This is a genomic window from Streptomyces europaeiscabiei (genome assembly GCF_036346855.1).
Taxonomy (GTDB): domain Bacteria; phylum Actinomycetota; class Actinomycetes; order Streptomycetales; family Streptomycetaceae; genus Streptomyces; species Streptomyces europaeiscabiei.
Map to the genome: position 1 here is coordinate 628,713 of NZ_CP107841.1, position 57,671 is coordinate 686,383.

Consider the following 57,671-nt stretch of genomic DNA (forward strand, 5'->3'; position numbering starts at 1 on the left):
CGAGCTTCGCGGTGCGGGAGGAGACGGAGGGGCTGCCGGAGACGGACAGGACGGTGGCCATGGGCCCTCTTTCTGGGAACCCGGGGTGACCGTGCGGACGGGCACCCCGGAAGGGAGCGGTCAGGAGTACCGGGTGGGATGGAACCGTTCGCCTTTTCACGGGCGTGGCGGCATGCGGAACTTCCGTCGCGGAATGTTTCGGGCACGTCTGATTCTTCGGGCACGCCTGATTCTTCGGGCACGCCTGATTCAGGGTCAGGGGGTGTGCGGTCGCTTCAGCAGGAGGAGTGCATACATGTCATGGGATGCACGGGCACGGTGAATTCAGGCGCGGAAAGCAGAATTGCGCGGCGGATCGCGGCGAGTGATCAGGCCGCGGCGCGACAGGAGGCGCTGGAGACGCGCGCGAGGTCGACATGGCGTCGCCGCGTGAGGTCCAGTCGCATCTTCATGCCGTCGATCGTGACAGCCGTCGTCGACGGGCGTCAAGGAGAACCCGACCGGTCTCGTATCCCGGACCATTGAATTTCACGAACGTGTGACAGGGAAACCCTTGAACGGGCTGGAAATCAGCGCGCATTCTGCTGCCGTGCGGACAGAACAACTGGAATACATCACTGCGGTGATCAGGCTCGGTTCGTTGCGCCGGGCCGCCGAGGAACTGCGTCTCTCCCAGCCCGCGTTGAGCGAGACGGGCGGAATCTGGAACGCGAACTCGGGGTCGATCTGCTGGAGCGCAAGCGTTCCGGCGCGACGATGAGCGCCTCGGGCCGGGAACTGCTGCCGCACGTCATCGGGGTGCTGGACGCGGTGGACCGACTGCGGGCCGCGGCGGGCGAACAGCACCGCATCAGCCGGACGGTCCGGCTGGGCACGGTCAACGCGGCGACCGTGCCGCTGCTCATCCCGGTGATCCGCGACTTCCGCGCCACGCATCCCCTCACCCAGGTCGAGGTGGTCGGCGCCCAGCAGACCGACATCCACCGGGGCCTGCTGGAGGGCTCCTTCGACCTCGGGCTCGTCAACCACCTCGACGGCGACGACGTGCCCGCCGAGTTCGAGGCCACCGAACTGCTGCGGGGCCGCCCGGTGGTGGTGGTCCGTGCGGACAGTCCGCCGGCGTCCGCGGCGGCGGTGTCCGTGGACGACCTGGTCGGCGTACCGCTGATCGGGATGCGCTCGGGGTACGTCATGCACCGCTACGTGCACCGGCTCCTCGACGGCCGCGACCCCGCCTTCGCGTACTCCACCGACGGTGCCGAGATGGGCAAGCTGCTGGTGGCGGAGGGGCTCGGGGCGACGGTCCTGCCGGACTTCAGCGTGATCGACGAGCCCCTGGAGCGGCGGGGCGCTCTCGTCCACCGCCCGATCGCCGGTGACCGCACACGGGTCCTGCTGATGCTCCGGCGCCGCAGGGCGGACTCCGTACCGCGGGCCGCGGGGGACCTGCACGAGACGTTCGTCCGCCGGGCACGGGCACTGGGCGCCCGGGCGTCCTGCTGACCCGGGCGCCGGTTGGTCACCGTTCGCCGTGGGCCCGCGCCTCGCCGGAGCCCAGGCTCCCCGGCCACCAGGCACGCTCACCGAGGTCCCGTACCAGCGCCGGCACCAGCAGCGAGCGCACCACGAGGGTGTCGAGGAGGACTCCGAAGGCCACGATGAAGGCGATCTGGGCGAGGAAGGCGAGCGGGATCACGCCCAGCGCGGCGAACGTCGCGGCGAGCACCACACCAGCGGAGGTGATGACCCCGCCCGTGGTGACCAGCCCGCGCAGCACGCCCTGGCGTACGCCGTGCCGCAGTGACTCCTCGCGTACCCGGGACATGAGGAAGATGTTGTAGTCGACGCCCAGCGCGACGAGGAACACGAACCCGTAGAGGGGTACCGACGGGTCGGTGCCGGTGAACCCGAACACGTGCTGGAAGACGAGCGCGGAGACGCCCAGCGTTGCGAGGAAGTTCAGGGCGACGGTGGCGACCAGCAGGACAGGCAGCAGCAGGGAGCGCAGCAGGCCCGTCAGGATGAGCAGGATGAGGGCGAGGACGACCGGGACGATCAGCGTGCGGTCGCGTTCGGCGGTGCGCAGGGTGTCGTACTGCTGTGCGGTGTAGCCGCCGACGAGGGCGTCCGCACCGGGCACCCCGTGCAGGGCGGCCCGCAGTCGGGCCACCGTCCGCCTGGCGGCGTCGCTGTCCGCGGCGGCGTCCAGGGTGACGTCGACCCGGGCACGTCCGTCGACGACCAGTGGTTCGCCGCCGGGGCGCCCGGATCCGGCGACGGCGGCCGCCGTCGCGACGCCGTCGGCGGCACGGGCCGCGGCGAGCACCCGGTCCAGCCGGTCCGCGTCCGCGACGACCACGGCGGGGTTGCCCGAGCCGCCGGGGAAGTGGTCGCCGAGCGTCTTCTGGGCGGCGACGGAGGGCGCGTCGTTGACGAACGTCTCGTCCAGGGGGACGCCCTTGGAGGTGAGCGTGGGCGCGAAGGCGGCCCCGGCCAGCAGGACGACCAGGGTCACCGCCCACACGCGGCGCGGCGCCCTGTCGACGAGGCCCGCGACGCGCTGCCACAGGCCCTCGCCGGTGCGTGGATCGGCTGGTCGGCCACCCGGCTCGGCGGGCCAGAAGGCGGCGGGGCCGAGCGCGACAAGGACGGCGGGCAGGAACGTGAGCGTGGCGAGGACGGCGCAGCCGATGCCGATGGCGCCGACCGGCCCGAGCGCCCGGTTGTTGGTGAGGTCGCTGAGCAGCAGGGCGAGCAGGCCCAGCGCGACGGTTGCGGCGCTGGCCACGATCGCGCCCCAGGACTGCCGCAGCGCGGCCCGCACGGCCGCGAATCGGTCGGTGCGCGTGGCCAGTTCCTCCCGGAAGCGGGCGGTGAGGAGCAGGGCGTAGTCGGTGGCGGCACCGATGACGAGGATGGACAGGATGCCCTGGACCTGTCCGTCCACCCGGACGACCCCGTGGTCGGCGAGCGCGTACACGACCGCGCAGGCGAGGCCGAGGGCGAACACCGCGCCGAGGATGATCAACAGAGGGAGCAGAACGCTGCGGTAGACGAGCAGCAGGATCACCAGCACGGTGAGGAGCGCTACGGCGAGCAGCAGGCCGTCGATACCGGCGAAGGCGTCGGACAGGTCCGCCTGACTCGCGGCGGGTCCCGCCAACTGGACGGTGGTGCCGGGAACGCCTTCGGCGGCGGCGCGGATCCGGTCCAGGGTGCCGGGCAGTTCGTCGCCCAGGCCGGGCCGCAGGGGGACCACTCCTCGCAGTGCTTCGCGGTCCTCGGAGAGCAGTGCGGGCGGGACCGGTCCGATCACACCGGGGGTGCCGTCGAGGGAGGCGAGGACCCGGTCGGCCGCGGCGCGCCGTGCGGCAAGGCTCTCGCCCGTCCAGACGACGATCGCCGGGAGCGACTCGTCCTGCCGGAAGGCCCGCTGGGCGGCTATGACCTCGGTGGATTCGGCGCTGCGCGGCAGGAACGCGGCCTGGTCGTTGGTGGCGACCTCACCGAGGCGTCCGGCGTAGGGGCCGAGGACTCCTCCGACGGCGAGCCAGACGGCGATCAGCAGGAGGGGAACGAGCCGGCGGGCGCGGCGGGGGGTGGTGGACATGGTGCTCCAGGCTCCGGGGCGGACAGGTCTCCATGACTGTCCGCACAACTGTCTCAACGAAAAACAATCTCAATCATTGAACTTGTTGGCGGGCGTGATCATAGACGTCGCCCGTTCTTCCGCCCTCACCCGGCTCTCGGATGCGCCTGACCCACCACGTCAGCGAGAACGGTCGGCGCCCGCACCCAGTTCGTCGTTCATCGCCGTGAGGAACCGCAGCACCACGCCCAGTTCGTCCCCGGTGAACCGGGAGCGTGCGGCGTCGGTCGCCTCCGCGAGGGGCCGGAAGTAGGTACGGGCGGCCGTGCGCGCGTCGGCCGCGTAGTACAGGTGGACCACACGGCGGTCGGCGCTCTCCCGGACGCGGCGGACGTGTCCGGCGCGCTCCAGCCGGTCCACGCAGGCGGTGACGGCTCCGGAGGTCAGTCCGAGGTGTTCGCGCAGCCGTTTGGGTGTCATGGGCGCGTCGGCGTCGAGGATCGCCGCGAGGGCCTGGACGTCCGTCGCGTGCAGTCCGTGGTCACTCGCGAACGCGTGCACCAGCCGGTTGATCTCGCCGTTCATCCGGCGCAGCGCGACGGCGAAGGCGTGCAGGTCGGTCGGTGCCGTGGGGCGGCCGGACCCGTCTTCCCCCGCCCGCCGCTCGGGGTCGTTCACTGTGGCCACGCCGTCAGCGTAGCCGCCGTACCGATCACCCGATCGCGCGGTGGTGCCCCTCCGGCGCATCCGTGACCGCTCTCGCGGTGGAAGTGATGGCAGGGAACGCCGACGTGAGCAACCGAGGAACCGAGGAACCCATGACGGGAGACGAACGCGGCAGCGGACCGCTCTGCCTGGTGACCGGTGCGACCGGGTACATCGGCGGGCGGCTCGTCCCGGAGCTGCTGGAGGCGGGCCTGCGGGTGCGCTGTCTGGCCCGCTCCCCGGACCGGCTGCGCGATCATCCGTGGGCCGGTGCCGTCGAGGTGGTCCGCGGGGACGTCACCGACGCGGAGTCCGTCGCGCAAGCGATGCGGGGCGTCGACGTCGGCTATTACCTGGTGCACGCGCTGGGCACCGGCAAGGACTTCGAGGAGACGGACCGACGGGCCGCGCGGATCTTCGGGGAGCGGGCCCACGCCGCCGGGGTGCGCCGGCTCGTGTACCTGGGCGGTCTCACGCCGTACGGCGTGCCGGAGCGGGAGCTGTCGCCCCACCTGCGCTCGCGTGCCGAGGTCGGCCGGATCCTGCTGGACTGCGGTGTGCCCACGGCCGTCCTGCGGGCGGCCGTCGTCATCGGCTCGGGGTCGGCCTCCTTCGAGATGCTGCGCTACCTCACGGAGCGGCTGCCGGTGATGGTCACCCCGAGCTGGGTGCACACCCGGATCCAGCCCGTGGCCGTGCGGGACGTGCTGCGCGCGCTCGTCGGTTGTGCCCGGCTGCCGGACGACGTCAGCCGGACCTTCGACATCGGCGGCCCGGACGTCCTGACGTACCGCGAGATGATGCGGCGTTACGCCGCCGTCGCCGGGCTGCCGCACCGGCTCATCCTGTCCGTGCCGGTGCTCTCCCCGGGCCTGTCCAGCCACTGGGTCGGGCTGGTGACGCCCGTGCCGGCCTCGATCGCCCGGCCGCTCACCGAGTCACTGCGGCACGAGGTGGTCTGCCGCGAGCACGACATCGCGCGGTACGTGGCGGATCCGCCCGGTCATCCGGTCGGCTTCGACGAGGCGGTACGGCTCGCCCTGCGGCGGGTGCGCGAGGCCAGGGTCACCACCCGCTGGTCGTCGGCCTCCCTGCCCGGCGCGCCCAGCGACCCCTTGCCCACCGATCCCGACTGGGCGGGCGGCAGCCTCTACACCGACCGCTGCGAGCTGCGCGTGGACGCCCCCCGCGCGTCCCTGTGGCGGGTCATCGAGGGCATCGGTGGTGACAACGGCTGGTACTCCTTCCCGCTCGCCTGGGCCGTACGCGGGTGGCTGGACCGGCTGGCGGGCGGGGTGGGCCTGCGCCGGGGCCGCCGGGACCCCGCACGGCTGCGGGTGGGCGACTCGCTGGACTTCTGGCGGGTCGAGGAGATCGAGCCGGGGCGGCTGCTGCGGCTGCGGGCGGAGATGCGGCTGCCGGGCCTGGCGTGGCTGGAGATGTACGCGGACACGGACGACACGGGACACACCCTGTTGCGTCAGCGTGCCCTGTTCCATCCGCGTGGGCTGCTCGGTCACGCGTACTGGTGGAGCGTGGCCCCCTTCCACTCCGTCGTGTTCGGCGGCATGGCCCGCAACATCGCACGGGCGGCCGTGGCGGACGCGACCGCCCGGGCGCGGGAGGGGGCGCCCGTGCCGTGATGCGTGCCGTGCCTGCCCTGAGGTGTGGCGTGGCGGCCCGCAGCCCCGCCCGTCCGCCCCCGCCTCGGCCTCGGCCTCGGGCCCGTGCATCCGCCGGATGTCTCCGGCCGGAAGCAGGGCATGACCGTCCGATCCCCTTCCCCGGAGTTCCGTCATGAACGTCTCGGTCGTCCTGTTCACCTGCGATCTGCGGCTGCACGACCACCCGCCGCTGCGCGCCGCCCTCGACGGCTCGCGGCAGGCGGTCCCCTTGTTCGTGCGCGACCGGGCCGTGGCCGGGTTCGCCGCGCCCAACCGGCTGGCGTTCCTCGCCGACTGTCTGCGCGACCTCGACGCGGGACTGCGGGAGCGGGGCGGTCGGCTCGTGGTGCGCTCCGGGGACGTGGTGGCGGAGGTGTGCAAAGTGGCCGCAGAGGCTGACGCCGACGAGGTGCACCTGGCGGCCGACGTCAGCGCGTACGCCCAGCACCGGGAGGAACGGCTGCGGCGCGCGCTGGAGGCCGAGGGCGTGCGACTGCACGTCCACGACACGGTGACGTCCGCCGTGGAACCCGGCGCGGTGCTGCCGGCCTCCTCGGACCACTTCGCGGTGTTCACGCCGTACTTCGGTCACTGGTCCCGGCAGCGGCTGCGCGAGGCGCTGGCCGCGCCGCGGACCGTGCGCGTACCGGACGGCATCGGCTCCGAGGAACTCCCTTCGCCAGAACGGCTGTCCGGTCTTTCCCCGGGTCTGGCGGCGGGCGGCGAGGCGGAGGGCCGCGCACGGCTCTCCGCCTGGCTGAGGTCGGGGATCGGGGCGTACGAGGACCGGCACGACGACCTGGCGGGCGACGCGACCTCCCGGCTCTCACCCCATCTGCACTTCGGCACCCTCTCCCCCGTCGAGCTGGTCCACCGGGCCCGCCGGGCGGGCGGTCCGGGCGCCGCGGCGTTCGTACGCCAGCTCGCGTGGCGGGACTTCAACCGCCAACTGCTGGCCGTACGACCGCAGGCCGCGTCCGTGGACTACCGCGCAAGGGACGATCGCTGGCGGGACGCTCCGGACGAGGTCGAGGCATGGCGGGAGGGCCGCACCGGCTACCCGGTGATCGACGCGGCCATGCGCCAGCTCCGCCACGAAGGCTGGATGCACAACCGCGGCCGCCTCCTGACCGCGAGCTTCCTCACCAAGACGCTGTACGTCGACTGGCGCGTCGGCGCCCGCCACTTCCTGGATCTCCTGGTCGACGGCGACGTGGCCAACAACCAGCTCAACTGGCAGTGGACGGCCGGGACCGGCACCGACACCCGCCCCAACCGGGTCCTCAACCCGAACACCCAGGCGAAGCGGTACGACCCGGACGGGGAGTACGTACGACGCTGGGTACCGGAGTTGGCGGACGTCGCGGGACCGGCGGTGCACGAGCCGTGGAAGCTGCGGGGGCCGGACCGTGCCGCGCTGGACTATCCGGAGCCGATCGTCGAACTGGCGGAGGGACGCGAGCGGTTCCTGCGGGGGCGCAAGTCCTCGACCGCTCGGACCGCCCGCCCGTAGAGACCGGACAGCGCCTCCACCGCCTCGTCCAGCGAGGACGGCCGGACCATTCCCGAGGCGGGGTGCCCGTGCCAGCCGGGACCGCCGAGCACGACGAGCGGCTGCCGACGGGCGCCCTTCACACCCCAGCGCATGGCGGCGACATGGCGGGCGAGGGACAGGCTCGCGGTGGAACGGGCCTGGGCCCACAGGACCACGGCCGCCGGGCCGAGCCGGTCGACCGCCGCGGTGAGGGCCTCGGCGGGGACGGCCGCGCCGAACATCCTGGTGGGCAGGCCGAGTTCGCCGAGGGCCGCGGTGAGCGCCTCCAGCGGCAGGCTGTGCTGTTCGCCGGGCACGCAGGCCAGGACGACCGGGCCCGGGGCGGTGGTGTCGTGGCGGGGTGCGGGCGCCCCGGGGTGGCGGCGCAGGGTGGTGGAGACATGCCAGGACAGCAGGTGCTCGACCTCGATGTAACGGTCGCCGGACGACGCCCACTTGCGGCCCACCGCGTGCAGCGTCGGCACCATCACCTCCTGCCAGGCGACCGTGAGTCCGTGCCGCTCGACGGCCCCGGCCAACAGGTCCTCCACCGCCGGGGCGTCGAGGCGTACGGCGGCGCGGGCGAGGCCCCGGCACTCCTGGCGGAGGTCTGCCAAAGACGCCGGGCCGGGCGCGGGCGACCGCTGCGGCCGATCCCCGTCCGGCACCCGCGCTCCCCCGGCGCCCTCCTGCGCTTCCCTCGCTCGCGGGGTCGCGCCACCTTCCCGCGCCACGCGCGCCGCCTCCGCGGGGGCCAGCCCGGCGGACGTCAGCCGGCACATCGTCTCGACCACCGCCACGTCCTGCGGGGTCCAGCGCCGGTGCCGGCCGTCGGTGCGGACCGCGGGCCCGATGCCGTAGCGGCGGTCCCAGGAACGCAGGGTCGTGGGCGACACACCCAGCCGACGGGCCAGGGCACCGCTGGTGAGCCCGGGATCGGCGGAGTTCTCCTCCACGTACGCACCCATGAGGGCGACTATACGATGCACAAGCGATGCGAGTTGAAGCCCGGACTCGCGGGCTCGCACGATGGCGGCATCCGCATCGCCCCACGTGAGGAGCCGCCCTCATGAGTCCCGTGTGTCCGCGCGTCGCACCCACCGACGAGGAACTGGCGCGGGGTCTGGTGGCCGGCGACGACGACAGTCTGGCCGCCGCCCACCACCGCTGGTCGGCACTGGTGCACGCGCTCGCCCGGCGCAGTCTCGGCGACACGGGCGAGGCCGAGGACGTCACCCAGCAGGTGTTCCTGGGCGTGTGGCGCGGCCGGCACGGCTACCGGTCCGAGCGCGGCGCGATGGGTGCCTGGATCGTCGGGATCACCCGGCGCCGGATCGCCGACGCCCTGTCCGCGCGGACCCGCCGTGCGGACCTGGTGACCTCGGCGGGCACCGCGCTCACCCTCGTCGACCGGCCCGACCGTGCGTACCCCGAGGCCGCCCTCGACCGCGTACTGATCCGCGCCGAACTCGCCCGGCTTCCCGCACCCCAGCGCCAGGTACTTCACCTGGCCTTCTACGAGGACCTCAGCCAGACCCAGATCGCGGAACGCACCGGCATGCCCCTCGGCACGGTCAAGAGCCACACCCGGCGGGCGCTGCGACGGTTGCGCAGCCGCCTGGACCACGAGTTCCACCCCCACCCTCCCCGCACCCCCGACCACTACACATAAAGGGAAAATAAGCGCAGAATGAACGTACGCGGCGCTTACCGCATACCCCACCAGACGCGGTCAGGCCTGCAGAGTTCAAAGGAGTCGAGTCATGGCCAACGTCTCACACCGGAGTGACATCACCAGTCACCCCGATGCACCCGAAATGCAGGCCCGGTTCGCCCGCATGCTCGGTGATCGCGATGTGGCGCTCGTGGACGGACCGGTGTTCCTGCTCGGTCTGTACTGCGCCGTGTCCCCGTGGATACTCCACTACACGACGAGCCAGCCCGCGCTGGCGTCCCACAACCTCATCGTGGGCATCGCCATCGGTCTACTGGCCCTCGGTTTCACCGCCGCACCGGAGAGGATGTACGGCCTGAGCTGGGCCATGTGCGCGCTGGGCGTCTGGATGATCATCTCGGCCTGGATCGTCGGCGACAGCCCGGACGCCGGTGTCGTGGTCAACAACATCATCATCGGCTGCCTGGCACTGCTGCTGGGGCTGATGTGCGCCGGCGCCTCGGCCAAGGGCAACACGCGTGCGGGCCGCACGCCGCAGGTGTAAAAAGGACGCCCGCGAGGGGTAACGGCGGCCGATCCGCTCCGGCGGGTCGGCCGTCGCCGTTCGCCCCGACCCGCCGGACCGGGCCGCGCCCACCGGAGCGGGCCTCTCACGGTCGTATCACCGCGGGCGCGGCACCTCCCAGGGCTGCCGCGGCAGCACCCTGCCGGTCTCCAGCAGCGACTTGAGGTTGGACAGCACCGCGGGCCAGCCGAAGGACACCTCGTCGAGCGCGCCCTCGTCCGCCAGGTCCTCATGGGTCACGGTGAGCCGCACGATGTCGCCGTGCGGCTCGATGGCGAAGGTGACGCGCGAGTACGTGTCCGCCTCGCCCTCGTTCTCGGGTGAGGTCCAGGTGGTGACCAGGCGGGTCGGGGGCTCACTCACCGCGACCGTGCCGACGACGTCCTCGACGCCGGAGCCGTCGGTGCGGACATGCGCCCAGCGCGAACCCTGACGCCAGTCCGACTCGTTCCGGTGCCCCCAGTAGTCGGCGGTCAGATCGGCGCTGGTGAGCGCCTCCCAGACCTTCTCGGGCGTGCTCGCGACATAGGTGACGTACACGAAGGTGGGCTTGTCGGTCATGGCTTCCTCGGCTCGTCGCTTCACGGCACCCAGCGCCCTCAGGCGCGGGCGCTCGAACTTGCCGGTCCACCGCTCCTGCATCTCGTGGAGCGGGACCGGATTGAGGTAGTGCAGCTTTTCCCGCCCACGCCGCACCGTGCCGACCAGGTTGGCGGCCTCCAGGACGGCCAGGTGCTGCGTCACGGACTGCCGGGCCATGTCGATCCGTTCGCACAGCTCGCCCAGCGTCTGCCCGTTCTGCTCGTGCAGCCGGTCCAGCAGCGTCCTGCGCGTCTCGTCGGCCAGCGCCTTGAAGACCTTGTCCATTCCCGGGTCGCTCTCAGATCGCACACTCGACGTTATGCAGGCAATCACCTGCATGTCAAGCACCGGCATCGCGCACCGGCAACGGCAGGCCCCGGTGGACCGCAGGCGACAGCCCGGCGACCACGGGCGATATTCGTTGGCCGCCCTCCCGTCACGGCCTTCAGACTGTCGCCGTGAGTCGAACCTTCAGCGCATGGGTGACATCGGGTGCGGACTTCCTCGGGGTCGCCGGTCCGTTCCCCGTCGACGTTCCGTGGTGGGCCGAGGTCGAGCCCGTCGTGGCGCGGTTGGAGCACGCACTCGGGGTGCCCGTGTTCGTACTGCGTCTGCTGGAGACGGACGGGGGCGAGAGCGGGCGCGACGGGCATGTGACGTACCACGTGGAGGCGCTGGAGCGGCCCCGGGGCGGGGCCCTGGACCGACACCCCGTGGACCGAGGGCTGTTGCACGCGGACGACGCTCTGCGATCACCGTGGGCGCGCGCCGACGGGCTGCGGGAACTGCTGGACTGGGCCTCACGGACACTGACCGCACTGGGGCGGCCGGTGACGGGACCGGTCGAGCAGCGGCGGACATGGAACCTGGCGGGACTCTTCCGGCTGCCCACCGGGCAGGGGCCGGTCTGGCTCAAGGCGACACCGCGCTTCGCCTCCGACGAGGCCGCGGTCATCGCCGCGTTCGGCCGGTGGGACACGGACCTCGTACCGACGGTTCTCGCCGCCGGCGAGCGCCGCGTGCTGCTGGAACACATCCCCGGCCGGGACTGCTGGGAGGCCGACGCCGCCACGGTCGAGTCCGGGGTACGCCGGTTCGTCTCCGCGCAGGCCGCGCTGACCGACCGACGGCCGCCGGGGCTCCGGGACCGGCGGGACCGGGTCCTCGGCGCACTCGTGCGCGAACTGCTCGACGGGCGAGTCGAGTTGGACATCACCGACGAAGAGCGGGACAGAGCACGGGAGTTGACGTTCCGCTGGGAGCGGCTCGTCGAGTGCGGGCTCCCCGACACGCTCGTCCACGCCGACTTCCATCCGGGCAACTGGCGCAGCGACGGCCGGCCACCGGTCGTCGTGGACTTCGCCGACGCCCACTGGGGCAACCCCGTACTCGACTGTCTGCGCCTGTACGACTTCCTCCCCGAGGCGGTACGCCCCACGGCCGTCCGCGTCTGGGCCGACGCATGGAAGGAGCACGCCCCGGCGAGCGATCCCGCCCGCGCGCTCGCCCTGGCCGAGCCGCTGGCGCACCTCACGTACGCCGTGCGCTACCAGGAGTTCCTCGACGGCATCGAGGCGTCCGAGCGGCCGTATCACGAGGGGGACCCGGCGGCGGTGATCCGCAGGGCGCTGCGGTGCGCGGCGCACCCGAGTCTCACCTCCGTGGAGGTGGCGGGCTAGATGGATCGTGCCGAGGTGCTCCTCATCGGCGGGCGGGCCGGGGTCGGCAAGTCGACGGTGGGCTGGGAGGTCTCCGACCGACTGCGGGTCGCCGAGGTCGCGCACGCGATCATCGAGGGGGACTTCATGGGGCAGGTGCACCCGGCGCCTCCAGGTGATCCGCACCGCGCGGCCATCACCGAGCGCAACCTCACCGCCGTGTGGGGCAACTACGCCGCCCTCGGCCACCGGCTGCTCGTCTACACCAACACCCTTAGCGTGCTGACCGAGACGGCGGGCACCTTCCAGCGGGCCATGGGCGCGGACGTACGGATCGTACGGGTGCTCCTCACCGCCACCGACGAGACGGCCGAACAGCGGCTCAGAGGTCGGGAGATCGGCTCCGAGTTGGAACGGGAGCTGGCCGGCAGTGCGCGCAAGGCGCGTCTGCTGGACGAGCGAGCACCGACGGACACCGTCCGGATCGCGACCGACGGGCGCACCGTCGTCGACATCTCGACGGAGGTGCTGGCCGCCACGGGATGGGTGACGGACTCGTGAAGAACGTGGAATCCGGGCGGACTGCACTCGCGTTCGACGGGCACTCGCACGGTGGCGGGGAACCCGACGAACAGGGGCGGAGATCAGATGGAGATCGACGGCATCATCAGTGCCATCGTCATCGGCGTCGTCATCGGTGTGATCGGTCGGCTCGTCGTGCCGGGGCGTCAGCGGATCGGCATCCTGCTGACGATCCTCGTCGGCGTCGTCGCCGCGCTGATCGGCACCGCGATCGCCGCAGGGGTTGGCGTGGCCGACACCGACGGCGTCGACTGGGCCGAGTGGCTCATCCAGATCGCACTGGCGGCACTGGGCATCGCGGCGCTGGACCGCACGCGGGCACGACGCTGAGGGGCGCGGGGCGACGGCGGGCGGTCGCGTAGGTTCCGGACGGCGATCGGCGGTCGCGTACGTGCCGGACAGCGGTCGCCGGTCTCGTGCACCCGGCATGACGGTCGGCGCCCGTGCGCGCCAGGTATTTCCGTTGCGGGTCGCCGCGCCTGGCGGTTAGCGTCGCCGGGCCTCGCGATCCGCCCGCCGACCAGCCCGGAGCCCCCTTGCCCCCGCGCGTCACCCAGCTCATCGACCCCGCCGCCACTTCGTCGAGCCACCGTCTGGCCTGGCTCGCGTCCCGGGCGGACGGCGTCCCCCTCGGTTCCGCATTCCTGCGGCTGTTCACCAAGGAGGGGCAGACGCATCTGGCAGAGCTGGACGTCGCCGTGCACCCGGCCGAGCGACGGCAGGGCGTCGGGACCGCGCTGCTCGACGCGGCGGTCGGCTCGGCACGCGCCGAGCGGCGCCGCGCGCTCCTCGCACAGGCCGAACAGGGCTCCCCCGGCGACGCGTTCCTCGCGGCACGCGGCTTCCGCCAAGTGCTGACGTTGACGTACGCCCGGCTCGAACTCGCCGGGATCGACCCCGACCACTTCACGCGGATCCTCGAACAGCCCCGTCCGGGTTACCACTTGACGAGCTGGACGGGCGTCGTGCCGGCCGACCTCGCGCGGAGCTACGCCGCGTCGCGCCGCGCGATGGACGACATGCCGATGGGCGACACCGACTACGGGACCGTGGTCTGGGACGTCGAGCGGGTCGTCGCGGCCGCCGAGGCCATCGCGAGGCGCGGCGACCGGCTGTACACGGTGGCCGCGGTGCACACGTCGAGCGGTGCCGTCGTCGGCTTCTCGGAGCTCGTCCTGCCGGGTGACGAAAAGAGCGACGGCAAGGGCGACGGGCAGCACTACGGTACGGCCGTACTGCCCGAGCACCGGGGGCACGGGCTGGGCCTGTGGATGAAGGCGAAAGCCGTCCTCCACGCCCACGGCCTGGCTCCGGCGCTGGCCCTGCTCACCGACACCGCCGAGCACAACATCCCGATGCGCCAGGTCAACGACGCGCTCGGTTACCGGCCCACGCACACGTCCCTCGAATACCAGCTGGACCTGTGACACCCCGGCGCGGCCCACCGCCGGGCCGGTCAGGCGGTCGCCGCGCTCGCCACCGCGTACTCGTACGGCGTGGTCGTCGTGAGCGGCTCGAAGCCCAGGCGGGCCAGAACCGGGCGGCTGCCGGCCAGCGCGTCGACCTGGACATAGCGGTAGCCGCGTTCGGCGGCGACGCGTGCGCGGTGGGCGACGAGGGCCCGGTAGACACCGCGGCCGCGCCAGCCCTCGACGGTGCCGCCGCCCCACAGACCGGCGAAGCGCGTACCGGGAAGCAACTCCATGCGTGCGGCACTCACCGGTTCGTCGCCGGCTAGGGCCACCACGGCCATCACCGTGTCGGGGTCCGCCGAGACATGGGCCAGGAGCTGGTGGCGCATACGGGTACTGTCCCTGCCGAAGGCCTTCTCATGGACCTCCGCCACGAGCTCCACTCCCTCACGGTCGGTGACCGGCAGGATCCGTACGCCCTCGGGCGGCTCGACGTCGAGGGACAGATCGGCGACCTCCGCGATCATCAGCGTCTCCTCCGGAGCGGCTGTGAACCCGGCGTCGCGCAGGCGTTGCCCCAGGTCGACAGGGAGATCGTGGCCGTACAGCTTCCACTCGAAGTCGCGGCCCAGGCCGGAGTAGTACCGGATCTGCTCGGTGATCGCCGCGTCGGCGCCCGCCTCGTCCAGGTCGGACCAGACGACGCCGCTCCAGCCGTTCTCGAAACCGACCTGACGCACCACCTTGCCCACGCGCTCGATCCGGGCTCCGGGACCGTCGGGGCGGGCGCCCTCCCTCATGTCCCGGTCGAACAGTGCCAGCACAGCAGCGTGATCCATACCGCTCACTCCATCATCAGTCGTTCGCCCTGGCAACGGAATTCACCCGCTTCTTCGCATCGGGAGCGATACGGACCCGTACCCGCACCGCTCACCGGGCCGCCCGGCGGGTCCGTACGGGTGTCGCTCGCGCAGGGGCCCGGGATTCGGACACACGACGTAAGGTGCACGTCGCGGAACGTGTCCGGACGGTTTTCGAGGAGGGTGCGACGACCATGGTGAACGACTCCGAACTGGTGTACCTGCGACGCTGTGTGGAGCTCGCGACCGAGGCGCTGGAGACCGGCGACGAGCCGTTCGCTTCGGTCCTGGTCGGTGGTGACGGCACGGTGCTGGCCGAGGACCACAACCGGGTGGCCGGCGGCGACCGCACCCGTCACCCGGAGTTCGAGCTGGCCCGCTGGTCGGCCTCCCGGCTCACTGCGCGGGAGCGCGCGGCGGCGACCGTGTACACCTCGGGCGAGCACTGTCCGATGTGCGCGGCCGCCCACGCCTGGGTGGGCCTCGGCCGTATCGTGTACGTCGCTTCGTCCGAGCAACTCGCCTCCTGGCTCAGTGAGTTGGGAGTAGCCGCGCCGCCTGTGCGGACACTGCCGGTGCGCGACATCGCGCCCGGGGTGACCGTCGAGGGGCCGGTGCCGGAGCTGGTCGGGGAGGTACGGGCCCTGCATCGTCGATTCCACGCCAAGACCGTCGGCGCCGTCGCCGACGATGACTGAGACGGGTGTGACGGGGCAGGCGGTCCGGGTTCCGTCGTCGTCGACCGGAGACCTTTCACCGATGTCCGAAGACGTGGTGCAGCACACCCGCCCCGGCCCCGCGGCCCCGCCCGACCAGGAGAGAGCGCGGGCGAAGCGGGTCTCGCGGGACCCCTACTTCGACAACGCGAAGTACCTCACCATCGTCCTGGTGGCCTGCGGCCACGCGTGGGAGCCGCTGACGTACGGCAGCCGGACCGCGACGGCCGCGTATCTGACCGTCTACGCGTTCCACATGCCGGCCTTCGCCCTGATCTCCGGATACTTCTCGCGGAGCTTCGACATGGCGCCCGGCCGGCTGAGGCGGCTGATGACGGGGGTGGTCCTGCCGTACGTCGTGTTCGAGACGGCGTACACGCTGTTCTACCGGTGGGCGCAGGACGACCCGGGATATCCGCTGAGCCTGCTGGACCCCTGGTACGTGATGTGGTTCCTGGTCGCGCTCTTCATCTGGCGGCTGACCACGCCCCTGTGGCTGATGCTGCGACACCCGCTGCCCGTCGCGCTGGGTCTGGCGATGCTGGCGGCGGTCTCACCGGATCTCGGGGGCGACGTCTCCATCCAGCGCGTGCTGGGCTTCCTGCCGTTCTTCGTGCTGGGTCTCACCCTGCGGGCCGAGCACTTCGAGCGGCTGCGGACCCGCCGGGTACGCCTGATCCTGCTCCCGGTCGGTCTGGGGGCGTTCGTGGCGGCGTACCGGGTGGCGCCCTGGTTCGACGCGGGCTGGTTCTACCACCGGGGCAGCGTCACCGGCCAGGGCGTGTCCCGTTGGACGGGTCTGCTGACCACGCCCGCCCTCTTCTGTCTGGCGGTGCTGCTGACGGCCTGCTTCCTGGCCTGGGTGCCGCGTCGGCAGCTGTGGTTCACGGCGCTGGGCGCGGGCACGATGTACGGCTATCTGCTGCACGGCTTCGTGATCAAGTGGGCGCGCTTCCGGGACTGGTACGCCGTGGAGTGGCTGCACACCCCGCTCGGGCAGCTCACGGTGACGGCCGTGGCGGTCGGCGGTATCACTCTCCTGTGCACCGCGCCCGTGCGGGCCGCGCTCCGCTGTGTCGTCGAACCACGCATGGAGTGGGCGTTCAAGAAGGGCGACGCCGCCCCGCCGGCCAGGACCAAGGACACCACTCCCCCGGCGAGCACGGCGGAGAGGTCTCCCCCGGCCGGGGGAGAGGAGACCTCTCCCCCGGCAGGGACGGGCAACGCCACCCCGTCGCCTAGCCGAGCTCCAGAGTCGTGACGCCGAAGACGCGCTCCGCCGCGTGCGGCCGGATCGGGCCGGTGTACATGCGGGCCGTCTCGAAGGACGGTGTGAGCCCGTACTCCTCGACCAGCGCGACGGCGGCCCTGTTCGGCTCCGGCACGTCGATGGCCAGCTCGCGGCCCGCGGCCTCGGCGGCCAGTCCGGCGAAGAGCGCGCGGGCGTCCGCGGCGGTGTCGGCGAACAGGGGGCCGATCCGCAGGGCGTCCCGGCCGGGGCGGATGACGCCGTAGCCGGTGAGCCGCCCGTCGACGACCCGCGCGAGGGCCCGATGTCCGTCGGCGGTCAGCCAGTGCTCCAGGAAGCGGGGGCGGTCGGCCGGGTGGCAGGCGTTGTCGTACGCCGTGAGGGACGCGGGGTCCTCGACGGGCCGGACACCGTCGGGCACGGCCGCACCGGACACGACGCCCGAGTACCGGAAGGTGCGATGGGCGGGCCCGAAACCGGACTGCCGGTAGTTGTCCTGCTGGGCGACCACACCGTCGAGGCCGACGGTGCGGTCGCCGGCGTGAGCGAGTGCGGTCTTCCAGGTGGTGAGGCCGTGGCCATGGCCGCGCACATCCGGGCGGACCAGGTAGAAGCCGAGGAAGGCGTAGTCGTCGCCGTAGGTGACGACGGAGACGGACGAGACCGGTTCCCCGTCGATCCGGCCGATGAAGAAGCCCTCGGGGTCCTGCGCGAAGAAGCACTCCCGGTCCGAGAGCCCCGGGTTCCAGCCCTCGTCCCCCGCCCATCGGGCGACCACCGCCCAGTCGTCGAGCGTGGCCCGGGTGACGACGAGGTCCTGATGCCCCGGAGAGGTCATCTCTGCGCTCCTTCGCTGACGTCGCGAGTGCGCGGCCGCCGGGCGGCCGCGGGGGTGCGGTGGTCGGCCGCACCCCCGCTGCATCCTCGCCGAAGCCCGATCACGTCCGCGACGCCGGAAACGGCCGACCTCTGCGGGCGTCCGGCCGGTCCGACGGTCCGGTTCACGCGTACGAGCGACCCGCCCACAGCCGTCGTAGGGCATGGGCGCGGCGCAGGGTACGGCACGTTCGTCCGGTCCGCCCGCTGGGAGGCGTGGCCGCGAGGGGCCGCCTATGGTGATCCGGGGGTTGTCCCCGGTCGCCCCGGCCGGGTGTCCCTGGAGGCACGCATGCGGTCCACGCACAGACGGCGCCCGCTCGCCGGAGCCACGGTCGCGGTGCTGGCCCTGCTGGGGGCCGGGCTGCCGACCACGGTGGCGGGCGCCGACAAGAAGCAGGACGACACGCAGGCCGATCTGACCCGCTTCTACCGCCAGAAGATCAAGTGGTCGAAGTGCGAGGGCACGGAGATGCCCAAGGATCTGCGGTGCGGCAAGGTCACCGTGCCGCTCGACTACACCCGGCCCAAGGCCGGCACCCTCGACCTGGCCATGGCCCGCTACCGGGGCACCGGCGACCCGCGCGGCTCGCTGCTGCTGAACTTCGGCGGCCCCGGCGGCCCGGGGGTCCCCGAGCTCGCCTACGGCGGCGCGGACTTCATGGACCTCACCAACGCCTACGACCTGGTCTCCTTCGATCCGCGCGGCGTGGGCCGCTCCTCCCCCGTGAGCTGCGGCGACGGCACCGACGAGGCACTGGAGGCGACCGACGACGGGGACGACGCGAACAACCCGCAGACCGCGCTCAAGCAGCTGCGGCGGGCCGCCGCCGCGTGCAGGAAGAACTCCGGCCCCGTGCTCCCGTACATAGGCACCCTCAACGCCTCACGCGACCTGGACGTGATGCGCGCCGCCCTGGGGGACAAGAAACTCAACTACCTCGGCTTCTCCTACGGGACCCGGCTCGGCGCGGTGTACGCGGCGCAGTTCCCCGAGAAGGTGGGCCGGATGGTCCTCGACGGGGTGGACACCCTCACCGAACCGCTGAGCGAGCAGGGTCTGGTGGGTGCCGCGGGCCAGCAGACCGCGCTGGAGGACTACCTCGACGCATGCACCGAGGAGCTGACGTGCCCGTTCGGACAGGACTCCCGCTCGGCCCGTGAGCAGGTCGTCGCGCTGGTCCACTCGCTGGACGAGTACCCCGTGCCGTCGGACTTCGGGCAGGACTTCACGGGCCAGGACCTGGTGGGCGCCATCAGTCACGCCCTCTACAGCGAACAGATGTGGCCCCTGCTCACGCAGGCGCTCAACATGCTCGTCCACGACGGCGACACCCGGGGCGTCATCGCGCTCACGGGCGGCGGCTTCGCCCCGCCGAGCGTCCCGTACCGCTCCCCCTCGGCCCCCTCCCGCCCGCACGAGCCTTCCGAGCCCAGTACGTCCGGCACACCGACTCCGCACGCCGGCCTCGTCGACGTCGAGAAGGTCCCGCTGGACAACCTTCCCGCCGCGCTCATGGCGATCAACTGCGCCGACGACCCCGACCGGCCCACCGCCAAGAAGATCACCGACAACCTGGAGGACCTGCGCGCGGCCTACGAGGAGGCCTCCCCCGTGTTCGGTCCGTACCGGCTCGCCCAGGTGCTGATGTGCTACGGCCGTCCGGCGGGCACCGACTTCATCCGCGACGAGGTGCGGGACGTCGACACTCCGAAGATGCTGCTCGTGGGCACCCGGGGCGACCCGGCCACCCCCTACCGCTGGACCGTGGAGACGGCGAAGCGGCTCGGCTCCTCGGCCGTCGTCCTCGACAACAAGGGCAAGGGGCACACCGGGTACGGATCGTCGAAGTGCGTGAACGAGAAGGTCGACGACTTTCTGCTGTTCGGAACGCTGCCGGACCACGGAAGTTCCTGCGGAGCCGACGATTGAGCATCGGGCGTGTAACACGCACGGGTTCGGTACAACCACGCGCGCACCCCGCGCGTCAAACTGGGCAGACGTCACCTTTGTGCGTGCCGTACCCGTACGTGACCAAAACTGGGGGATTCCACCGATGCGTATTCGTTCCTTCCTCACCGGCTCGACCGTGGCCGCCGCCGGCGCCGCGCTGCTCCTCGCCGCCGCCCCGCAGGGTCTGGCCGCCCAGCCCGCCGCACCCGCCGCGAAGACCCCGGTCTGCAAGGCGAAGGTCCTCAAGCTGGGGGCCAAGCAGTCGAAGGACGCGCGGGTCGTGCACATCAGCGTCAAGAACACCGGCACCCGCACCTGCACGATCGACCGCCTTCCCGTCGTCACCTTCGGCGACCTCGACGGGGCGGCCCTGCCGGTGCCCTCGGGCGAGAGCGGTCCGTACAAGGTCGGCGCGGGCAAGACGGTCTACGCGGCGGTCCGTACGATCGCCGACCTCAAGGACCCCGAGGCGCGTCGCGTCGGCACGATCACCGTGTCGGCCAATCCCAACCTCAACGGCCGGACGTTCACCGCGAAGCAGCTGGGTTCGAGCAAGAAGATCAAGGTCTGGGAGCCGGTGACGACCTGGTGGAAGCCGTCCAAGGCCGCCGCCGACAAGGCGCTGGAGAACGAAGTCGGCTGACCTCCGCAGCGGCCGCGCGGCACCGATGAGCCCGTCGGCGCGCACCTTCACCGGTGCGCACCGGCGGGCTCGCTCCCTGTCCTGCGCGGACCGCCGCAGCCGCGCGCACCGGGGCCGGATTACCCCAAATGCCCGACACGCGAATCGGTCCTATCGTGAAGTCATGGAGCATGCCCTCAGTTCCGCGACCCTCACCGAACTGCGCCGCCCGCGGCCCTACCCCGCGGTGTCGGTGCTGACACCGACCCACCGCAGGGAACCCGAGAACGCCCAGGATCCGGTCCGGCTGCGCAATGTGGTGGCCGAGGCGAAGAAGCGACTGGAGCGTGACCCCGCGGTCACCCGGGAACGGCGCAACGACGTCGTCCGACAGCTGGACCAGGCGCTGGCCGAGGTGGACCTGACACACGCCGAGGACGGACTGGTGATCTTCGCGGCCCCCGGTGAGCACCGGGTCTGGTCGCTGGCCCGTCCGGTACCGGAGCGTGTGGTGCTCTCGGACACCTTCCTCACCCGGAACCTGGTGGCCGCGCAGGCCGCCGAGCGGCCGTTCTGGGTGCTCTCGGTCTCCTCCGACCGGGTCACCCTGTGGAACGGCGCCGGCGACCGCGTCACCGAGGCGCACACGGGCGGATTCCCGCTGACCAGGGAGCGCGACAACTTCGACGCCGAACGCCAGGAGCGGACCGGCGACCTGCCGTCCACCTTCCGCGACGAGGACACCCGCCACTTCCTGCGCGACGCCGACACCGCGCTGGCCCGGGTGCTGCGCGCGCAGCAAGGGCCCCTCTATGTCACCGGGGAGACGGCGGCACTGTCCCTGCTCGACGAGATCGGCACGGTGACCAAGGACGCCATCCACATCCCGCACGGCGGTCTGGCGCACGGCACCCCGGACGCCGTGTGGCAGGCGGTCCGGCCCCTGGTCGCCGCCGAGGACCGCCGGAACGTCGACACCGTGGCCCGGCAGCTCGAAACGGCGCGCGGCCACAAGGCGTTCGCGGGCAGCGTCGACGAGATCTGGCAGAACGCGCAGCAGGGCCGCATCCAGCTCCTGGCCGTCGAGGAGAACTACCGGACGGTGGTCCGGGCCGACGGTGACAGCGGGGGCGGAGGGGGCGGCCACCTCGTGCCGGCCGAGAGCGGCGACCTCCACGTCCGCGAGGACATCGTGGACGAGATCGTCGAACGGTGTCTGGACACCGGCGCCGAGGTCCGCTTCGTCCCCGACGGCACACTCGGCGACGCCCGGGGCATCGCGGGCGTCCTGCGCTACTGAGCCGGGCCCGCGCGCACCGAGGTACCGGCCGGCCGGGGGTCAGACACCGCCGAGAAGCGACGTCAGGCCCCGGTCGAGCGCCGGGCCCAGCTCCTCTCTTCCAGCGGCGACGACGGCGTAGCTGCGCAGCAGGAAGCGCTGGAGGGCCGCCTTCTCGAACCGGAGCAGGGCCGTGCCGTACGGGGAGTGCAGTTCGACAACCGTGCGGAAGCGGCCGCAGGGCCAGATCTGCACGTCGCCGGCGCCGGCGGGCGCCTGCACCCCCTTCTCCAGCAGGTCACGGGAGAAGGTCCAGGTCACCATCGAACCGTTGAGGGAGATGTCGGCCGGGAAGTCGAGGTGCACGGCCAGCGGATCGTCGGAGGAATAGCGCAGGCTCGCGGGCACCGGGACCTCCCGGTCCTCGGCGGTGACGAGGAGCGCGCGGGCGGGCTGTTCCAGCGTGACGGTCATGAACGGTCTCCGTTTCGGGTGAAGCTCTTCCTGCGATGCGGGCCGGCCGATGCGCCGACGTGCCTTCTCGACCTCGCGGAGGGCTTTCGCATGACGCGGCTTCCTGGATTCACTCCTGTGACCCATATCACTCCCACCCAGGCTCCGGATGCGCCCGGAGGTGCCGGTGCGGCCGGACGCGCACAGGCCCGCTCCATGGAATCGAGCGGGCTCGTACATATGCCCCTCGAACACGGGAATGAAAGACAGGTGAAGGCGGTCGACGGTCCGTCAAGTCGCGTACGATTCCTACGACTTGGACCCCCGGGACGCGTACCGCCCCGCAGTGGACAACCCCAACTGCAAGGACGGTGGCATATGCCAGAAGCACCACCGCATCGTGTCTTGCCAAATCCCTTACAGCGCGTCGCGGCCTGTGCAACAGTCGTAATCGGCCCTTACGTCAGCGTTGGTCGTACCGTCCCCCATCGGAGTACGTGATGCCGTCCCATCTCTCTGCGGATCGCCCCGCCGCCCAGCCGCCCCAGCGGGGCACGGTCGACGCGCTCATCTCGCAGACGCGGCGGCTGCGTGGCGACGTGGACGCCGTCCGGCGCGACGCGCCCGCCGACGAAGAGGACCCCGAGGTCCGCTGGCAGCGGGCACTCTGCGATCTGGCGCTGCACCAACTCAGCGACCTCGACGACCACTTGGCCCAGCTGCGGGACGGCCCGGCCCTGCCGCCGGCCCCCGCGCCCACGGCGGGCCCCCCGGTCGCGCAACCCCCCAAGCCCCGGCCGGCCTCACTGCTCAGCCGGGTCGGCAGCGCCGAGTGGAACCTGCTGACGGACGAGGCCAGCTGGTCCGGGGAGCTGTATCAGATCCTCGGCCGCGACCCGGCCGCGCCGCCACTCACCCTCGACGAACTGCCGTCGCTGGTGCTCGACGAGGACCGGCCGAAGCTGACCGCGATGGTCACGGACTGTCTGATCGACGCCAAGCGCATCGACGGGGAGTTCCGCATCGTGCTCCCCGACGGCGGGACGCGCACCGTGCACATGATGGGCGAGCCCGTGCTCGACGACGACGGCGGCACGGCCTCGATGTGGGCCGTCCTGCGCGACGTCAGCGAACTGCGGCGCAGCCAGCGGGCGGAGAGCGAGACCCGTGACTCGCTGCACCGCCAGCGGCACATCGCGCAGACCGAGCACCGGATCGCGGTCGAGCTGCAGGAGGCCGTGCTGCCGCCTTGGCGCGGCTCCCTGCGGCTCCCGCAACAGGGCCCCGAGAAACTGGACCTGGCGGCCCACTATCTGCCCTGTTCGACCAGCGCGCTGATCGGTGGCGACTGGTACGACGCCCTCGAACTGCCGGACGGTGAAAGCCTGTTGAGCGTCGGTGACCTCACCGGGCACGGCGTCACCGTCACCTCGGGCATGGCCATGCTGATCGGCGCGCTGCGCGGTATGGCGATGGCGGGCACCGAGCCGGGCCGGCTGATGGCCTGCCTCAACCAGTTACTGGACACCACCGTGCAACCGGCCCTCGGCAGCGCCGTCTGCTGCCGCTACCGGCCGGCGACCCGCACCCTCGTGTGGGCGCAGGCAGGGCACCCCGCCCCGCTGCTGTTCCGCGACGGGACGGGGCGCGTGCTGACATCGCCGGACGGCGTCCTGCTGGGAGCGACCTCGGGTGCCGTGTACGGGCAGGCCGAAGTGACGCTCGAACAGGGCGACCTGCTGCTCCTGCACACCGATGGACTGGTCCCCCGGCGGGGAGGAGAGGCAGCCGTGCAGCGGCTGTTGGACCTGGCCCCACGGTTCGGCGAGGCGCGTACGGCCCAGGAGTGTGTACGGACGGTGGTGGAGGAGTTCGGCGAGGCGGAGCGGGCGGACGACGCCTGCGTGCTTGTCGCCAGGGTCAGCTCCTGACGGCCCGAGGGCCGTTTCCCGGCGGTCACGCCGGCGCGATGCCGCCCTTGTTCTTCGACTGGGGCTTGGGCAGGGCGAGTTTGAGCTCCTCCCGCAGTTCCTTGATCTTCGGATAGCTGGAGTACTGACCGGTGAGCCGGTACATCTCACGCAGGCGGTCCCAGGTGCGGTGGGAGGAGTTGGAGCCCATCGACATCAGGGCGAGACGGGCGTACCGGTCCGCCTGCTCGGGGTCGTCGGCGATGAAGCAGGCCGAGGCCATGGAGAGGAAGTCGAAGATCTTCGACCGCTGGCGGCCGTCGACACGCAGGGCCAGGGCCTTCTCCGCGTAGTGCTGGGCCTGTTTGGCCGCGGCCGGGTCGTGCTCCGCGAGGGTGCGGTAGGCCAGGGCCTGCATGCCGTAGAGGTCCTCCTCCTTGAACATCTGCATCCAACTGGGCGGCGGCACGTCGGCCCGGTCGGAGACGAACAGGTCCTCGGCCCGGCCCAGGGTGCGGCGCATGGCCTGCCCCTTGCCCATGGAGGCCTGTGCCCAGGCCTCGACGGTGTGGAGCATCGCCTTGGTGCGCGGCAGTACCTGCTCGCCGGAACCGGACTGGGCGAGCTTCATGAGGTCGAGCGCCTCGTCGGGCCTGCCGAGGTGCACCAGTTGCCGGGCCGCCCGGGAGAGGGCCTCGCCGGCACGGGGCCGGTCACCGCCCTCCCTGGCGGCGTGGGCGGCGATGATGAAGTACTTCTGGGCGGTGGGTTCGAGGCCGATGTCGTGCGACATCCAGCCCGCGAGGACGGCGAGGTTGGCGGCGACGCCCCACAGGCGCCGCTGGAGATGTTCGGGGTGGCGGTAGGAGAGCATGCCTCCCACCTCGTTGAGCTGTCCCACGACAGCCTTGCGTTGCAGCCCGCCGCCACGGGCCGCGTCCCAGGCCCGGAACACCTCGACCGAGCGCTCCAGTTCCTCGATCTCCTGCGACCCGATGGGGGCGGCCTCGTAGCGGTCGAACCCAGCGGGGTCGGCGTGCAGGGGGTTGTCGAGGTCGGGGGCGTCGGCCGCCAGGGCCGGATCGGTGTGCAGCCAGTCGTGCATGGCGCTGCTGAGTGCGGATCCCGCGGTGAGCGCGACGCCCGCACCCACCAAGCCGCGTCGGTTGAGCATGAGGTCCATTCCCGTGAATTCGGTGAGGACCGCAGCAGTCCGTTCGGGCGCCCACGGCACACCGTCGGGATGTTCCACACTCCCGCCGCCCGGCCGTTTTCCCGTACGCCCGTGCCGGACCAGACCGAGGTCCTCGATGGTCACGACACGGCCGAGACGCTCGGTGAACAGGGCCGCCAGCACCCGCGGCACGGGATCGCGCGGGATCTCTCCCATGTCGATCCACCGCCGCACCCGCGAGGTGTCGGTCGCCAGCTGGGGGTGGCCCATGGCCGCCGCCTGCCGGTTGACCAGTCTCGCGAGCTCTCCCTTGGACCAGCCGGCCAGGCCGAACAGGTCTGCGAGTCGGTTGTTGGGTTGTCCGCTCACGTCAAGCCCCCAGGTTCTCGGCTGAGTTGAATGTAGCCCGCTGTCAGTTGCACGGGGACTATTCGCCAGGCTTCGCCAGGGTGCGCTACATGGTGTGCCACGGCCCATCCGGTGTCAGGTAGGAAAGCGCCACCCCGACCCGGTCGCCCGAAGGACACTCCCCAGGGTGCACTTCGGCCGCCGGGGCGGGTAGCGCGTGACCTCGTCGGCACACGAAGGGATCTGTCTTCCCCCATGTACGCAGCATCGTCCTCCGTGTCCGCTCCTCCCCGGTCGCTGCACCCCCGCCAGCCGGGCAGCGGCGGCCCCTACCTCGACCCCACCCGTACGACGGCCCCGGTACTCGGTGGCGGCCGGACGCGGCGTGTGCCGGGGCTCGGCACCCAACCGCTCAGCGGGAGACTCGACCTGTCCGGCCCCCAGGGCGCGCAGCTGCGCACGGCGATCGCCTCGGTGCATCGCATCTGCCCGGAGTTCGCTCCGGTCCAGGTGCTGCGCCGCAGCGGCCGCTCGGTGCTGCTCGTCGGTACGACAGGGCGCAGCACGGCCGTCGCCAAGTGTTTACTGGACCACTCCTCCATCTGGGAGGAGCGGCTCCGGCACGAAATAGCCGCATACCGCTCGTTCGTCCGGCACCGCCCCCCGGTGCGGGCGCCTAGGCTGATCGCGGCGGATCCGGACAACTGCACCTTGGTCATCGAGCGGATGCCGGGCCGGGTGGCCGCCCTGCAGCGGCATCCGGTGGAGGCGCCGCCGCGCGCCGACATCCGGGCGGCGCTCGGCGCGATCTGCCGGCTGAACGCATGGCGGCCCCCGACGGGGACGTTCGACGCCCCGCTCAACTACGCGGAGCGGATCTCCCGGTTCCACGAGCTGGGTCTGCTCACCGACCGGGACATGGGCGATCTGCAGAAGCTCCTGCACGGCATCGCGCACGCGTCGGGCCGTCAGGGCATGGGCCAGTTCTGTCACGGCGACGCCCTCCTGTCGAACATCCTCCTCTCACCGGCCGGTCCAGTGCTGGTGGACTGGGAACACGCGGGGTGGTATCTGCCGGGGTACGACCTGGCGACGCTGTGGGCGGTGCTCGGGGACGCGCCGGTGGCACGGCGGCAGATCAGCCAACTGGCGCAGTCGGCGGGCCCGGCCTCGCGGGACGCGTTCCTGGTGAACCTGATGCTCGTACTGACCCGTGAGATCCGTACCTACGAGACGGCCGTACAGCGTTCGATGCACGACTCGACCCCGGCGGCTCCGGGCCCGGCCCACCCGGCTGCTGCGCCGGTCGGCGAGGAACAGCGGCTGCTGCTCAGGCGGCTGCACGACGACTGCCAGTTGGCCCGCAAAGCCGTACGGGCGGCGGTCGGCACTCGCTGAGGGGATGGGAAGGTCCGCAGTGTGTCCTGGCACGAGGGGCACATCGCGGACCTTCGTCATGTCGGCAAACCTTCGCCAAGTCGGCGGCCTGCGTCACGGCAGGAGGCCTCCGCCGCGGCCGGACCCGGCAATCACCGGGTAACCAGCCTCCTGAAGGCATGATTGACGGATCGTCGGCCGACCGATAGCACTGGTGCCGTTCGGTCCCGCATGCCCCGCCAACGCCCCACCGTGCCAGGAGGCCGCCTTGCGAGGATCCCCCACCGACCGCAGACCCACCCCGCACCTCGGACGTACGCGCAGAACGGCGTTCGCCGCAGCCCCCGCGGTCCTGCTGCTGCCCCTGCTGGGCGCGGCTCCGCCCGACAGCCGGCCGTCGTCTGCCTCGGCTCGTCTGCAGGGCGCCTTCGCAGCCGCGGCCGCCGAGTACGGCGTACCGCGCGACGTCCTGCTCGGCGTCTCGTATCTCCAGTCCCGCTGGGACGCCCACGGCGGCGCGCCGAGTGTCACCGGCGGCTACGGCCCCATGCACCTCACCGACGCGCGCACGGCTCTGGCCGATGCCCCGCACCACAGCGAGGGCACGGAGGACGCGCGCGGCGACGACTCCCGGGCGCCGCTGGTGGCCGAGGCGGACCTGCCCAAGGCCGCCGAACTCCCTTCCAGGCTAAGGACGTTGACGAGAGCGGCCGAGCTGACGGGGCTGCCCGAGGAGACCCTCCGTACGGACTCGGAGGCCAATGTCGCGGGCGGTGCCGCGCTGCTCGCCGCCGCGCAGCGGGAGCTCGGCGCGCGGCCGAGTGCCGATCCGGCCGACTGGTACGGGGCGGTGGCGCGTTTCTCGGGCGCCGACGACCGGGCGACCGCCGAGGCGTACGCGAACGACGTGTTCGCGGTGATCCGCGACGGCGCCCGGCGCGTCACGGATGCCGGCCAGCGGGTGACACTCACCGCCGAGCCGGACCTGGACCCCGGCACCGGGCAGTTGTCCCGGGCGGGGCTGCGCCCGGCGGCCGCGGGCGCCACGGAGTGCCCGACAACGGTGTCGTGCGAGTGGATCCCGGCGCCCTACGAGGAGTTCGGCGACAACGACTACGGCAACCACGACCTCGCCGACCGGCCGAACTCGCAGCCCATCCGGTACATCGTCGTCCACGACACCGAGGGCTACTGGGACACCACTCTCGAACTGGTCCAGGACCCGACGTATGTGTCGTGGCAGTATTCGCTGCGCTCCACGGACGGGCACATCGCCCAGCACATCAAGGCCAAGGACGTGGCCTGGCACGCCGGCAACTGGTATGTCAACGCGGGGTCGATCGGCCTGGAGCACGAGGGCTTCCTCGCCTCGCCGGACGCCTGGTACACCGAGGCGATGTACCGGGCGTCGGCGCGGCTGGTGAAGTACCTCTCCGACAAGCACGGCATCCCACTGGACCGGCAGCACATCCTCGGCCATGACACCGTGCCCGGCCCGACGACGGCGACGATTCCGGGGATGCACACCGACCCGGGCCCGTACTGGGACTGGCGGCACTACTTCGAGCTGCTGGGCGAGCCGTTGGGCGCGACGTCCGGCGAGAACAGCGCCATGGTCACGATCCTGCCGGACTACGCCGACAACCGGCCCGAGTTCACCGGTTGCGCGACCGGCGGTGCGCGCTGCGCGGTGCACGGCTCCAGCGCCGTACGGCTGTACAGCCGGCCGGATGTGACCTCGCCCCTGATCAAGGACATCGGGCTGCGGCCGGACGGCAGCGTCTCGACGATCGGGGTGAACGACCTCGGTTCACGGGTCTCCACCGGGCAGCAGTACGCGGTCGCCGAGCGGCAGGGCGACTGGACGGCGATCTGGTACCTGGGGCAGAAGGCCTGGTTCCAGAACCCTAAGGGGAAGCCGACGGCGGTCGGTGCGGCCGGACTGGTCGTGACGCCCCGGGAGGGCCTGGCGGACATCCCGGTGTACGGGCGCGCCTACCCGGAGGCGGCGGCGTACCCGGCGGGTGTGCCCGCACAGGCGGTGTCCCCGTGGCCGTACAAGCTCCTCAAGGACCAGAAGTACGTGACCGGCGGCCGGGTGCCCGGCGAGTACTACTACGCCGTCTCCTTCGACACGAGCGGACACCGGGTCGTGGTCGGTGAGGATCTGTACCACGAGATCCAGTTCGGGCACCGGGTGGCGTTCGTGCGGGCTGCGGACGTGCGGGTGCTGCCGGCCGCGTGAGGACGGCGCCGCCCCGGGACGCCCCGGGAACGAAGAAGGGCCGGGCGTGAGCCCGGCCCTTTCGTCTTCGTCTTCTTGTTCGTCCTCTTGCGCGCTCAGCCCTGCTGGAACAGCTCCGCCGGGAGCGGCTTGAGCAGCGCGTACAGGTCGTCGGTGATGGGGCGGTCCCAGGCGGCGATGGTCACCAGGACGTTGTCGCTGCGGTCGAACTGGACGCAGGAGATCCGGGACTCGGAGAGCTTGAGGCGGCGGACGATCAGGAGGTTGTCGCCCTGCATCACTGGCATGTCCTCGGAACCGACGACGGTGATGTCCTCCTCGTTCTCCAGCGCGATCAGCAGCTGGGCCACCTCGAAGGGGATCTCGCCGTCGGACACCTCGCGCGCCGGGGAGCCCTCCGGGAGGTTGCCGATGATCATCGCGGGGCCACGGCCGCCGTAGAGGTCGTAGCGCAGGAAGACGCCCTGGCAGCTGCCGTCGGGGGCGGGCAGCAGGCCGGCGCCGAGATTGCCCGGCCAGTCGCCCGGGTCCATGGCCAGTACGTCGAAGTCGGGACCGGCAGGAGTGGCGCTGCGGCGGCGGAGGAAGGACATGCCGCAATGGTACGGCGTGCCGTCCGGCGGTGGGGCCGAGGGAGCCGCGGGGGCAGGGGGCCTTCTTCGGGGCGGATGTCAGCTCGCCCTCCTCTTGTGCCGTTCGTGGTGGCGGGCGACGCGGGCGCGGTTGCCGCAGGACGGCCTGCACCATTCCTGGCGGGGGTGCTCCTTGAGGAAGTAGCGCACGCAGCGCGGTGCGTGGCAGGCGCGCAGCCGCTGCCGTTCGGGGCTCGCGAGGAAGGCGAGGGCGGCGCGGGCGAGCGCCGCGGTGAGCGGGTCCTCGCCGGTGGCGGGTTCGTGGCGTACGACGGGTTCGGCGCCGGGGCCCCAGGTGAGCACCGGGACGGTCGGGGCGAGGGCGGCGGCCTCGTTGAGGCGCGCCAGGGCCTCGGGGACGGGCAGCAGCCGGGCGGCGTCGGCCGGGCTGGGCTCGCCGGGGCTGACGGCGCGGGCGAACAGGGCCCGGACGGCTCCGCGCAGATCGCGTACGGCGGTGAGCGCGGCCTCGTCGGCGGCCGGCCCGTCGACGGCCGGCAGGAAGTCCGCGTGCGCCCGGATCCAGGTGGCGAGCCCCATGGGGTCGGTCAGGTCGTCGGTGACACCGCCGTCGCCGTCGTGGCGGACGGTCAGGGCGAGATCCAGGGCGAGCCGTGCGTCCGTACTGATCGAGTACTCCATGCCGCTAATGATAGGCGAGCTGTCATCCATTAAATCGAGCCGGGAGCGATGCGGGCAGGGAATTCCGGGCACTCGCATTCCCGTAGGAATTCTGGACAATTGGGGGTGAATTTTGGCACGGTGAGGCGAAGCTGCCCGTAAATCGAACACGTGGCCGATTCATTCTGGGGGTCCAGCCATGCCACCCGTGCACCTCGCACCGGATGTCGCCGCCTTCTACACCGCGCAGAGCGCGTTCACCGACCCGAACGACCTCGCCCCGCTCTACGCCGATCTCCCGCGCGATCCCGCTCGACTCGCCCGTGTGGCACGGGATCTGATGATTCATCGGGGCGAGGGTGAGACGTTCGGTTACGCCACCCCTCGGGAGCGGCTGCACAACGACGCCGAGACGCGCTACCTCGACGACATCCTGCGGATCGTCGTCGAGCGGAACGACGCGCCCCTGTCGCACCGCCGCGAGCCCGAGGACCGGTTCGTCGGGGTGTGCCGCGACTTCTCACTCCTGCACTGCTCGCTCCTGCGCCATACCGGAGTGCCCGCCCGGCTGCGGTCGGGCTTCGCCACCTATTTCGGCGACAACGGTTTCCACGGCGACCACGTGGTCACCGAGTACTGGGACCCGGCCCGGGGCTGGCTGCTCGCCGACGCGCAGTTGACGGACCCGCTGATCGTCGACGCCTGGAGCATCGACTTCGACCCGATGGACGTACCGCGCGACCGATTCCTCGTCGCGGGCAAGGCATGGCGAGCCATTCGGGAGGACGGGGCGGACCCCCGGTCGTTCGGCCTGCACCCGCCGGAGGAAGGGCCGCTGCACGGGGAGTGGTTCGTGGCCGGGAACGTCCGGCTCGATCTCGCGGACCTCAACAAGGTCGAGACGCTGCTGTGGGACATCTGGGGCACCGAGACCGAGGCCGGCCAGGAGCTCGTGGACCCGGTCCGCGAGCTGTACGACGAGGTCGCGCCGGTGGTGGGCGACGAGGTGGACTTCGGCGCGGCGCGTGAGCTGTTCGCGGGGCACGAGGGGCTGCGGACACCGCGGACCGTGCTGTCGCTGGCGCCGTACAACGGTCCGCGCGAGGTCACCCTCCGCTGACCGGTCCACCGCCGGACAGTACCGGGCCCGGTTCGGTCGCTCCGGACCCCCGAACTCTCTCACCCCCTCTCTGTCGGTGGGCGCCGCCGGTCTCCGGCCGCCCACCGACACCCCGTGTACGGCCCCCTCAGGTCAGGTCGAACTCGCCCTCGCGGGCCCCCGACACGAAGGCGCCCCATTCGGCGGGGGTGAAGATCAGCGAGGGGCTCTCGGGGCTGCCGCTGTTGCGCATGGCGATGAAACCCTCGACAAAGGCGATCTGGACATCTCCGCGCCCCTGGCTGCTCGACCGCCAGTCCGCGTTGCTCAGGTCCAGTTCCGCCGGTTTGTGCCAGCCGTCGAGGGATCGCTGCTGCATGGTGGTCTCGGCCACGTCCGTGCTCCTCCCGGTTCGTCGTCCGCCCGCCAGACTAGCGATCGACCCCCACCGCCGACAGGCCACGTGAGGGGGAGGTTCACGAGGTGGGCGGCTCCGCGCCCACCAGCCACATCGAGAAGAACTGCGATCCGCCGCCGTAGGCGTGCCCGAGCACGCGGCGGGCGCCCTCCACCTGGTGTTCTCCCGCGAGGCCCCGCACCTGCAGCGCCGCCTCCGCGAAGCGGATCATGCCGGAGGCGCCGATGGGATTGGTGGACAGGACCCCGCCGGACATGTCGACCGGAAGATCTCCGTCCAGCTCGGTGACACCGGACTCGGTGAGCTTCCAGCCCTCTCCCTCCGCGGCGAAGCCGAGGTTCTCCAGCCACATCGGCTCGTACCAGGAGAACGGCACGTACATCTCCACCGCGTCGATCTCCCGGCGCGGATCCGCGATGCCCGCCTGCCGGTACACGTCCGCCGCGCAGTCCCGTCCCGCGCGCGGCGACACACTGTCCTTCCCCGCGAAGAGCGTCGGCTCGCTGCGCATGGCGCCGCCGTGCATCCACGCGGCGGGCCGGGGCGACCGGGCGGCCCCCGCCCGGTCGGTGAGGACCATCGCGACGGCCCCGTCGGAGGACGGGCAGGTCTCCGAGTAACGGATCGGGTCCCACAGCATGGGTGAGGCCTGGACCTTCTCCAGCGTGATGTCGTGCTCGTGGAGATGGGCGTACGGGTTCTTCAGCGCGTTGCGGCGGTTCTTGTACGCCACCAGGGAACCGACCGTGTCGGGGGCGCCGCTGCGCCGCATGTACGCCCGCACGTGCGGGGCGAAGAAGCCTCCGGCGCCGGCCAGCAGCGGCTGCTGGAACGGGATCGGCAGGGACAGGCCCCACATGGCGTTCGACTCGGACTGCTTCTCGAAGGCGAGGGTCAGCACCGTGCCGTGGACGCGGGCGGCGACCAGGCTCGCGGCGACCAGCGCGGTCGATCCGCCGACCGAGCCCGCCGTGTGCACCCGCATCATGGGCTTGCCGACGGCGCCGAGCGCGTCGGCGAGGTACAGCTCGGGCATCATGACGCCCTCGAAGAAGTCGGGCGCCTTGCCGATGACGACGGCCTCGATGTCGGCCCACGTCAACTCGGCGTCGTCGAGGGCCCGTCGGGCGGCCTCGCGAACGAGCCCGGCGATCGACACGTCCCGGCGGGCCGCCACGTGCTTGGTCTGGCCGACGCCTACGACGGCCACGGGCTCCTTGCTCATCGGGGATCCCCTTCGAGTACGGCGACCAGGTTCTGCTGCAGACAGGGGCCGGACGTGGCGTGGGCCAGTGCCCGGTCGGACTCGCCCCGATGGATGCGGGCGGCGGCCTCGCCGATCCGGACGAGCCCGGCGGCCATGATCGGGTTGGCTGCCAGGGCGCCGCCCGACGGATTGACACGCACACGGTCGTCGAGTCCCAGCACCTCGCGCAGGATCACCTCCTGCGAGCTGAACGGCGCGTGCAACTCGGCTGTGTCCACGGGCCGTTCGTACACGCCGGCCCGCTCGGCCGCCAGGCGGGTGGACGGCGAGTCGGTCAGATCGCGTACGCCGATGCCGTGCGCCTCGATGCGGTGGTCGATGCCCCGGATCCAGGCGGGCCGCTCGCACAGGTCACGGGCCCGCTCCCCCGCCGCGAGGATCACGGCGGCGGCCCCGTCGCCGATGGGCGGACAGTCCCCGGTGCGGAGCGGCCGAACGAGGTACTCCCCCTGCGGCACCGGACCCCGCAGCTGGGCGTGGGAGTTGGCGGTGGCGTCCGCGCGGCTGCGCGCCCCGACGGCCGCCAGCGCCGGTTCGTCCGTGGTGCCCGCGTCGATGAGCGCCTGGGCCTGGAGGGCGGCGAGGGCGACGGAGTCGGGCCACAGGGGGGCCACGTAGTAGGGGTCCAGTTGCCGGGTGAGGACGTCCCGTACGGAGCCGGGTGAGGACTTGCCGTACGAGTAGACGAGCGCGGTGTCGGCGTCCCCCGTCTGCAGTTTCACCCAGGCCTCGTACAGCGCCCATGCCCCGTCCATCTCGACGTGCGACTCGGAGATCGGCGGCCAGGCGCCCACACCGTCGAGGGCGAGGGTGAAGGAGAAGGCACGGCCGGCGAGGTAGTCGCTGGAGCCGGAGCAGGTGAAGTCGATGTCGGCGGTCCTGAGCCCGGTGCTCTCCATGACCGCGTGGAGCACCGGCATGAGCATCTCCACCTCGGAGACGTCGTCGCTGGTGCGCCGGTGGTCGGTCTGGGCGAAGGCGACTACGGCGATGTCACGTACGCCTGCGGCTCGTGGCGCCTCGCGCGTCATAGCGTCTCCTTGAACGTGTCGTAGTCCGCGTCGGGTTCGCCGGTGGGCCGGTAGTGGTCGGGGTAGCGGGCCCCTTCCGTCCACACCGGCTCCACGCGCAGCCCCATGCGCACCTGGTCGTAGGGGATGCCGGCGATACGGCCGTGCAGGGCGAGCCCGGCGCCGTCGAGGGCGATGTGGGCGTAGACGTACGGGACTTCGATGTCCAGGTTCTTCGCCTTGATGTTGACTATGCAGAACGTGGTGACCGTCCCCCCCGGCCCGACCTCCACCTGTTCGGCCGTGGCCACCCCGCAGGTCGGACAGGCACCCCTCGGCGGGACGTACACCTTCCGGCAGGAGGGGCAGCGTTCACCGACGGTGCGGCGGCCGCCCAGGGCGTTGATGTAACCGGTCTGGGCTCGGCCGGGCGAGTAGGTGTAGTCGAGGCGGGCGGGGGCGACGATGCCGGTGACCGGGTCGTCGAACTCGCCGCTGTGACCCGCCGGTTCCACCGCGTCCCCGTCGTGCGGCTCGAAGCAGGCGATGTCCGTGATGGCGCCGGACCGTTCCTCGGCCCAGCGGACGCGGACGCGCATGCCGGTGCGTACGGCTTCGGGACCCGGCACGTCCAGGGCGTGCAGGAGCGCGGTGTCGGCCCCGTCGAGCCGCACCAGCACCCAGGCGAAGGGGGTGTCGAGGGGCTGGTCACGGCGCGGGTCGTGGTTCCAGGCCCAGGTGGTCACGGTGCCGGTCGACGCGACCTCGACCAGATCGCGGATCTCCTCGGCCGTGACGGGGTCGTACTCGACGGGCGGGACCAGCACCCTGCCGTCGCCGGTGCGCACACCGAGGACGACCCGCTCACGAAGCCCGGTGAGGAAGGCGCCCTGAACGGGCCCCAGGGACCGGGTGAACGGGAACTCCACGGTGAGGGGTGCTTTGAGGATTGCCGACATCGAAGGTTGCCTCCTTCAGCAGAGGGGCACGGACACGCCCCGCTTTTCAGGGGCGCGGGGAACTGGGCGACCAGCCACGACCAACCCAGCCACAACACAACAGCGCCGAGCGCAACACCTACGCCCGCTTGTAGACAGGGGGCCGTTTCTCTGCGAACGCCCGAGCCCCTTCCCTGGCGTCATCGGTGTCGAAAACAGGCCAGCCCCGCTTCAGCTCGGCGGCCAGCCCCTCCGCTTCGGTCATCTCGGCCGTCTCGTACACGGACGCCTTGACCGCCTCCACGGCCAACGGCCCACACGCGTTGACCTGCTCAGCGATCTCCAAAGCCTTGGTCAGGGCCGCGCCGTCAGGCACGACATGCCCGATCAGCCCGATCCCGGCGGCCTCCCGCGCGCTGTACGGCCGCCCGGTAAGCAGCATCTCCAACGCGTGGGTGCGCGGAATCTGCCGCTGGAGGCGGACCGTGGAGCCGCCGATCGGGAAGAGCCCACGCTTGACCTCGAAGAGGCCGAAGGTCGCGGATTCGCCCGCGACCCGGATGTCGGTGCCCTGGAGAATCTCCGTGCCACCCGCGACGCAGTACCCCTCGACCGCGGCGATCACCGGCTTGCGCGGCCGGTGGTGGCGGAGCATCGCCTTCCAGTGCAGATCGGGGTCGGCCTTGAGCCGGTCCCGGTACTGCTGCCCCTCCATGCCCTTGCCCGCGAGGGCCTTGAGGTCCATGCCGGCGCAGAAGGCACCGCCGGCTCCCGTGAGGACGATCGAGCGGATCGCCTCGTCCTCGTCGGCCTCGACCCAGCCGTCGTACAGGCCGACGAGCATCGGCAGCGACAGCGCGTTCTTGGCCTCGGGCCTGTTGAGCGTGAGCACCAGTGTGGCGCCTTCGCGCCGCACGGTCAGGTGTTCCGTACCACCCATCGCTTCCTCCGTCCGGCAGAGCGAGCACGGGTTCCGTCTCCGGAACGAGAACAGGTTGCAGGAGGCGCGGAGTCAGTACAAGGGTTTTCTGACACACAGTCAGATTTCTTGTGCGCGAACCCTTCACAGTCACGGCGCCCTTTGCTCTGATGACCGGCGAACCGACCTTTACTGCACGCGTCGGGCACGTCCGGGGTCAGGAGGAGCGCGGTGGAGTACAACCTTGCCGACCTGTTCGAGTCGGTCGTCGACGTGGTGCCCGAACGGGCGGCGCTCGCGTATCTCGACGTCCCCGGTACGGGCGCGGAACACCGGCTGACGTACGCGGAGCTGGACGCGGCGGCCAACCGTGTCGGACATCATCTGCTCGACAGCGGGATAGCGCCCGGTGAGCATGTGGGGCTGCATCTCTACAACGGCATCGAGTATCTGCAGACCGCGCTCGGCTGCCTCAAGGCACGGATCGTGCCGGTCAACGTCAACTACCGCTATGTGGAAGATGAGTTGGTCTACCTCTATCGGGACGCGGATCTGGCCGGTCTGGTCTTCGACTCGGAGTTCACCGGGCGGGTGGCGGCCGCGCTGCCGCGGACGGAGAAGCTGCGGCATCTGGTGCGGGTGGGGACCCCCGCGCCGGACGCGCCCGCACTCGACGCCGTCAACTTCGCCGAGGCGGTGGGGACCGCGTCAGCCGAGCGGGGTTTCCCGGCACGCTCGGGCGACGACCAGTTCATCATCTACACCGGCGGTACGACGGGCATGCCCAAGGGGGTGATGTGGCGTCAGGAGGACCTCTTCTTCTCGGGGTTGGGCGGTGGCGCGCCCACCGGGGAGCCGGTGAAGTCGCCGGAGGAGCTGGCCGAGCGGGTCGCGGCCGGTGGTGACGGGATCACGTTCTTCCCGACGGCGCCGCTGATGCACGGCACGTCCACGCTCACCGCGTTCATCGGGTTCAACTTCGGCCAGCGTGTGGTGATCCACCGCAAGTTCGTGCCCGAGGAGGCCCTGCGGACGATCGAGAAGGAGAAGGTCACCAGTGTGTCGCTGGTCGGCGACGCGATGCTGCGGCCGCTCATCGACGCGCTCAACGGCCCGATGAGGGACACGGACTGCTCGTCCCTGTTCAGCGTGTCGTCCTCCGGAGCGATCATGTCGGAGACGGTCCGGCAGCAGTTCCAGGCCCTGGTGCCGAACGCGATGGTGCTGAACAACTTCGGTTCGTCGGAGTCCGGCTTCAACGGGACGGCGACGGCGGACTCGGGCGCGGGCGACGGTTTCCGTATCCGCGTCCACTCCGGTACACGGGTCGTGGACCCGGCGACGTACGAACCCGTGCCGGTCGGTGTGCCGGGCCGGGTCGCCCAGCGCGGTCATGTCCCCCTCGGCTACTACAACGACCCGAAAAAGACCGCCGAGACCTTCTTCGAGCGGGACGGCGAGCGCTGGGTGCTCCTCGGCGACATGGCGACCGTCGACGAGGAGGGTGTCGTCACGGTCCTCGGCCGGGGCTCGCAGTGCATCAACACCGGCGGCGAGAAGGTGTACCCGGAGGAGGTCGAACAGGCCCTCAAGGCCCACCCCGACGTGTACGACGCGCTGGTCGCCGGGGTGCCGGACGCCCGCTGGGGCAACCATGTCGCCGCCGTGGTGCAGCTGCGCGCGGGGGCCGCCCGGCCGTCCCTGGAGGACATCCAGACCCACTGCCGTACCCGCCTGGCCGGCTACAAGATCCCCCGCCAGCTGGTCCTCACGGACACCATCCAGCGCTCCCCCAGCGGCAAGGCGGACTACCGCTGGGCACGGTCGGTGGCGGCGGCGGACGGCTGAGAGCGCCGGGCTCCACGAGAGGAGTCCGCGAGTCAGGGGCCCGCCCCGGCTACCGGGAGCCGCTGCCCGCCTCCGGCCGCGGTCCCTCCACGGCCGGCCCGCAGTCGTCCGGAAATGGGCCACGACCAGTGCGGCGGCCTCCTGCACGATCCGCGTCTCGCCCAGCTCTTGGGCATGCCCGGCGGCGTAGGCCGTGTGGGTTGCCGTGCCGCCGACGATGAAAGGCAGGTCGCCGCTCAGGGGGGTCCGTGCTGCGGTGAAAGGAGAGGCAGCCGTGGCCGGGGAACGAGTGGACAGAGCCGTGGCTCGACGTACGCCGCTTCGATCAGCTCGGGATCACCTCAGCGCGCCTCGGGGTGGCTCTCCAGCAGCATGCGTCAGGTCCGCTCCGCCACTGACTGCTCACCGTGAGGAAGGCCATGACCCGCCGTACGAACCACTCCGGGTCGTCGAGCCAAGGGAAGTGGCCGCCTCCGGGCTGGACCGAGAACTCCGCCGCGGGGAAGAGGCCGACCACGCGTCGGGCGAGTTCCGGAGGCGGGCCTGTGTCGAATTCGCCCGTGTGGACGAGTACCGGGCCGTCAGCGCGGCCAGGGCGGCTCGGGTGGTCTCGGGGTCGTAGGCGCCCGCCGAGCCGTAGACGGCGGACGCCTCGTCGTTCGTGTGCCTTTCGTCGGCGGCCACGTGGGCGCGGGCGGTGTCGTCCCAGCGGCCGTAGGAGAACGGCATCATGGCCATCGTCGAAGGGGCCTCGCCCGGTCCAGGCCGCCTCGAAGGCCGGGTACGCCTCGACGAACCACGGCTCGTCCTCGCGCAGGCGGGCGGCGGCGAGGCGGTCCTCGACGGTCACCGGCAGGCCCACCACCCAGGGGGTGGCGGTGATCAGCGCACCAGGCGGGAGACCCGCTGGGGGTACCGGGCCGAGTAGAGCATGGCCGGGTTGCGGCCGGCCGAGTGGGCGAGCAGGTCCACGCGGTCCAGGCCCAGGTGGCCGCGGAGCGCCTCCACGTCGTCGACCTGCCGGTCGCATCGGTACGTCGCCGGATCGGCGGGGATCGCGGAGTCGCCCGTGCCGCGCAGGTCGAGCAGCACCAGGCGCCGGTGGGCGGTCAGTCCGCCCAGCTCGCCCAGGTAGGCGGATGCGCGCATGGCTCCGCCGGGGAGGACGACGAGCGGGTCGCCCTCGCCGCGCAGGTGGTAGGCGAGTTCGGTTCCTTCGGGTGCGGTGAAGGTCGGCATGACGTCGATCTTCGAGGCCGGGTGACGTCCGCCGCAACGGAGTTCACGGCATACGACATCACCGCATCCACGTTCGCCGACGAGCGCCGGCTCGGGCCGCGCGGCCGGGCCGGGCCGGTGTCAGGCCTGTGCGAAGCGGTCCCGCAGTTCCCTCTTGAGGATCTTCCCGCTCGCGTTGCGCGGCAGCGCGTCCACGAAGTGGATCTTCTTCGGTGCCTTGAAGTGAGGGAGCTTCTCACGGGCGTGGGCGATGAGTTCGTCCTCCGTGGCCTCTGCCCGCCGTACGACGACCGCCGTGACGGCCTCGATCCAGTGGTCGTCGGGCAGGCCGATCACCGCGGCCTCGGCGACCGCCTCGTGGGTGTAGAGCGCGTCCTCGACCTGGCGGGAGGCGATCATGACGCCCCCGGAGTTGATGACGTCCTTCACGCGGTCGACGACGGTGAAGAACCCGTGGGCGTCGCGCACGGCGAGGTCCCCGGAGTGGAACCAGCCGTCGCGGAAGGCATCGGCGGTCTCCTCCGGCTTCTCCCAGTAGCCCTCGCAGAGTTGCTGCGACTGGTAGACGATCTCGCCGGGAGTGCCGTCGGGCACCTCCTCGCCGTCCTCGTCGACGACCTTGGCCTCGACGAACATGACGGGGCGTCCGCAGGAGTCCATGCGGCCCCTGTGCTCGTGCGGGCCGAGGACCATGGACAGCGGACCGATCTCGCTCTGCCCGAAGCAGTTGTGGAAGGCGAGCTTGGGCAGGCGCTCCTTGAGCCGTTCGAGGACGGGCACCGGCATGATCGACGCCCCGTAGTAGGCCTTGCGCAGCCCGCTGAGGTCGCGGGTGTCGAAGTCGGGGCGGCCCGCGAGGGCGATCCACACCGTGGGCGGGGCGAAGAAGCTGTCGGCGCGGCCCTCCTCCACCAGGTCGAGGATGCGGTCGCCGTCGGGTGCGTCGAGGATCGTGTTCGTGGCGCCGACCGCGAGATACGGCACCAGAAAGACATGCATCTGCGCGGAGTGGTAGAGCGGCAGGGAGTGCACGGGCAGGTCGCCCGCCTGGAGGTCCAGGGCGGCGATCGCGCTGAGGTACTCGTGCACCAGCGCGCGGTGCGTCATCATCGCGCCCTTGGGGAGCGCGGTGGTGCCCGAGGTGTACAGGAGCTGGACGAGGTCCTCGGCGCGGGGCTCCTCGCCGTCGTACGGCTCGGTGTCGGCGAGCCGCGCGAGGAGCGAGTCGTCCGCGTCGCGCAGCGGCAGGGTGCGGGTGCCCCCGGGAAGGTTCCCGGCCAGGTCGGGATCGGTGAGGACGAGCGTGCTGCCGGACTGGTCGAGGAGGTATGCGAGGTCGTCGCCGGTGAGGTTCTGGTTGACGGGGACGTGGACCAGGCCGGCGCGGGCGGCGGCCAGGAAGGCGATGAGGTAGGCGTCCGAGTTGTGGCCGTAGGCGGCGACCCGGTCGCCGGGCCCGAGTCCGGTGTCGCGCAGGGCGCGGGCCGCGCGGGAGACCGCGTCGTCCAGCTCGGCGTAGGTCCAGGACCGTTCGCCGTAGTGGATCGCGACGCGGGCGGGGGTGCGCCGGGCGCTGCGCCGCAACGTCCCGTCGACCGTCACGCTGCGGCCAGCCGTCATGATTCCCGCTCCTTCGTCCACGTTTCCGACGCCCGATCCTCGTTCCGTCGCACGAGCGAGGTCAAGCGCACCACCCGCACCACCGGAATCCGGCACACATGGCGGGAAGTCGCTCAACCTCGACCATCGATCGGTGAGTCACCTTGAGGAAAGATCCATCATCCGTATGGACTACGCAGACACGTGTCGACACGCTCAACCATCTTTTTCCTCAACGATGTTGGGAGCCTGTATGCGCACCCGCCTGAGACGGTTGGTGGTCTCCGCCGTCGCCCTGCTCACCGCCTCGGCCGTACTGCCCTCGGCCACCGCCGCCGACGACGCGCGGGACAGTGGGCACCGCACGTCCCACGGTGGCCTGTCCGCCGTGCTCCGCTACACCGAGTACGGCGTTCCGCACATCGTCGCGAAGGACTATGCGAACCTCGGCTTCGGCACCGGTTGGGCGCAGGCCGCCGACCAGGTGTGTGTGCTCGCCGACGGGTTCGTGACCGTGAAGGGCGAGCGCTCCCGCCACTTCGGACCCGACGCGGCGCCCGACTTCTCGCTCTCCTCCGCCACCAGGAACCTCACCAGCGACCTGTACTTCCAGGGCGTCCGGGAAGCGGGCACCGTACAGCGGCTGCTGGACCGGCCCGAGCCGCTCGGGCCGAGCCGCGCGGTCAAGGACCTGATGCGGGGCTGGGCGGCCGGCTACAACGCGTGGCTGAAGAAGAACCGGATCACCGATCCCGCCTGCAAGGGCGCCGCCTGGGTGCGGCCGGTCACGACACTCGACGTGTTCTCCCGCGCGTACGCCCTCGCCGTACTCGGCGGCGAGGGGCGGCTCGTGGACTCGATCACCACAGCGCAGCCGCCCGCCTCCGGCTCCACGAACACGGCAACCGCCACCCCGGACGCGAAGGCCACCGCCCGCGCCGCGAGCGAGCTGTTCGACGCCGCGAACGCGGACATGGGGTCGAACGCGGTCGCCTTCGGCGGTGACACGACGGCGAACGGCCGCGGTCTGCTGCTGGGCAACCCGCACTATCCATGGGCCGGCGGGCGCCGCTTCTGGCAGGCACAGCAGACGATCCCCGGCGAGCTGAACGTCTCCGGCGGGTCGCTGCTCGGCTCACCGATCACCCAGATCGGTTTCAATGCGAAGGTCGCGTGGAGCCACACCGTGGCGACCGGCGTCCCCATGAACATCCATCAGCTGACGCTGGACCCGGCCGACCCGACCACGTATCTCGTGGACGGCAGGCCGGAGCGGATGACGAAGCGGACCGTGACCGTCGGCGTCAAGGACGGCACCCCGGTCACCCGCGCCCAGTGGTGGACGCGGTACGGCCCGGTCGTCACCTCGCTCGGTGCCGATCTCCCGCTGCCCTGGACGGCCGGGACGGCGTACGCCCTGAACGACCCCAACGCGGCGAACATCCGTTTCACCGACACCTCGCTGGGCTTCGCCAGGGCGGGCGGTACGGCCGACGTCCTCAGGTCCCTCGCCCGGCACCAGGGCCTGCCCTGGGTGAACACCGTGGCCGCGGACTCCGCCGGGCACACCCTGTTCACCCAGTCGCAGACACTCCCCCGGATCACCGACGACCTCGCCGCCCGCTGCTCGACGCCGCTGGGCAAGGCCACGTATCCGTCGGCGGGCGTCGCGATCCTGGACGGCTCCCGCTCCGACTGCGCGCTCGGCAGCGACGCCGACGCCGTGCACCCGGGAATATTCGGGCCCGCGAAGATGCCGACGCTGCAGGACGCGCCGTACGCGGAGAACTCCAACGACAGCGCGTGGCTGGCCAACGCGGACCGGCCGCTGACCGGGTACGAGCGGGTGTTCGGCAACCTCGGGACGCAGCGGTCTATGCGGACGCGCGGCGCGATCGAGGACGTGGCGGCGATGGCCGCCAAGGGCGGCCTCACCGTACGGGACCTCCAGCGCCAGCAGTTCGCGAACCGGGTGCCCGCCGCGGATCTGACCGTCGAGGACGTGGCGCGGGCGTGTGCCGCGGTGCCGGGAGGCACCGCGACGGGCAGTGACGGCAAGGTCGTCGACGTGTCGGGGGCGTGCGGTGTGTTCAAGGCGTGGGACCGGACCACGAACACCGACAGCGAGGGCGCGCTGCTCTTCGACCGGTTCTGGCGGCGGCTGAACGCGGTGGTGCCGCGCGGGCAGTTCTGGAAGGTGCCCTTCTCGGCGGCCGACCCGGTCAACACCCCGAACACGCTGAACACGGACGCGCCCGGCTTCGCCACGGCTCTCGCCGACACGGTGACGGAACTGCGGGCGGCCGGTACGGCCCTGGACGCGAAGCTCGGCGACCACCAGTTCGTCGTACGGAACGGTCGGCACATCCCGGTGCCGGGCGGTACGGAGTCGCTGGGCGTGTGGAACAAGATCGAGTCGCCCTGGCGGCCGGCCGAGGGCGGCTACCCGGAGGTCTCGTCGGGTTCCAGCCACATTCAGGCGGTGGGCTGGGACGGCGGCCGCTGCCCGGTGGCCCGCACGCTGCTGACGTACTCGCAGTCCTCCAACCCGAACTCGCCGCACCACCTGGACCAGACGCGGCTGTTCTCTGCGGAGAAGTGGGTGACGTCCCGTTTCTGCGAGAAGGACATCCTGTCCTCGCCGAAGCTGAAGGTGGTCCGTGTGAGCCAATGAGTCGAGGGATGTGGTGCCGCCCCCGCTCGGGGCGGCACCATTCCTATGTCAGCACCATGCCATGGGCATATCACCGCTTTTCTACGAGGAGGCCGCCCGGTGACGCAGGACTCGTTACGCCCGGTGACGGATTCGACCGCCCTGATCGACACGACGGTGCCGCACTCGGCACGTATCTGGAACTACTGGCTGGGCGGCAAGGACAACTACCCGGTCGACCACGCGGCGGGCGACGCCTTCCGCGCGGTGTTCCCCGGCATCACCGACCTGGCCCGCGACTCCCGGGCCTTCCTCGGCCGCGCGGTGACCCACCTCGCCGCCGAGGCGGGCATACGTCAGTTCCTGGACATCGGCACCGGTCTGCCGACCGCCGACAACACGCACGAGATCGCCCAGCGGGTGGCCCCTCGGGCGCGGGTCGTCTACGTGGACAACGACCCGCTGGTCCTCACCCACGCGCGGGCGCTGCTCACCAGCACGCCCGAGGGGGCGACCGACTACATCGACTCCGATCTGCACGACCCGGAGACCGTTCTCCGGGAGGCGGCCCGGACGCTGGACCTCTCGAAGCCGGTCGGGCTGACGATGATGCAGGTCAGCGGGCACATCGCCGACTACGACGAGGCGCGCTCGATCATCGGCGCTCTGATGGCCGCCCTGCCGTCGGGGAGTTACCTCGCGTTCAACGACAGCGTGGACACAAACAAGGCCAACGCCGAGGCAACCCGCGGCTACAACGAGAGCGGTGCGGTCCCCTACCATCTGCGCAGCCCGGCCGAACTCGCCGGATTCTTCGACGGCTTGGAGCTGTTGGCGCCGGGGGTGGTGCCGCTGAACGACTGGCGGCCGGATCCGACGGCGTCCGGCGGCTCCGGCGGCTCCGGCGGCTCCGGCGGCTCCGGCGGCTCCGGCGGCTCCGGCGGCTCCGGCGGCTCCGGCGGCTCCGGCGGCTCCGGCGGCTCCGGCGGCTCCGGCGGCTCCGGCGGCTCCGGCGGCTCCGGCGGCTCCGGCGAGGTGATCGCGGTGGGCGGGGTCGCGCGCAAGCGGTGAGGCCCGCGCGCGACGCAGGTCCTCAGACGGCTTTCTGCCGTCCCTCCCAGTACGGCTCCCGCAGCCGCCGCTTGTAGAGCTTGCCGTTGGGGTCGCGGGGCATCGCCTCGGTGAAGTCGACGCTCTTCGGGCGCTTGTACCCGGCGAGCCTGCGCGTGCAGTGGGCGAGGATCTCCTCGGCGAGCACCGGCCCCGGCGTGAATCCGGGGGCCGGCTCGACCACGGCCTTGACCTCCTCGCCCCAGTCGTCGTGCGGGATGCCGAAGGCGGCGGCGTCGGCGACGGCGGGGTGGGTGAGGAGGGCGGCTTCGATCTCGGCGGGGTAGATGTTGACGCCGCCGGAGATGATCAGGTCGATCTTGCGGTCGCGGAGGAAGAGATAGCCGTCCTCGTCGATGAGACCGAGGTCGCCCACGGTGAAGAAGTCACCGATGCGGTTCTTCCGCGTCTTGCCCTCGTCCTTGTGGTACGAGAAGCCACCGGTGCTCATCTTCATGTAGACGGTGCCCAGTTCACCGGGCGGCAGCCGGTTGCCGTCGTCGTCGAAGACGGCGAGTTCGCTGATGGGCCAGGCCTTGCCGACCGTGCCGGGCTTCTTCAGCCAGTCCTCGGCGGTGGCGAACGCGCCGCCGCCCTCACTGGCCGCGTAGTACTCCTCGACGCACTCGCCCCACCACTCGATCATGGCCCGCTTCACATGGTCCGGGCAGGGCGCGGCCCCGTGGATGGCGTGCCGCATGGACGACACGTCGTAGCGGGCGCGCGTCTCCTCGGGGAGGGCGAGGAGCCGGTGGAACTGGGTGGGCACCATGTGGGTGTGCGTGCAGCCGTGGGCGTCGATGACGCGGAGCATCTCCTGAGGCGTCCACTTGTCCATCAGCACCACCTGGTGCCCGATGTGCAGGGACGCGCCGGCGAACTGCAGGACGGCCGTGTGGTAGAGCGGCGAGCAGACCAGGTGGACGTTGTCACCGAACGGCCGGATGCCGAAGATGCCGAGGAAGCCGCCGAGGTAGGACTCCTCGGGGAGCTTGCCGGGCAGGGGTCGGCGGATGCCCCGGGGACGGCCGGTGGTGCCCGAGGTGTAGTTCATGACCCAGCCGAGGGTGCGCTCGCCGGGCGCCGACTCCGGCTGTCCGTCGAGGAGTTCGGCGTACGGGCGGAAGCCCTCGGCCGTCCCGACCGCGTACCGGTGGCTCGCGGGGAGCCTGGCCTCGTCGGCCGCGTTCCGGGCTGCTTCGGCGAACCGCTCGTGCGCGACGAGCACCTTGGCGCCCGAGTCGGCGACGATCCAGGCGATCTCGGGGCCCACGAGGTGGTGGTTGACGGGTACGAGGTAGAAACCGGCCTGGCTGGCGGCGAGGTAGGCGGTGAAGAACTCCACACTGTTGGGCAGGACCACCGCGAAGGCGTCACCGCGTTGGAGTCCGGCGGCCCGCAGGCCGTGCACCAGCCGGTTGGTCTCGGCGTGCAGGCGTCCCGCGGTCCATTCCTCGCCGTCGGGGGCGATCAGCACCGTACGGTCGGGGTCGGCGGTGGCCTGGGCCCAGAAGCCCTGGGGAATCCGGCCTTGGGGGGCTTGGCCTTGGGAGGCTTGGCCTTGGGAGGCTTGGCCTTGGGAGGCTTGGCTCACTGTCCCTCGCTCCTTCCGGCGATCCGGTTGATGTGGTCCACGGCCTTCTCGAAGCCGCGGGTGAGGTCGTCGAAGACGGCCTGGACACTGCGCTCGCTGTTCATCCGGCCGACGATCTGTCCGACCGGGGTACCGAGCAGCGGGTCCACCTCGTACTTCTGGATGCGGGAGACCGCCTCGGCGACGAGCAGCCCCTGGAGGGGCATGGGGAGGGTGCCGGGTCCGGTGGGGTCGTCCCAGGCGTCGGTCCATTCGGTACGGAGCTGGCGTGCGGGTTTGCCGGTGAGGGCGCGGGAGCGGACCGTGTCGCCGGAGCCGGCGGCGAGCAGTTTCTCGATCAGCCGGGGCGAGGGCAGTTCGGCCTCGGTGGTGGTCAGCCAGAGCGAACCGAGCCAGACGCCCTGGGCGCCGAGCGCGAGGGCGGCCGCCACCTGCTGTCCGCTGCCGATGCCGCCGGCGGCGAGGACCGGCAACGGGGCGACGGCGTCGACGACTTCGGGGGTCAGCACCATGGAGGCGATCTCGCCGGTGTGACCGCCGGCCTCGTAGCCCTGGGCCACGACGATGTCGATGCCCGCCTCGGCGTGCTTGCGGGCGTGGCGGGCGCTGCCGGCGAGCGCGGCGACGAGGACGTCCTGTTCGTGGGCGCGGTCGATGACGTCGGCGGGTGGGGAGCCGAGCGCGTTGGCCAGCAGCCTGATCGGGTAGTCGAAGGCGACGTCGAGCTGGCTGCGGGCGACCTGTTCCATCCAGCCGGTGATGCGCCAGCCGGAGGCCTCGCCCTCGGCCAGCTCGGGCACGCCGTACTTGGCGAGGGTGTCCTGGACGAACTGCCGGTGCGCCGGGGGGATCATCGCCTCGACGTCGGCCTCCGTGACCCCTTCGACCTTCTTGGCCGGCATGACGACGTCCAGGCCGTACGGCTTGCCGTCGACATGGGCCTCGATCCAGTCGAGGTCGCGCTTGAGGTCGTCGGGGGCCGTGTAGCGGACCGCGCCGAGCACCCCGAAGCCGCCGGCCCTGCTGATGGCTGCCGCGACCGCGGGGAACGGCGTGAAGCCGAAGACGGCGTACTGGACTCCGAGTGTGTTGCTCAGCTCCGTCTGCATGGTGCGCAGAATGCCGTAGTCCTCCGGACGAGGGAAGAGTTTTTCTGATGCTCCGTCAGATTTGGCGGGGACGGCGCGCTGGAGGGGGTGCCACGGGAGGCGGTATGGCGCGTGCGGGTCCGTGGGGGCTGGTCGCGCAGTTCCCCGCGCCCCTCAGGGGGTGGATGCGTGACGTGGCTTCTTGAGTGAGGCGCAGGGGGCTCGGCGGCCGGGACGATGCGGCGGCAGCTCGCGTCGGCGCCACCTGTCGGCAGGTGGCGTTCCCGACCTCGTCGGCCGAGGACGGTCCCGCGGGAGCATCCGTCCGGGTCGGTCACGGGGTGGTCGGACCGGGCGCGGCACCGGGTCACCGCGGAGTTGCGAGCGGGCGGCGGCCCTGCTGATCGCGGGCAATCAGCAGGGCGCTTCCCCCGTGAACGGTCCCCCTCGCCGCTCGCACCACCGATTTCAGCGCACGGCGCATTGTTTGGCAGGGGTGTTCCGGCGACCGGACAATGGCCGCAACCGGACTACAGCGAACCGCCACCCGTCCCGGACCCCTCCAGGACCGCCATCGCCGCGTTGTGGCCGGGGACCCCGCTCACCCCGCCGCCGCGCACGGCTCCCGCGCCGCACAGCAGGACGTTGGCGTGGCGGGTCTCGACGCCCCAGCGGCCGGTGTTTTCCTGGGCGTGGGGCCAGGCGAGGTCGCGGTGGAAGATGTTGCCGCCGGGGAGACCGAGGTCGCGTTCCAGGTCGAGGGGGGTCCTGGCCTCGATGCAGGGGCGGCCGTCGGCGTCGGTGGCCAGGCAGTCGGCGAGGGGTTCGGCGAGGTGGGCGTCCAGTTGGGCGAGGGTGGACTTGAGGAGTTCCTCGCGTACGGCGTCGTTGTCGGCCTCGAACAGCCGCGCGGGTGTGTGCAGGCCGAACAGGGTGAGTGTCTGGTAGCCCTGTTCCGCCAGGTCCGGGCCGAGGATGGTCGGGTCGGTGAGGGAGTGGCAGTAGATCTCGGAGGGCGGGGCCTCGGGCAGTGCGCCGGAGGCGGCCTGGGCGTAGGCGGCGGCCAGTTGGTCGTATCCCTCGGCGATGTGGAACGTCCCGGAGAAGGCATCGCGCGGGTCGACGGACTCGTCGCGGAGCCTCGGGAGCCGCTTGAGCAGCATGTTCACCTTGAGCTGGGCGCCCTCGGCGGGGGTGGGCGGTTCGTCGCCGGTCAGCGCGGCCAGTTCCCGCGGCGAGGCGTTCACCAGGACGTGCCGTGCGGCGACGGTGCCCTCCGTCCCGGCCGTCCGGTAGGTGATCTCGGCGGACCGTCCGTCCGTCGCGATCCGGGTGGCCAGGTGGCCCGTGGCGATCACGGCACCCGCCGCGCGCGCGGCCGTGGCCAGCGCGTCCGTGAGGGCGCCCATGCCGCCGACGGGCACGTCCCAGGCGCCCGTGCCACCGCCGATCACGTGATAGAGGAAGCAGCGGTTCTGCCGGAGGGAGGGGTCGTGGGCATCCGCGAAGGTGCCGATGAGCGCGTCGGTGAGAACGACACCGCGTACGAGGTCGTCGCCGAACGTCGATTCGACGGCCGCACCGATCGGTTCCTCGAAGAGGATCCGCCACGCCTCCTCGTCGTCGATGCGGTCGCGCAGGTCCCCCCGGGTGGGCAGGGGCTCGGTGAGCGTCGGGAACACCCGCTCTGCGACGCGGCCCGTCATCGCGTAGAAGCGCTGCCAGGCCTCGTACTCGCGGCCCGAGCCCGTCAGCCGCGCGAACGCCTCACGGGTGCGGCGTTCGCCGCCGCCGACGAGCAGGCCGGTGGGCCGGCCGTCGCGTTCGACGGGGGTGTACGACGAGATCGTGCGGCCGCGGACGCGGAAGTCGAGGTCCAGGTCCCGCACGATCTTCCGGGGCAGCAGGCTGACCAGGTAGGAGTACCGGGACAGCCGGGCGTCGACCCCGGCGAACGGCCGCGAGGACACGGCGGCGCCGCCGGTGTGGTCCAGCCGTTCCAGCACGAGTACGGAACGCCCCGCGCGAGCGAGGTAGGCGGCGGCGACCAGGCCGTTGTGGCCGCCGCCGACGATCACGGCGTCGTACGAGTCGTGCGGCCGGGGTCCGGCCGGGCGTCCGGGCTGGGCCGGGTGTGCGGGCCGGGCCGGGTGTGCGGGCCGGGCCGGGTGTGCGGGGGTGGCAGGCATGGCTCTTGGTAACACGCGCTGATCGAGGTCGGCCAGGGGTGCGGGTGCAGGTGGACGAACCTGCCGTACCGTCGGCGGAGTCTGCGCTCCGGGGGCGACGTGGGCAGCTGGGTGCCCACGTCGCCCCCGGTCCGGGCATGGATCAGGTGACGCCGGTCAGCCGGTCGTCACGGCGGTGTCGTCGACGACGAAGCTGGTCTGCAGCGAGGAGTCCTCGACGCCGGTGAACTTCAGGCTCACGGTGCTGCCCGCGAAGGACCCGAGGCTGAAGGACTTCTGTACATAACCGGAGGCCGCGTTGAGGTTGGAGTACGTGGCCAGGGTCGTCGACCCGGCGGTGACCGTCAGCTTGTCGTACTGGGTGCTGGTGGTGGTCTCGGCCGTGTCGACGTGCAGGTAGAAGGTGAAGGTGGTGTTGGTGCAGCCGCTCGGGATCGTCACCGACTGCGACAGCGTGTCGGTGTGGGTCGATCCGTAGCCGTCGAGCCAGGCCTTGTAGGAGCCGGTGCGGGCCGCCTGGTCGGTGTCGCTGGTGATGACACCGCTCGACGCCGTCCAGGTCGTGTTGCCCGACTCGAAGCCCGCGTTGCCCAGGAGCTGTGTCGAGGTGCAGCTGCCGCCTCCGGAGGAGCTGACCGTCCAGGTGAAGCTCGCCGTGCCGGTCGCGCCGGTGCTGTCGGTCACCGTGACGGTGGTGCTGTAGGTGCCGGCCGTGGTCGGGGTGCCGGAGACGACACCGGTGGAGCTGCTGATCGACAGGCCGGTGGGCAGGCCGCTCGCGGCGTAGGTCAGCGAGCCGCTGTTGGTGCTGGAGGCCGAGATCTGCAGGCTCACGGCGGTGCCGACGGTCGAGGACTGGCTGCCCGGGTTGGTGACCGTGACCCCGGTGGTCGGCACGGTGATGTGGCTGCCGACGTTGATCCCGGCGAAGGCGTTGCCGACCCCCGCGTACTGCGTGGAGCTGGTGCCGTACAGGGCCGCGGCGGCGTTGAGCGCGGCGGTGCGGGCGCCGGCGTAGGTGGTGCTCGACGTCATGTACGTCGTGAGCGCCTTGTACCAGATCTGCAGGGCTGCGGCCCGGCCGATGCCCGCGACGGCGACGCCGTCCGAGGTCGGGCTGTTGTAGGTCACTCCGTTGACGGTCTTGGAGCCGCTGCCCTCGGAGAGCAGGTAGAACATGTGGTTCGCCGGGCCCGAGGAGTAGTGGACGTCCAGGTTGCCGATGCCCGAGTACCAGCTGTCCGCGGAGGAGCCGTCCTTGTCGGGCTCGTCCATGTAGCGCAGCGGTGTGCCGTCACCGTTGATGTCGACTTCCTCGCCGACGAGGTAGTCGCCGACGTCGGAGCTGTTGGCGGCGTAGAACTCCACGCCCGTGCCGAAGATGTCGGAGGTCGCCTCGTTGAGGCCGCCGGACTCTCCGGTGTAGTTGAGGTTCGCGGTGTTGGAGGTGACGCCGTGGGTCATCTCGTGGCCGGCGATGTCGAGCGAGGTGAGGGCCTTGGTGCCGCCCTCGCCGTCGCCGTACGTCATGCAGAAGCAGGAATCGTCCCAGAAGGCGTTGACGTACGCGGTGCTGTAGTGGACGCGCGAGTAGGCGGCGACGCCGTCGTTCTTGATGCCGCTGCGGCCGAGGATGTTCTTGTAGAAGTCCCAGGTCGTCTGGGCGCCGAAGTGGGCGTCGACGCCGGCGGTCTGGGTGTTGGAGCCGGAGCCGGTGCCCCACACGTCGTCGGCGTCGGTCATCAGGGTGCCGGTGCCGGACGTGCCGTTGTTGAGGTTGTACGTCTTGGCGGTACCGCGCGTGGTGTCGTTCAGCTGGTACGTCGAGCCGGACAGCGTGGTACCGATGGTGACGGTGCCGCTGTACTGGCTGTTTCCGGTACCGGTCTTGATGGCCTGGAACTGGTAGAGCTTCGCGCCCGTGGTGGCGTCGGTGATGACGTGGAGCCGGCTGGGCGTGCCGTCGTCCTGGAGGCCGCCGACCACCGTCTCCCAGGCGAGTTTCGGCGTGCCCGCGCCCGCCCAGATCACCTTGCGGGCGCTGTCGGTGGTGGGCTTCTCCGCGTCGAGGGCCTTGGCCGCCTTCAGGGCCTTGCTCTCGGCGGCCGACTTGGTGAAGGTCGGGGCGGTGGAGGCGACCTTGATGGTGCGCTTGCTGTTGAAGGTGGTGCTCACGGTGCCGGAGGCCTTGGCGGCCGGCGGGGTGTGCACGACCAGGTCGCCGCCGAGGACCGGCAGACCCGCGTAGGTGCGCTCGTACCGTGTGTGGAGGGTGCCGTCGTTGTCCTTGGCGACGTCCTTGACGACCAGCTTCTCCTTGGCGCCGAGGCCCAGGGTGTCGGCCGTCGTCACGGTCTGCTTGGATGCCTTCTTCAGCAGCGCCGTGTGCTGGGCCGGGGTGAGGTCGGCCGGCAGGCCGCCCGTGCGGAGGGGACTGGGGTGGGGCACGGGCTTGGCGGCGGCGGGGACCGCCTGTATGCCGAGAGCCAGGAACGCCGCCGTGGCCGCCAGGGCTCCGGCTGCTGCCGCCCGAGGGGGGATTCGTCTCACTCTTGCTCCTACTGCGACGGCCGCGCGTCGGCGGCCGGTGACAGACCGGGCAGACGGATCGTGCTGCCCGGGGCCAACTGAGCAGTGCGGTGTGGGGGGTTCCCGACCTGCGCACACCGAGCGAGGCATGCGTGGAAGGTGGGGGAAGAATGGCAGTGTTGACCGAGACATGCCATTCCCCTCGGCGTCATTAGAGGGCTGGTCGAGGGATATCCCTCTAACGCGCCCGAGGCCCCCCTTTGGGCCGGAGCCGCACACCGCGGGACGGCCGCCACGACGGGCCGCCACGACGGTCGCCGGGTGACGGAAGGCCTCGCCCGGCCTCAGCGCCCGCCGGTCGCCCGTCGCTGCCGTGACGCCGCCACCCGCCGGTACAGCTCCGCCGCCTCCTGGCCACGGCCGAGTTGTTCCAGGCAGTGGGCCTCGTCGTTGCGGCTGGCGAGGGCGTCGGGATGATCCGGGCCGAGGACGCGCTCGCGGGCGTCGGCGACGCGGCGGTACTCGGTGAGAGCGTCGGGCCAGCGGCCGAGCCAGCCGAGGCCGACGGCGACCTCACGGCGACTGACGAGGGTGTCGGGGTGGTCCGGGCCGAGGGCGCGCTCGCGCAGTGCGCAGACGTCGCGGGACTCGGCGAGGGCCTCCTCCCAGCGGCTGAGGCGGCCGAGATTGACGCCGAGGCCGTGGCGGGCGCGAAGTGTCTCGGTGTGGGCCGGGCCATGGACGCGGGCTCGGTCGCCGACCAGGGCACGGTAGAGGGTCAGCGCGTCGGTGCTGCGGCCGAGCCGGCCGAGGCTGATCCCCACCTCGTGGCGGGCGGCGAGAGTGTCGGGGTGGTCGGGGCCGAGCGCCTGGGCGCGGGACTCGGCGACCTCCCGGTAGGTCTGCAGCGCCTCGGGCCAGCGGCCCAACTGACCCAGCGCGTAGGCGACTTCGTACCGCGTGACGAGAGTGTCGGGGTGGTTGGCGCCGAGCACGCGGGTGCGGGCGGCGGCGACCTCGCTCGCCATGCGGTACGAGTCCTCGAGCCGGCCGAGCCTGCTGAGGTTGAAGGCGAGGTTGTGGCGGCAGCGCAGGGTGTCCGGATGGTCGGGTCCGGCGATGCGTTCGCGGGCCGCGAGGACGGACACGTACGCCTGGTGGGCTTCGAGGTGTCGGCCCAACTGCCCCAGTACGTATGCCATTTCCTGCCGGGCGGCGAGGGTGTCGGGGTGCTCGGAGCCGAGAGCGTGCTCGCGGGCGCGGACGACGTGGGCGAACTCGCGCAGCGCGTCCGCGGGGCGGCCCGTGCGGCTGAGGGTGAAGCCGACCTCGTAGCGGCTGGACAGGGTGTCGGGGTGGTCGGGGCCGAGGGCGTGCTCGCGTTCGGCGGCGACCGCGCGGTGCACCTCGCCGGCCTCCGTCCAGCGGCAGAGACGGCCCAGGCTCAGGCCGGCGTTGTGCCGCCCGGCCAGCGTGGTGATCAACTCCGGTGACGGGGTGGGCCGTTCGGTACGGACGGGTTGCTCCACGCGGCCGGTGGCAGGACGGGCGATCCACTCCCCGGTGAGGCCGGCGGAGGCGTCCGGCGGAGTGAGGCCCAGCCCGGCTCCAATACCGGTGGCCTTGTGGCCGGTGGTCATGCCACGAGTCCAGGAGGGCAGCCGGGCTTCGCGCGACGACGGCTGCTCGGGGCGCGTCCGGGGCCGGTGCGTGCCGTGAGCGGACTCGGGCGGGGCAGGGAGCGAGACGACGGTCGGCACAGGGGAGCGAGCCGGTGCCGCCGCGGTCGCCGCCCGCCCCTCGCCGACCCTGCGGCCCACCTCGCGCGCGTCGTGCGGCCGTTCCTCGGGCTCCTTGGCCAGCAGGTCCAGGATGATCCGGTCGAGGTACTCGGGCACCTCGTCGCGATGGCTGCGCGGGGGCCTCGGCGCGGTGTCGCGGTGGCCCATGAGGACCGCCCAGGCGTCGTCGAGGTCGAACGGCGGTGCCCCGGTGGCGATCTCGTAGAGCACACACCCGAAGGAGTAGAGGTCGCTGCGCCGGTCGACCTGGTCGCCGCTGATCTGCTCCGGCGACATGTAGTGCGGGGTGCCCATCGCGATGCCGGTGCCGGTGAGGCGGGAGGCGAAGGTGACGTCGCGGCCGAGGCGGGCGATGCCGAAGTCGCAGATCTTCACGGTGCCGTCGGTGAGAAGCATGATGTTCGCGGGCTTCAGGTCACGGTGCACGATGCCCTGTTGATGGGTGTGGGCGAGGGCGGCGGCCACCTGGTCTGCGATCTCGACGACCGCTGGGACGGCCAGCGGATGGTGTCCGTTGTCCTCCAGGAGCTGGCTGAGGTTGCGGCCCTCCAACAACTCCATGACGAGGAACAGCACCCCGTCGAACTCGCCGAAGTCGTGGACGACGGTCACCCCCCGGTGCTGGAGGGCGGCCGCGACGCGCGCCTCGCGCCGGAAGCGTTCCCGCAGGACACGGGTGAACGACCGGTCGGGCTGGGTGTTGACGGGCTTGAGACACTTGACCGCGACCAGCCGCCCCAGCGACTCGTCCCTCGCGCGCCAGACCTCGCCCATCCCCCCGCGCCCGATCCGATCGAGCAGCCGGTACCGGCCCTGGATCAGCCTGGTGTCCGCCATCGCCAACGATGCCCCCGTATCCGTACGGACCCGCCGTCCCCTGAGCTCTGTCGTTCGGATCAGGTCCGGGCCGCGAGGCTCGGCACGCCCACCGGTGGTCATTCGGCGCCCTTCGCCCGAAGCCGACCTGATCCGAAGGACAGACCCTGGCCCGTCCAGTATGGCGACCTATCTGCCGACTTTGTACGGTGCCGGGCGGGAGCCGGGGCCTAGCCGTGACATGGCGCGCAGGATGTGCTTGGGCGGGAGTCGCCAGCGCAGACGTGCGGGGACACAGCGCAGCAGGGTGCCGGTGTGCCGTAGGCGGCGGGTGACCACGGCCGGTGCGGGGGCCGGCCTGCCGTACAACTCGTGGGCGTACGGCGGCAGGGAGGCATACGCCAGGTTCGCGACGCGCCGCCACAGTGCTTCTCGTGCCGGTACGAGCAACGGGTGGGTCGGCGGCCGGCGCAGGAAGTCGTCGACGTCCCGTGCCTTGGGCCCGGCGGCCAGCTCGGGCCGCACCTTCTCGAAGTAGGCCGCCAACTCCGCCCGGTTCCCGGGTGCGTCGTCCGGGGCGAGGCCCACCAGGCGGGCACTGACGCGGTGTTCGCCGACATAGCGGTCGGCGGCGGCCTCGGTGAGGGGGTAGCCGGAGCGACGCAGGATGTGCAGGTAGGAGTCGATCTCGGCACAATGCACCCAGAGCAGCAGCTCGGGTTCGTCGACGCCGTACCGCTCCCTCGTGTCCGGTTCGGTCGCCGAGACCAGGCGGTGGATCTTCCGGACGCGGGCACCCGCCTTCTCGGCGGCCTCCGCGGTGCCGTACGTCGTCGTGCCGACGAAGTTCGCCGTGCGCATCAGCCGGCCCCACGCGTCCTTGCGGAAGTCCGAGTTCTGCATGACGCCGCGCACCGCGCGTGGGTGCAGGGCCTGGAGGTACAGCGCGCGGATCCCGGCGATCCACATCACGGGGTCGAGGTGTGTCGGATTCTGCAGTCGTCTGCGCTGATGTCCGCAGTCCCCTGCATGTGATGTTCAGGGCTTCATGGCGGCGATTCTTCACCGCAGTCTGGCGCGGCCGACCTGGGTTCACCTGCACTGATGTCGTAGCCCTCTACTCAGCTCTACGCAATCAGGGCGTCGCCGCGTCTCGCCCGTTGAGGCGAACCCTGAACGGCGAGGAACCCAGTCCAGGAGTGGACCTCGAACAGCAGGTCCGGCAGGTCGATCCTGGGGAGCATCGCTTCCGTGGTGGCCTTCAGCCAGGTCAGTGACTCCGGCTCGCCCACCGCGCCGAGCTTGTCCACCGACAACCGCGCCCGGCCGCCTCCCTCGGGGACCACGATCTCCGCTTTCGCGTCGTCGCCGACCTCGGCAAGCCGGTCGGCCATCTGCCGCCACGCCGCATCCAGCCCTCGCGTGAGCTGGGCCAAGCGCTCGTCGGCATCCTCCTCAGGGACAGGCCCGCAAGAACGTCCGGGCGCATTGCCTCCCACCGCGGGCCGTCCAGCGGCCGGGCGCGTGGGTCGGCCCACCGGTTCGAGGGGCGGCGAACGCGTCGCGCCGGTTCAGGGCACGGTGCCGCTGCTCCAGCGTGCACACCACGTACGCGTCCCGGTCTACCGCCCCCTGCGGCAGCTTGGTGTTCGAGAACACCGCCCGCTTCCACATCGCGGGCACCAGCTCGGCGTCGACCTCGCGGGGCAGCAGCGGTTGGTCCTTGAACCGCCGGCGGGAGAACGCGGGCAGGCGGCGCACCGCCTTCAAGATGCGCCGCCCGGCCGGGGCCGCGCCCAGCGCGTCCGACTCGCCCAGCAGGGACAGGAAGGGGCGCACAGTGTCGTAGCGCAGGGCAAGCTTCTCGCGCATCGCCACCTCGGCCGAACCGTCGTCCTCCGGCACCACGGCCTCGACGGTCGCGAACGCCCCGGCCACCGCCGTACGCGGCACGGCCTCCTCCACCGCCGCCCACAGCGCGGCCACGTCCAGGTCCGCGTCATGCTCGGCGACCAGGTCCAGCTCCTGGGTGAGGATCTTCGACGCCTTCGCCAGGATGCGGGCCGCCTTCTCCAGCTGCGGCAGCATCGCCAGCCGTTCCCGCTGCGACGCCCGCCGGGCTGGACTGATCAGCCGGTTCGCCATCAGCACCGCGAACAGATCCAGCGCGTCATCGACCGCCTGCGCCTCCAACCCACGACATACCGAAGAACCTCCGCGTCGCCGGCGTCATCGTGCTCCTCTACGCACAACCCCTCACCCGCATCGTCCGGCTCACCGTCGACGACGTCGTGCACGACGGAGAAGCGGTACTCCTCCGGCTCGGGGAACCGGCCTCACCCGTCCCCGAACCGGCCGCTTCCCTGCTGCTGGACTACATCGCCGACCGCGACCACATGAACACCGCCACCAACCAGGCATCCCCCTGGCTGTTCCCCGGCCGCCGGGCGGGCCAGCCCTTCCGCCCCGACCACCTGTCCGCGCTCCTCAACGAGATCGGCGTCCCAGTGGCTGCCGCCCGCGGCGCCGCCATCCGGCAACAACTCCTTGAGATGCCCGCTCCCGTCGTCGCGGACGCTCTCGGCTACCACGACAAAACCACCACCCGCCTGCTCAACGAGACCGGCGGGACCTGGAGCCGATACGCCGCTGGCGATCACACGAAGTCACCGGCAGGTTGGATTCCTCGGGGCACCGGCGACAGTTGAATACGCGAGTCCACCAGTAAACCGCCGGTTCGTACACTGCGAGGGTGGAAGACCATAGGGCCACCAGGATCTATGCACGTCCGGCGCCCGCCTTGCGGCGGTACGTCGGCTCGTATGTCGGTTTCGATCTTCGTGGGTTCCCGGCGGGGGTGCACTGCGGTCCGCCGGGCCGCGTGCTCACTGCGGTGATCAGTCTGTCCGGCCCTTTGGAGGTGGCGGCAGGCGTCGACGACGGGTCACCGGTCACCCGATTCGGCAGCGTGGCCGGCGGTCTGATGCGCCGGTCCGTCGCGATCCACCACGACGGACGCCAGGAAGGCGTGCAGGTGTCGCTGACACCGCTCGGGTCCCGGGCCGTCTACGGCATGCCCGCCGCTGATCTCGCCCACCGACTGGTCCCACTCGACGAGCTTCTCGGAGCGCTCGGCGTCGAGCTGGTCGACCGGCTCCGCGCGGCGACGACATGGGCCGCGCGGTTCGCCGTGCTGGACGAGTTGCTCCTGCGAGCCGTCGGCCGTGGCGCCTGCGGCGACCGCGTGTCCCGGGTGCGCCCCGAGGTGGCC

The 57,671-nt window shown here is 71.6% G+C and carries 45 protein-coding genes and 4 pseudogenes (2 of these 49 cut by a window edge); 23 read left to right on the plus strand and 26 right to left on the minus strand.

Features of this window, described 5'->3' with window-relative positions; translation table 11 throughout:
* Positions 1 to 61: the 5' portion of an NADPH-dependent FMN reductase gene (gene ssuE / locus OG858_RS02920; RefSeq protein WP_319265326.1), read on the minus strand. Its footprint begins 494 nt before the window's first position; the window shows 61 of its 555 coding nt (coding positions 1-61); the start codon lies at positions 59 to 61; its stop codon lies off the left edge, out of view.
* 307 nt (positions 62 to 368) lie between these two features.
* Positions 369 to 452, minus strand: coding sequence for a putative leader peptide (locus OG858_RS48065; RefSeq protein ID WP_350284076.1), 84 nt, complete (start codon positions 450 to 452; stop codon positions 369 to 371).
* Between the two features lie 137 nt (positions 453 to 589).
* Between OG858_RS48065 and OG858_RS02925 the strand changes: the two are divergent.
* A pseudogene (locus OG858_RS02925) lies at positions 590 to 1,503 on the plus strand (LysR family transcriptional regulator).
* Positions 1,504 to 1,519: 16 nt separating this feature from the next.
* Here OG858_RS02925 and OG858_RS02930 read toward each other — a convergent pair.
* Both OG858_RS02930 and OG858_RS02935 read right to left on the minus strand, forming a co-directional pair.
* Positions 1,520 to 3,610, minus strand: a complete 2,091-nt coding sequence (locus OG858_RS02930) for an MMPL family transporter (protein ID WP_328545165.1) — start codon at positions 3,608 to 3,610, stop codon at positions 1,520 to 1,522.
* Positions 3,611 to 3,769: 159 nt separating this feature from the next.
* On the minus strand, positions 3,770 to 4,276 hold the full coding sequence (locus OG858_RS02935) for a MarR family winged helix-turn-helix transcriptional regulator (protein ID WP_319265332.1): 507 nt from the start codon (positions 4,274 to 4,276) through the stop codon (positions 3,770 to 3,772).
* 131 nt (positions 4,277 to 4,407) lie between these two features.
* Between OG858_RS02935 and OG858_RS02940 the strand changes: the two genes are divergently transcribed.
* Both OG858_RS02940 and OG858_RS02945 read left to right on the plus strand, forming a co-directional pair.
* Positions 4,408 to 5,937 (plus strand): SDR family oxidoreductase, encoded by a 1,530-nt coding sequence (locus tag OG858_RS02940; protein WP_319265401.1) that lies wholly within the window; start codon positions 4,408 to 4,410, stop codon positions 5,935 to 5,937.
* Between the two features lie 154 nt (positions 5,938 to 6,091).
* Entirely contained in the window at positions 6,092 to 7,471 is a 1,380-nt protein-coding gene (locus OG858_RS02945) for a cryptochrome/photolyase family protein (RefSeq protein ID WP_319265335.1), read from the plus strand.
* Here the strand turns inward: OG858_RS02945 and OG858_RS02950 are convergent.
* Positions 7,381 to 8,460: a MerR family transcriptional regulator gene (locus OG858_RS02950; protein WP_086751998.1), complete on the minus strand. Its 1,080-nt coding sequence runs from the start codon at positions 8,458 to 8,460 to the stop codon at positions 7,381 to 7,383. The genes OG858_RS02945 and OG858_RS02950 overlap by 91 nt on opposite strands.
* Before the next feature lie 101 nt (positions 8,461 to 8,561).
* Between OG858_RS02950 and OG858_RS02955 the strand changes: the two genes are divergently transcribed.
* Both OG858_RS02955 and OG858_RS02960 read left to right on the plus strand, forming a co-directional pair.
* Positions 8,562 to 9,164 carry a sigma-70 family RNA polymerase sigma factor gene (locus OG858_RS02955; protein ID WP_086752000.1) on the plus strand — a complete coding sequence of 201 codons (603 nt, stop codon included), beginning with the start codon at positions 8,562 to 8,564 and terminating at the stop codon, positions 9,162 to 9,164.
* A 91-nt stretch (positions 9,165 to 9,255) separates the two neighbouring features.
* The gene (locus OG858_RS02960; protein ID WP_086752002.1) at positions 9,256 to 9,711 is read left to right on the plus strand and encodes an SPW repeat protein; all 456 of its coding nucleotides are present in this window, start codon (positions 9,256 to 9,258) and stop codon (positions 9,709 to 9,711) included.
* A gap of 117 nt (positions 9,712 to 9,828) precedes the next feature.
* On the opposite strand, the gene OG858_RS02965 is transcribed toward OG858_RS02960, so the two are convergent.
* Positions 9,829 to 10,599, minus strand: coding sequence for an ArsR/SmtB family transcription factor (locus OG858_RS02965; RefSeq protein WP_086752004.1), 771 nt, complete (start codon positions 10,597 to 10,599; stop codon positions 9,829 to 9,831).
* A 173-nt stretch (positions 10,600 to 10,772) separates the two neighbouring features.
* On the opposite strand from OG858_RS02965, the gene OG858_RS02970 reads away from it, so the two are divergent.
* The 4 genes from OG858_RS02970 to OG858_RS02985 all read left to right on the plus strand — a co-directional run bounded on the left by OG858_RS02970 (position 10,773) and on the right by OG858_RS02985 (position 13,981).
* Complete coding sequence (locus OG858_RS02970) at positions 10,773 to 11,993, plus strand: aminoglycoside phosphotransferase family protein (protein WP_319265340.1); 1,221 nt, start codon at positions 10,773 to 10,775, stop codon at positions 11,991 to 11,993.
* Complete coding sequence (locus OG858_RS02975; RefSeq protein WP_328545164.1) at positions 11,994 to 12,533, plus strand: nucleoside/nucleotide kinase family protein; 540 nt, start codon at positions 11,994 to 11,996, stop codon at positions 12,531 to 12,533.
* Between the two features lie 87 nt (positions 12,534 to 12,620).
* Positions 12,621 to 12,884 (plus strand): GlsB/YeaQ/YmgE family stress response membrane protein, encoded by a 264-nt coding sequence (locus OG858_RS02980; protein ID WP_037692103.1) that lies wholly within the window; start codon positions 12,621 to 12,623, stop codon positions 12,882 to 12,884.
* A 206-nt stretch (positions 12,885 to 13,090) separates the two neighbouring features.
* On the plus strand, positions 13,091 to 13,981 hold the full coding sequence (locus tag OG858_RS02985; RefSeq protein WP_086752008.1) for a GNAT family N-acetyltransferase: 891 nt from the start codon (positions 13,091 to 13,093) through the stop codon (positions 13,979 to 13,981).
* Between the two features lie 29 nt (positions 13,982 to 14,010).
* Here the strand turns inward: OG858_RS02985 and OG858_RS02990 are convergent, their stop codons facing one another.
* A complete protein-coding gene (locus tag OG858_RS02990) occupies positions 14,011 to 14,805 on the minus strand; it encodes a GNAT family N-acetyltransferase (RefSeq protein WP_328545163.1) in 795 nt (264 codons plus the stop codon).
* Positions 14,806 to 15,020: 215 nt separating this feature from the next.
* Between OG858_RS02990 and OG858_RS02995 the strand changes: the two genes are divergently transcribed.
* Both OG858_RS02995 and OG858_RS03000 read left to right on the plus strand, forming a co-directional pair.
* Positions 15,021 to 15,524, plus strand: coding sequence for a nucleoside deaminase (locus OG858_RS02995; protein ID WP_086752015.1), 504 nt, complete (start codon positions 15,021 to 15,023; stop codon positions 15,522 to 15,524).
* A 61-nt stretch (positions 15,525 to 15,585) separates the two neighbouring features.
* Positions 15,586 to 16,803: an acyltransferase family protein gene (locus tag OG858_RS03000; protein ID WP_319319790.1), complete on the plus strand. Its 1,218-nt coding sequence runs from the start codon at positions 15,586 to 15,588 to the stop codon at positions 16,801 to 16,803.
* Here the strand turns inward: OG858_RS03000 and OG858_RS03005 are convergent.
* Positions 16,781 to 17,629: a GNAT family N-acetyltransferase gene (locus OG858_RS03005; protein WP_086752012.1), complete on the minus strand. Its 849-nt coding sequence runs from the start codon at positions 17,627 to 17,629 to the stop codon at positions 16,781 to 16,783. The genes OG858_RS03000 and OG858_RS03005 overlap by 23 nt on opposite strands.
* Positions 17,630 to 17,959: 330 nt before the next feature.
* On the opposite strand from OG858_RS03005, the gene OG858_RS03010 reads away from it, so the two are divergent.
* From OG858_RS03010 to OG858_RS03020, 3 genes are all read left to right on the plus strand, one after another.
* Positions 17,960 to 19,600, plus strand: coding sequence for an alpha/beta hydrolase (locus tag OG858_RS03010; RefSeq protein ID WP_328545162.1), 1,641 nt, complete (start codon positions 17,960 to 17,962; stop codon positions 19,598 to 19,600).
* A 124-nt stretch (positions 19,601 to 19,724) separates the two neighbouring features.
* Entirely contained in the window at positions 19,725 to 20,264 is a 540-nt protein-coding gene (locus tag OG858_RS03015; protein WP_319321905.1) for a DUF4232 domain-containing protein, read from the plus strand.
* 163 nt (positions 20,265 to 20,427) lie between these two features.
* The gene (locus OG858_RS03020; RefSeq protein ID WP_319265360.1) at positions 20,428 to 21,543 is read left to right on the plus strand and encodes a baeRF3 domain-containing protein; all 1,116 of its coding nucleotides are present in this window, start codon (positions 20,428 to 20,430) and stop codon (positions 21,541 to 21,543) included.
* Positions 21,544 to 21,582: 39 nt separating this feature from the next.
* On the opposite strand, the gene OG858_RS03025 is transcribed toward OG858_RS03020, so the two are convergent.
* Positions 21,583 to 21,996: an SsgA family sporulation/cell division regulator gene (locus OG858_RS03025; protein ID WP_037692087.1), complete on the minus strand. Its 414-nt coding sequence runs from the start codon at positions 21,994 to 21,996 to the stop codon at positions 21,583 to 21,585.
* A 479-nt stretch (positions 21,997 to 22,475) separates the two neighbouring features.
* Between OG858_RS03025 and OG858_RS03030 the strand changes: the two genes are divergently transcribed.
* Positions 22,476 to 23,906 carry a PP2C family protein-serine/threonine phosphatase gene (locus OG858_RS03030; RefSeq protein WP_319066174.1) on the plus strand — a complete coding sequence of 477 codons (1,431 nt, stop codon included), beginning with the start codon at positions 22,476 to 22,478 and terminating at the stop codon, positions 23,904 to 23,906.
* A 25-nt stretch (positions 23,907 to 23,931) separates the two neighbouring features.
* Here OG858_RS03030 and OG858_RS03035 read toward each other — a convergent pair whose 3' ends face one another.
* On the minus strand, positions 23,932 to 25,428 hold the full coding sequence (locus OG858_RS03035; RefSeq protein ID WP_086749039.1) for a DNA-binding protein NsdB: 1,497 nt from the start codon (positions 25,426 to 25,428) through the stop codon (positions 23,932 to 23,934).
* A gap of 234 nt (positions 25,429 to 25,662) precedes the next feature.
* Here OG858_RS03035 and OG858_RS03040 point away from each other — a divergent pair, with 234 nt between their 5' ends.
* Positions 25,663 to 26,805: an aminoglycoside phosphotransferase family protein gene (locus OG858_RS03040; protein ID WP_086749040.1), complete on the plus strand. Its 1,143-nt coding sequence runs from the start codon at positions 25,663 to 25,665 to the stop codon at positions 26,803 to 26,805.
* 247 nt (positions 26,806 to 27,052) lie between these two features.
* Entirely contained in the window at positions 27,053 to 29,029 is a 1,977-nt protein-coding gene (locus OG858_RS03045; protein ID WP_086749041.1) for an N-acetylmuramoyl-L-alanine amidase, read from the plus strand.
* Between the two features lie 95 nt (positions 29,030 to 29,124).
* On the opposite strand, the gene OG858_RS03050 is transcribed toward OG858_RS03045, so the two are convergent.
* Entirely contained in the window at positions 29,125 to 29,622 is a 498-nt protein-coding gene (locus OG858_RS03050) for a hypothetical protein (RefSeq protein ID WP_037692078.1), read from the minus strand.
* 78 nt (positions 29,623 to 29,700) lie between these two features.
* Complete coding sequence (locus OG858_RS03055) at positions 29,701 to 30,303, minus strand: CGNR zinc finger domain-containing protein (RefSeq protein WP_327743049.1); 603 nt, start codon at positions 30,301 to 30,303, stop codon at positions 29,701 to 29,703.
* A 178-nt stretch (positions 30,304 to 30,481) separates the two neighbouring features.
* Here OG858_RS03055 and OG858_RS03060 point away from each other — a divergent pair, with 178 nt between their 5' ends.
* Complete coding sequence (locus OG858_RS03060; protein WP_319265374.1) at positions 30,482 to 31,402, plus strand: transglutaminase-like domain-containing protein; 921 nt, start codon at positions 30,482 to 30,484, stop codon at positions 31,400 to 31,402.
* Positions 31,403 to 31,529: 127 nt separating this feature from the next.
* On the opposite strand, the gene OG858_RS03065 is transcribed toward OG858_RS03060, so the two are convergent.
* The 5 genes from OG858_RS03065 to OG858_RS03085 form a co-directional block, all read right to left on the minus strand.
* Positions 31,530 to 31,775 (minus strand): DUF397 domain-containing protein, encoded by a 246-nt coding sequence (locus tag OG858_RS03065; protein ID WP_033526253.1) that lies wholly within the window; start codon positions 31,773 to 31,775, stop codon positions 31,530 to 31,532.
* Between the two features lie 82 nt (positions 31,776 to 31,857).
* On the minus strand, positions 31,858 to 33,024 hold the full coding sequence (locus OG858_RS03070; RefSeq protein ID WP_086752882.1) for a thiolase domain-containing protein: 1,167 nt from the start codon (positions 33,022 to 33,024) through the stop codon (positions 31,858 to 31,860).
* Positions 33,021 to 34,097, minus strand: a complete 1,077-nt coding sequence (locus OG858_RS03075) for a thiolase domain-containing protein (protein ID WP_086752884.1) — start codon at positions 34,095 to 34,097, stop codon at positions 33,021 to 33,023. Before OG858_RS03075 ends, OG858_RS03070 begins: the two co-directional genes overlap by 4 nt.
* On the minus strand, positions 34,094 to 35,035 hold the full coding sequence (locus OG858_RS03080) for a Zn-ribbon domain-containing OB-fold protein (protein WP_086752885.1): 942 nt from the start codon (positions 35,033 to 35,035) through the stop codon (positions 34,094 to 34,096). The genes OG858_RS03075 and OG858_RS03080 overlap by 4 nt, the downstream gene beginning before the upstream one ends.
* 118 nt (positions 35,036 to 35,153) lie before the next feature.
* A complete protein-coding gene (locus OG858_RS03085) occupies positions 35,154 to 35,954 on the minus strand; it encodes a crotonase/enoyl-CoA hydratase family protein (protein ID WP_328545161.1) in 801 nt (266 codons plus the stop codon).
* Between the two features lie 210 nt (positions 35,955 to 36,164).
* Between OG858_RS03085 and OG858_RS03090 the strand changes: the two genes are divergently transcribed.
* Complete coding sequence (locus OG858_RS03090; protein ID WP_086752889.1) at positions 36,165 to 37,781, plus strand: acyl-CoA synthetase; 1,617 nt, start codon at positions 36,165 to 36,167, stop codon at positions 37,779 to 37,781.
* A 325-nt stretch (positions 37,782 to 38,106) separates the two neighbouring features.
* On the opposite strand, the pseudogene OG858_RS03095 reads toward OG858_RS03090, so the two are convergent.
* Positions 38,107 to 39,020, minus strand: a pseudogene (locus tag OG858_RS03095) (alpha/beta fold hydrolase).
* A 120-nt stretch (positions 39,021 to 39,140) separates the two neighbouring features.
* Entirely contained in the window at positions 39,141 to 40,640 is a 1,500-nt protein-coding gene (locus OG858_RS03100; RefSeq protein WP_319318979.1) for an acyl-CoA synthetase, read from the minus strand.
* Positions 40,641 to 40,872: 232 nt separating this feature from the next.
* On the opposite strand from OG858_RS03100, the gene OG858_RS03105 reads away from it, so the two are divergent.
* Both OG858_RS03105 and OG858_RS03110 read left to right on the plus strand, forming a co-directional pair.
* Complete coding sequence (locus OG858_RS03105) at positions 40,873 to 43,293, plus strand: penicillin acylase family protein (protein WP_328545160.1); 2,421 nt, start codon at positions 40,873 to 40,875, stop codon at positions 43,291 to 43,293.
* 99 nt (positions 43,294 to 43,392) lie between these two features.
* A pseudogene (locus OG858_RS03110) lies at positions 43,393 to 44,160 on the plus strand (SAM-dependent methyltransferase); the annotation flags it as partial.
* A gap of 205 nt (positions 44,161 to 44,365) precedes the next feature.
* Here OG858_RS03110 and OG858_RS03115 read toward each other — a convergent pair.
* From OG858_RS03115 to OG858_RS03150, 7 genes and pseudogenes are all read right to left on the minus strand, one after another.
* A complete protein-coding gene (locus OG858_RS03115) occupies positions 44,366 to 45,859 on the minus strand; it encodes an acyl-CoA synthetase (RefSeq protein WP_328545364.1) in 1,494 nt (497 codons plus the stop codon).
* A gap of 113 nt (positions 45,860 to 45,972) precedes the next feature.
* Positions 45,973 to 47,085, minus strand: a complete 1,113-nt coding sequence (locus OG858_RS03120; protein ID WP_086752896.1) for an NAD(P)H-dependent flavin oxidoreductase — start codon at positions 47,083 to 47,085, stop codon at positions 45,973 to 45,975.
* Between the two features lie 509 nt (positions 47,086 to 47,594).
* Positions 47,595 to 49,253: a phytoene desaturase family protein gene (locus OG858_RS03125; protein WP_328545158.1), complete on the minus strand. Its 1,659-nt coding sequence runs from the start codon at positions 49,251 to 49,253 to the stop codon at positions 47,595 to 47,597.
* 156 nt (positions 49,254 to 49,409) lie between these two features.
* Complete coding sequence (locus tag OG858_RS03130) at positions 49,410 to 51,803, minus strand: M4 family metallopeptidase (protein WP_319265389.1); 2,394 nt, start codon at positions 51,801 to 51,803, stop codon at positions 49,410 to 49,412.
* A 323-nt stretch (positions 51,804 to 52,126) separates the two neighbouring features.
* The gene (locus OG858_RS03135; protein ID WP_319316356.1) at positions 52,127 to 54,421 is read right to left on the minus strand and encodes a serine/threonine-protein kinase; all 2,295 of its coding nucleotides are present in this window, start codon (positions 54,419 to 54,421) and stop codon (positions 52,127 to 52,129) included.
* Between the two features lie 168 nt (positions 54,422 to 54,589).
* Entirely contained in the window at positions 54,590 to 55,399 is an 810-nt protein-coding gene (locus OG858_RS03140) for an oxygenase MpaB family protein (RefSeq protein ID WP_408059467.1), read from the minus strand.
* 182 nt (positions 55,400 to 55,581) lie between these two features.
* Positions 55,582 to 56,611: pseudogene (locus OG858_RS03150) on the minus strand (Tn3 family transposase); the annotation flags it as partial.
* A gap of 23 nt (positions 56,612 to 56,634) precedes the next feature.
* Between OG858_RS03150 and OG858_RS03155 the strand changes: the two are divergent.
* Entirely contained in the window at positions 56,635 to 57,108 is a 474-nt protein-coding gene (locus tag OG858_RS03155) for a hypothetical protein (protein WP_256960172.1), read from the plus strand.
* 44 nt (positions 57,109 to 57,152) lie between these two features.
* On the plus strand, positions 57,153 to 57,671 hold the 5' portion of the coding sequence (locus tag OG858_RS03160; protein ID WP_086746488.1) for a helix-turn-helix domain-containing protein. Its footprint extends 318 nt past the window's final position; 519 of the gene's 837 nt are visible here — the first part of the coding sequence; the start codon lies at positions 57,153 to 57,155; its stop codon lies beyond the right edge, outside the window.

Bases quoted from the DNA above. Each gene is read 5' to 3' on its own strand.
- OG858_RS48065 (WP_350284076.1), bottom strand. From the start codon at position 452: ATGAAGATGCGACTGGACCTCACGCGGCGACGCCATGTCGACCTCGCG.
- OG858_RS02930 (WP_328545165.1), bottom strand. From the start codon at position 3,610: ATGTCCACCACCCCCCGCCGCGCCCGCCGGCTCGTTCCCCTCCTGCTG.
- OG858_RS02940 (WP_319265401.1), top strand. From the start codon at position 4,408: ATGACGGGAGACGAACGCGGCAGCGGACCGCTCTGCCTGGTGACCGGT.
- OG858_RS02945 (WP_319265335.1), top strand. From the start codon at position 6,092: ATGAACGTCTCGGTCGTCCTGTTCACCTGCGATCTGCGGCTGCACGAC.
- OG858_RS02950 (WP_086751998.1), bottom strand. From the start codon at position 8,460: ATGGGTGCGTACGTGGAGGAGAACTCCGCCGATCCCGGGCTCACCAGC.
- OG858_RS02955 (WP_086752000.1), top strand. From the start codon at position 8,562: ATGAGTCCCGTGTGTCCGCGCGTCGCACCCACCGACGAGGAACTGGCG.
- OG858_RS02960 (WP_086752002.1), top strand. From the start codon at position 9,256: ATGGCCAACGTCTCACACCGGAGTGACATCACCAGTCACCCCGATGCA.
- OG858_RS02965 (WP_086752004.1), bottom strand. From the start codon at position 10,599: ATGGACAAGGTCTTCAAGGCGCTGGCCGACGAGACGCGCAGGACGCTG.
- OG858_RS02975 (WP_328545164.1), top strand. From the start codon at position 11,994: ATGGATCGTGCCGAGGTGCTCCTCATCGGCGGGCGGGCCGGGGTCGGC.
- OG858_RS02980 (WP_037692103.1), top strand. From the start codon at position 12,621: ATGGAGATCGACGGCATCATCAGTGCCATCGTCATCGGCGTCGTCATC.
- OG858_RS02990 (WP_328545163.1), bottom strand. From the start codon at position 14,805: ATGGATCACGCTGCTGTGCTGGCACTGTTCGACCGGGACATGAGGGAG.
- OG858_RS02995 (WP_086752015.1), top strand. From the start codon at position 15,021: ATGGTGAACGACTCCGAACTGGTGTACCTGCGACGCTGTGTGGAGCTC.
- OG858_RS03000 (WP_319319790.1), top strand. From the start codon at position 15,586: ATGTCCGAAGACGTGGTGCAGCACACCCGCCCCGGCCCCGCGGCCCCG.
- OG858_RS03005 (WP_086752012.1), bottom strand. From the start codon at position 17,629: ATGACCTCTCCGGGGCATCAGGACCTCGTCGTCACCCGGGCCACGCTC.
- OG858_RS03010 (WP_328545162.1), top strand. From the start codon at position 17,960: ATGCGGTCCACGCACAGACGGCGCCCGCTCGCCGGAGCCACGGTCGCG.
- OG858_RS03015 (WP_319321905.1), top strand. From the start codon at position 19,725: ATGCGTATTCGTTCCTTCCTCACCGGCTCGACCGTGGCCGCCGCCGGC.
- OG858_RS03020 (WP_319265360.1), top strand. From the start codon at position 20,428: ATGGAGCATGCCCTCAGTTCCGCGACCCTCACCGAACTGCGCCGCCCG.
- OG858_RS03025 (WP_037692087.1), bottom strand. From the start codon at position 21,996: ATGACCGTCACGCTGGAACAGCCCGCCCGCGCGCTCCTCGTCACCGCC.
- OG858_RS03030 (WP_319066174.1), top strand. From the start codon at position 22,476: ATGCCGTCCCATCTCTCTGCGGATCGCCCCGCCGCCCAGCCGCCCCAG.
- OG858_RS03040 (WP_086749040.1), top strand. From the start codon at position 25,663: ATGTACGCAGCATCGTCCTCCGTGTCCGCTCCTCCCCGGTCGCTGCAC.
- OG858_RS03050 (WP_037692078.1), bottom strand. From the start codon at position 29,622: ATGTCCTTCCTCCGCCGCCGCAGCGCCACTCCTGCCGGTCCCGACTTC.
- OG858_RS03055 (WP_327743049.1), bottom strand. From the start codon at position 30,303: ATGGAGTACTCGATCAGTACGGACGCACGGCTCGCCCTGGATCTCGCC.
- OG858_RS03060 (WP_319265374.1), top strand. From the start codon at position 30,482: ATGCCACCCGTGCACCTCGCACCGGATGTCGCCGCCTTCTACACCGCG.
- OG858_RS03070 (WP_086752882.1), bottom strand. From the start codon at position 33,024: ATGAGCAAGGAGCCCGTGGCCGTCGTAGGCGTCGGCCAGACCAAGCAC.
- OG858_RS03075 (WP_086752884.1), bottom strand. From the start codon at position 34,097: ATGACGCGCGAGGCGCCACGAGCCGCAGGCGTACGTGACATCGCCGTA.
- OG858_RS03080 (WP_086752885.1), bottom strand. From the start codon at position 35,035: ATGTCGGCAATCCTCAAAGCACCCCTCACCGTGGAGTTCCCGTTCACC.
- OG858_RS03085 (WP_328545161.1), bottom strand. From the start codon at position 35,954: ATGGGTGGTACGGAACACCTGACCGTGCGGCGCGAAGGCGCCACACTG.
- OG858_RS03100 (WP_319318979.1), bottom strand. From the start codon at position 40,640: ATGACGGCTGGCCGCAGCGTGACGGTCGACGGGACGTTGCGGCGCAGC.
- OG858_RS03105 (WP_328545160.1), top strand. From the start codon at position 40,873: ATGCGCACCCGCCTGAGACGGTTGGTGGTCTCCGCCGTCGCCCTGCTC.
- OG858_RS03120 (WP_086752896.1), bottom strand. From the start codon at position 47,085: ATGCAGACGGAGCTGAGCAACACACTCGGAGTCCAGTACGCCGTCTTC.
- OG858_RS03125 (WP_328545158.1), bottom strand. From the start codon at position 49,253: ATGCCTGCCACCCCCGCACACCCGGCCCGGCCCGCACACCCGGCCCGG.
- OG858_RS03135 (WP_319316356.1), bottom strand. From the start codon at position 54,421: ATGGCGGACACCAGGCTGATCCAGGGCCGGTACCGGCTGCTCGATCGG.